Below are 41264 nucleotides of genomic sequence, written 5' to 3'. Positions count from 1 at the left end.
GCTGTCGGCACCGCGGGGCGGCTATTGCTCGGAACGAGAAGTGAAGTGGTCAGCCGACCAGGGGCTTGAGCGCCCGGCCCGCCGCCTCGATGACGCCCGGCTCGTGGCCGTTGGCGATCATGTTGACGATGATGCCGTCGATGCCGTGGTCGAGGACGCGTTCCTGGATCTGCTCGGCGACCTCGTCCGGGGTGCCGACGAATTGGCGGTCGGCGGGGGAGTTGCGGATCTCCTCGGGGGACAGGGCGGACAGGTCGATGCCGAAGCGGGCGAGCATGTCGGCCTGCAGTTTTCGGGCGCGGTCGCCGTCCTCGTCGGTGATCACGAACGCGAGGAAGCTGGTTTCGAGGGTCGCCGGGTCGCGGTCGGCCTCGGCGCAGCGCTGGTGCAGCGCCTCGATCTTCTGCGGCAGCAGGGAGGCGTTGGAGATGATGTTGAGGTGGTCGGCGAAGCGGGCCGCCAGCGCGAACGTCTTCTTCTCGCCACCGCCGCCGAGCATGATCGGCAGGTCGTCGCGGACGCGCGGCTCGTTCATCGCGTTCTCGGTGTGGTACCACTTGCCGTCGACGGTGGGCCGCTGCCCGTGCAGCATGGGGGCGATGATCCGCAGGGCTTCCTCGAGCCGCTGGAACCGCTCGGTGAAGGTGCCGAACTCGAAGCCGTACTGCTGGTGCTCGAGCTCGAACCAGCCCGCGCCGATCCCGAGCACGGCCCGCCCGCCGCTGACCACGTCGAGCGTGCTGACGGTCTTGGCGAGCAGCGCCGGATTGCGGTAGGTATTGCCGGTGACCAAGGCGGACAACTGGATTCGCTCGGTCGCGGTGGCCAGTGCGCCGAGTGCGGTATAGGCCTCCAGCATCGGCTCGTCCGGACTGCCGATGCCGGGTAGCTGATAGAAGTGGTCCATCACGAAGGCGGCGTCGAATCCGGCCGCTTCCGCCGCTCTGGCCTGTGCGATCACCGTGGGGAACAGCTCGCGCACCGAGGACGTGTTGCTGAAATTGGGCATCTGGTAACCGAGACGAATGCTCATGGGAGCGACCATAGGACTTGGAGTGCACTCCAAGTCAAGGCGCGCCGGGCGGGGCTCAGGACGCGTCGGTGAGTTCGACGCGTGCCGGGTAATCGATCAGGTCGATGTCGTTGGCGGCCTTGTCGCCGTATTTCATCATCAGCGAGAAGCCGCGCGAGCCGAGGAACCAGTTGCGGACCCGGATTCCGAGCGCGGTTTTCGGGGCGAGGAACGAGCCTGCGCTACTGTTGCCCGCGATCTTGGCGTAGTGCTTCATGATTCGGTCGTACGCGGCGAATGCCGTGCCGTGGTCGCCGTCGGCGATGGCCAGTTCGCCCGCGAGGACATAGGCGCCGACGACGGCCAGCCCGGTGCCGAAACCGGCCAGGGTGTTGCCGTAGGCGGAGTCGCCGACCAGGGCGACGCGGCCGCGGGTGTAGGTGCCGTTCATCCTGACCTGGCTGAGCGAGTCCAGGTAGATGTCGTCGTAACCGGCCAGGTCGGCGAGCATGCGCGGGGCGTTCCAGCCCATGTCGGCGTAGGTGGACTCGATGATGCGGCGGGCGGCGGCGGTGTCGTCGCGGGGGAAATCTAGTGCGGGACTGGCGAAGAGGTACATCTGCAGTGCCTTCGAGCTGCCGTCGATGGCGAGCTTGCCCGGGATGTTGTGGGCGAAGGCGCTGGCCCGTTCGCGTGGGGCGCTGGGGTCGCTCCACCGGCTCGCGCCTGCCACGCAGTAGTAGTGGCCGAGGTGATGCACGTAATCGGATTCCGGTCCGAACGCGAGTTTCCTTACCCGCGAATGGATTCCGTCCGCGCCGAGGACGAGATCGAAGGTACGTGGCTGTCCGCGCTCGAACTGTACCCGGACGCCTTCGTCGGTCTCGGTCAGCGCGGTGATCGTGTCGCCGAAGACGTATTCGACGGCCGCCGAGGTCTTCTCGTAGAGGATCTCGGCGAGGTCGCCGCGCAGGATCTCGACGTCGCCGCCGGTGAAGTCGCCGGACATGACGACCAGCTCGCGCCCGTCGTCGTCGACGAACACCGTGTCGGTGGTGCCGGTGCGGCGGGCGCGCACCGCGTCGAGGACACCCATCCGTTCCAGCACGGTCAGGTGCGTCCGGCCCTTGAAGTCGACAGCCTGACCGCCGGCGCGCAGCGCGGGAGCGCGCTCGACGACGGTCACGGTGAACCCGTAGCGATGCAGCCAGTAGGCCAGCGCGGGCCCCGCGATGCTCGCGCCGGAGATGAGAACGGTCTGGTTGCGCATGGTGTGCTCCTCTGTGGAAATCTGTGTCTGATGGAATCTGTATCCGGTGGACACGAATAAGAGTATGGTAGACACAGTTCTGAGGTCAACCGGAAAGGCAGGACCGATGCCGACCACCGTCGAACTGCTGTGGGGCACCACCGCTCGCCCCAAGCGCGGCCCGAAACCCGCGCTCACCCTGGACGGGATCGTCGCCGAGGCGATCGCGCTGGTCGACGCCGAAGGACTGGCCGCGCTGTCGATGCAGCGGCTGGCCGAGCGCCTCGGCTTCACCAAGATGTCGCTGTACCGGTACGTGCCGGGCAAGGAACAGCTGACGGCGCTGATGCTCGACGCCGCGATGGGCGAACCGCCGCGGCCGGACGCAACGAAGGCGGGCTGGCGCGGCGGCCTGCGGCACTGGGTCGAGGCGATCTTCGAGCGCTACTGCACCCACCCCTGGACCATCGAACTGACCCTCGGTATCCGTCCGATCGGCCCGAACGAGATGAGCTGGACCGAGGCCGCGCTCACCGCTCTCGACGGCACCGGGCTGACCGGCCCCGAACGGCTCGACACCATCGTGCTGCTCAACGGGCACGCGCGCAGCCTGGCCCAGCAGGTCGAATCGGTCGGCGGCGGCGATTCGGCGATCCAGTTCGCCGAGCAGTTCACCGCGATGATGAGTGCCGCGGCCGGCCGGTTCCCCGCGGTCAGCGCGGCCTTCGCGGAGGAATCGGCGACGGTCAGCCCCTCGGCCGCGCCGGGCGCCGCGTTCGACTTCGGCATCGACCGCATCCTCGACGGCCTCGCCGTGCTGATCGCGAAACGGACGAATCGGTAGCGCCGGGGTCTGGTCTGCCGGGCGCGAACGTCCTAGGCTCGCATCATGACCGACCAGCCGGAACTGCCGGAAAACTCCGCCACCCTCGTGCGCGAATTCTTCGCCGCGCTAGAACTCGGCAGCGTCGACGAGGCGCTCGAGCTGCTGGATCCGGCGATCGTCTGGAAGAACACCGGCCTGCCGAGCGTGCGTGGCAAGGATCGGGTCGCCGCGTTGCTGCGCGGCCTCGACCGGCCGCAGCTGGGATTCGCGGCGGACATGCACCACATCGCCGAGAACGGCGACATCGTGCTCACCGACCGCACCGACTACCTGCGCGCGGGCCCGGTCCGGATCGGGTTCTGGGTGAGCGGCACGTTCGAACTGCGCGAGGGCCGGATCGTGCTGTGGGACGACCACTTCAGCATGGCCAACATGGCGCGCGGCGCCGTAGTCGGCGCGGCGCGGGCAATCCTGCGTCGCTGAACCCGCCCGGCTACTTGTGCTTGTTCAAGTAGTCCAGGTAGGTCGGCCGCAGGACGTCGGCCAGTTTGCCGTCGCCCGCGTGCATGTAGTCATCGATCATCGGCAGCACGTACTTGATGTCGGCCTCGCTCTCGCCGAGGTCGCCCGCCTCGGCCTGGGCGGCGGGGATGGACTTGAGCAGTCGCCACAGGAACTTCACGTCGCCGCGTCGCACAGCCGTCCGCACCGCACGGTCGTGCAGTTCCTTCGACGACAGTTTCTCCAGATCCTCGTCTTCGGACATGCTTCGACTCTAGCCCTCGGCGACACCCCTGGGGCAGATCCGAAGCGTCGGCGCCGGTTAACGACAAATTCACGGACACGTCCGGCTGTCCGGCAGCGCGGCGGACAGTTGGACGGTAGCGTCGGTGATGCGGGCCGCGTCGGTGTGGCTCGTACGGGAGGTCCTGACCGTGACTGAGCTACTCAGTGCGAGAGGGCCGGCACCCGGCCCTCGTGGCGGTTGACCAGCGCGTCACCGCCCACCAGGACGGACCGGTCCAGCGAGATCGTTCGCGCGGGTGCCGTGCGAACACATAAGGAGCCCACCGTGACTGCTGCACGCTCCGTTTCCGCCCCCGCGATGCACACGGCCTCGGCCTCGAAGAAGGGGGCCCGCCCCTCGCGTTCCGGTCGCAAGACTTTCGTCGTCGACACCTCGGTTCTGCTCTCGGATCCCTGGGCCGTCACCAGGTTCGGCGAACACAAGGTGGTTCTACCGCTGGTCGTGATCAGTGAATTGGAGGCCAAGCGACACCACCACGAACTCGGCTGGTTCGCCAGGGAAGCCCTGCGCATGCTCGACGACCTGCGGGTTAACCACGGCAGGCTCGACCAGGCGCTGCCGATCGGTACCGACGGCGGCACACTGCAGGTGGAGCTCAACCACACCGACCCTTCGGTGTTGCCCGCCGGATTCCGTTCGGAGACCAACGATTCCCGCATCCTCGCCTGCGCGCTGAACTTCTCGGCCGAGGGCGAGGAGGTGGTGCTGGTGTCCAAGGACATCCCGCTGCGGGTCAAGGCGAGCGCGGTCGGCCTGTCCGCCGACGAGTACCACGCGCAGGACGTGGTGACCTCCGGCTGGAGCGGGATGGTCGAACTCGACGTCGCGGGCTCCCAGATCGACCAGCTCTACACCGACTCGGTGATCGACCTGGACGAGGCGCGGGAACTGCCATGCCACACCGGGATCCGGTTGCTGGGCAGCAGCTCCAGCGCACTGGGCCGGATCACCGCCGACAAGCGGGTCCAGCTGGTCAGGGAGCGGGAGGCCTTCGGCCTGCACGGCCGCTCGGCCGAACAGCGCATCGCGCTCGATCTGCTGCTCGACGAGAGCATCGGCATCGTGTCGATGGGCGGCCGCGCTGGCACCGGTAAGTCGGCGCTGGCGCTGACCGCCGGGCTCGAGGCCGTGCTGGAACGGCGCACCCAGCGCAAGGTGGTCGTGTTCCGGCCGCTGTACGCGGTGGGCGGCCAGGAACTGGGCTACCTGCCCGGTTCGGAGAGCGAGAAGATGGGCCCGTGGGCTCAGGCCGTCTTCGACACGCTCGACGGGCTGGCCAGCCGCGAGGTGATGGAGGAGGTGCTCAGCCGCGACATGCTCGAAGTGCTGCCGCTGACCCACATTCGCGGGCGCTCGCTGCACGATTCGTTCGTGATCGTCGACGAGGCGCAGTCGCTCGAGCGCAATGTGCTGCTGACGGTGCTGAGCCGCCTCGGCACCGGCTCGCGCGTTGTGCTCACCCACGATGTCGCCCAGCGCGACAACCTGCGTGTCGGCAGGCACGACGGCATTGCCGCGGTGATCGAAAAGCTCAAGGGACACCCGCTTTTCGCGCACATCACACTCACCCGCTCCGAGCGCTCGCCGATCGCGGCGCTGGTGACCGAGATGCTCGAGGAGTACGGCCCGAACGCGTGATCGTGGCAATCCGGCCGCGTCTGCGGCCGGATTGCGTTTTATTACCGCAAACTGTGGGTATTATCCGCGGCGACACCAATCCAGCAACGGCTCGGCGAACAATGTTCCGCCGGGCCGTTGCGGATGTCGGCCAGGCTCCATTCCGGGGGCGTGCCCCCGGGGGGCCACTCGCGAGAGGATGGATATGAACCACTTCGCTCGACGTACTGCCGCTGGGGGCGCCGCGGTCATCGCCGCCGCCGGACTGTTGCTCGCCGCAGGCTGCGGTGACGACGACAAGGACACGGCCAACGACACCGTCGGTTCCGTGACCTCGGTCATCGGTGGCCCCGGCGCGACAACCACCGCCGAAGGCGGCTACGGCGGGATGACCACCACGCCCGACGCCACCGAGACCGGCACCGGTGCGGCCACCACCACCGCGGCGGCGGCAGGCGAGTCGACGACCATCTCCACTCCGAACGGCGACATCACCGTCTCCGGTGAGGTGTACAAGAAGTACGTCGCCGTCGGCGGGGCGAGCAGCCCGCTCGGTATGCCGGAGGAAGCCCAGGAAGCGGGCCCGGACGGCGGCGAGTACCAGGACTTCGAGGGCGGCACCATCTACTGGAGCAAAGACGGCGGCGCGCACATCGTCTGGGGCGATATCCGCGAGGCCTGGGAGGAGGAGGGCGGCGCCAACGGTCCGCTCGGCTACCCGACCAGCGACGAGAAGGACATCAGCGGCGGCAAGCAGAGCGACTTCACCGGTGGCACCATCGTCTGGGTCAACGGCGAGACCACGGTGACCAAGAAGTAACTCGTGCGTCCGGCCCGGCGTGGGGACCTGAACACCGCCTCAGGCCCCGCGCCGACGGCCGAACCGCTAGGTTGTCGGGGTGCAGAAAACTTTGACCGACCGTGAGCTGCTGGATTCGCTCGCTGACGTGGTGGAAACCAACCTGGCTCGGCACATCGAGGTGGCCGAGGGCTGGCAGCCGCACGAGTTGGTGCCGTGGGCGGACGGCCGCAACTTCGCTTTTCTCGGCGGCACCGACTGGGCCCCGGACCAGTCCGAGCTGAGCGCGACCGCCAAACTCGCGCTGACGGTGAGCGTCCTGGTCGCCGACAACCTGCCGTCCTACCACCGTGAGCTCGGCAAGCATCTGCGCACCGGCCCGTGGTGGCGCTGGGTCGGCCGGTGGACGGCCGAGGAGAACCGCCACGAGATCATGATCCGCAACTACCTGATAGTGACGCGCGCGGTCGATCCGGTGGCGCTCGAGCGGGCCCGGATGGCGCACATGACCGCTGGCTTCAACCGTCCCCCGCTGCACCTCATCGATGTGCTGGCCACCTGCGCCTTCGAAGAGCTCGCCGCCGCGATCCGCCACCGCAACACCGCCGCCCTCGGTGAGAACCTGGTCGTCACCGCGATGGCCGAGAAGCTGGCCGTCGACGACGAACTGCAGGCCGAGTTCTTCGCCGTCCTCGTCGGCGCCGCCCTCGATCTGGTCCCCGACCAGGCCGTGCGCGCCATCGCCGACCAGATCGCCGCCTTCCGGGTACCGCAGGTGGACCTGCCCGGCGGCGGTTCCAGCGACGAGGCGCTGGCCGAGGCGGGCATCTACGACCCCGCGAACGAAGCCGAACTGGTCTTCAAGCCGCTGCTGCAGCGCTGGAACATCTTCACCCGCACCGACTTCACCGAAGCCGGCGAGAAGGCTCGCGCCGAACTGGCCCACCTGGCCTGATCTTTCGTGCGAACGGCCGTCACCGGAGGGGACGGCCGTTCGTCGTTTCAGGGCTTGCGGTCCACGTTGGCCATCGCCAGCACGTCGAGCTTGCGGTCGAGCTCCTCGACCGAGAGCTTGTCCGGGGTGAGGCCACGGTCGATCACTGTCTGGCGGATCGTCTTCTTCTCGCGCAGAGCCTGTTTGGCGACGGCGGCGGCTTCCTCGTAGCCGATGGCCGAGTTCAGCGGGGTGACGATCGACGGGGAGGACTCGGCCAGGGTGCGCAGGTGCTCCTCGTTGGCGACCAGGCCGACGACGCACTTGTCGGCGAAGAGGCGGGAGACGTTGGCCAGCAGGCGAATCGACTCGAGCAGGTTGCGGGCCATCACGGGAATGTAGACGTTGAGCTCGAAGGCTCCGCTCGCCCCGCCGAAGGCGATCGCCGCGTCGTTGCCGACCACCTGCACCGCCACCTGCGTGACCGCCTCGGGCAGAACGGGATTCACCTTGCCCGGCATGATCGAGCTACCCGGCTGCAAGTCCGGCAGCTGGAGTTCGCCGAGCCCGGTCAGCGGGCCCGAGCCCATCCAGCGGATGTCGTTGGCGATCTTGGTCAGGCTGACCGCGATGGTGCGCAGCGCACCGGAGGCCTCGACCAGCCCGTCGCGCGCGGCCTGGGCTTCGAAGTGGTCGTGTGCCTCGCGCAGCGCGTCGATTCCGGTGCTGCGCACCAGTTCCGCGACGACCTTGGTGCCGAACCCGGCGGGCGCGTTGAGTCCGGTGCCGACCGCGGTGCCACCGATCGGCAGCTCACCCAGGCGCGGCAGGGTGGCCAGCGCGCGCTCGATCCCCGCCTCGATCTGCCGGGTGTACCCGCCGAACTCCTGACCCAGCGTCACCGGCACCGCGTCCATCAGATGCGTGCGACCCGACTTCACCACGGTGCGCCACTGCTCCGACTTGTCCAGCAGCGCGATCCGCAGATGTTCCAGCGCGGGAACGAGATCGGTGATGAAGGCCTCGGTGGCGGCCAGATGCGTCGCGGTGGGGAAGGTGTCGTTGGACGACTGTGACATGTTCACGTCGTCGTTGGGATGCACGGTCACGCCATTGCGCGCGGCGATCGAGGCGATCACCTCGTTGGCGTTCATGTTGGAACTGGTACCCGACCCGGTCTGGAACACATCGATCGGGAACTGATCGTCGTGCCGCCCTTCGGCGATCTCGTTGGCAGCGGCGACAATCGCGTCGGCCTTCACCGGATCCAGCAACCCCAGATCCTTGTTGACCTGCGCACAAGCAGCTTTCAGCAGCCCGAGCGCCCGAATCTGCGCCCGCTCCAACCCCCGCCCACTGATCGGGAAGTTCTCCACAGCCCGCTGCGTCTGCGCCCGCCACAGCGCGTCCACAGGCACCCGAACCTCACCCATCGTGTCGTGCTCGATGCGGTACTGCACGTCGTCATCAGCCATACCTCCGACACTAGGGCGAGATCACCGCGAATGGTGTCGGCACACCAGCGGAAAATCCCACACTCCGGTGCGGAATACGTGGGTGGTCAACGCTGCCCTCGGCGCGATGGCGATGCATTGACGTAATGATCACGTCAATGCATCATGGAGGGATGTTGTATCCCACACCGCAGCTGAACAGCCAGGACGAGACCGTCCTGGCTGAGGTCGACAGCATGCGGGAGCGGCTACGGCACCAGGTGCAGAGCGTCCCGGCGAAATGGGCCGGCGGCCTCCGGAAGTTCCTCACCGCTGACGCCGTGGCGGCGTCGAACTCGATCGAGGGATTCAAGGTCTCCACCGTGGATGTCGAGGACCTGATGGCTGGAGAGCAGGACGTCGATGTGTCCGACGAGGATCGCGAGGAGACCCTCGCCTACCAGCGGATGATGACCTACCTGCAGACGCTGCACGACGCCCCGGACTTCCGTTTCAGCAAGGGACAGTTGAACGCGCTGCACTGGATCCTGCAGGGCCACCGCCACACATCCCGCAAGCCCGCCGGTCAATGGCGCTCCGGTCCGGTCTACGTAACCGACGCGCGAGACCCCAGTATCGCGGCCTATACAGCTCCCGACGCCGAACAGTTACCCGCCCTCGCGGACGAACTGGTGGCCTGGCTGAACACTCCCGACGACACACACGCACTCGTTCGCGCGGCAATGGCTCACCTCCACCTGGTGTCGATTCACCCTTGGTGTGACGGCAACGGCCGAATGTCGCGGTCCTTGCAGACCCTGCTGATCGCGCGGGAAGGTGTACTGGCGCCGGAGTTCTCGTCGATCGAGGCATGGCTCGGACGCCCAGGAAACACCTGGGAGTACTACCAGGTTTTGGCCCGCCGTGGCGCCCAATACCGACCTGATCAGGACGTCTCGGAATGGATAAGCTTCAACCTGCTCGCCTATCACCAGCAGGCGCAGACCGTGCACGCGAGGTTCGAGCGGTCCGGCCGGGTATGGGAACAATCGTCGGAGTTCGCGGCGCAGACCGGACTCGACGACCGGATCGTCTCCGCCCTGCATGATGTGGCGATGGCCGGGCGAGTTCGCAGGTCGCGGTACGGGGCAAGCGAAGGACTGAGCGTGCAGCAGGCCCAGCGTGATCTCAAGGTACTGGCGCAGCGAGATGTCTTGCAGCCTGTCGGGCGAACGAGAGCGCGCTATTACATTGCGGGGGAGAGGTTTCCGCAGAACGTATTGGATACGGCCCGGACCCCGACCGGTCTGGTGGATCCCTATCGGCCGTAGCGTGAATGTGCTGGGGCGTCGATGCTACCGACAGCTGGGCATCGATCGAGGATCGGTCCATCGATACGATCAGGTCTCGTCGCGCGCGTGGTTCTGTGCGCCGAACATTCTCATTCAATGAAGGATTTCTGATGTCTCAAGAGGGTGGCCTCGCCGCCGGTATGCTTCAATCTTCTCTTGTAGATGCGAAGTAGGCTTGGTCTGGATGTGGCTCCCGTGCGCTGAATCCAGATTCGTTGCGTACCTTGGAAAGCAAGGTCGAGTCAACAACACCTCGCGAAATGTCTTCCGCTATTAAAAACTCCAATTTCTCTTTGTCCATAGATGCCGACGCCTCGCGTAAAGAGCAATTGACAAGGCTGTGATGGTTAGTTTGAACTGGTCTCGGTCACAATATTCTCGCAGTGTCGCCTGAGGGGAATGCGGCCGTCCCAATATGCGGGTCCGGGTTATTTGGGAGTTGTCGAGGAGGCTTATGAATAGCCTATCATCTTTTGTGCTGATTCCGATAGGAAGTGGCTGATGACATGGTAAATCGATTATTTGAACAGCGAACCAGCATAGTGTCAGATTACTAGGAAGCCTGTGGCCACCCGGCGGGTGTCGGCGATGTTGACGTATGACTTGCTCTAGCTCACCTCGCTGTCGAGGTACTCCATGTACTCTTTCTCTGATCCAACGAGTTCATACCGGTCAATCGATGTAAGTGGTTGTATTTCCGTCTGGCGAATGAATCCAGTATCGACAAGCTCTGCGATGGCATGGAGCGCGCTTTCGCGACAACCGCGTGCGGTTTCATTGGCGGCGGCTTCGGCGAGACTTAAAGTGATGGTGCGCGTCTCATCGCGGCTAAGTGAACCTATAACGTCAGTTACAGAGTCGGCTGCCCGCTCGCGCTCTTCGGGCAGGGGTGATTTCAGCGCCTGAGTAAGTTTGGCTAGCTCTTCATTTCCGATAGGCATCTGGGTACTCCTTCATCCTCAAGTCGAGGCTGTCTGGGCTCTCAAAGTCCAATATACTCGGAAGGCCATGGAATATGAGAATCATTCGCGGCGTTTGGATTGTAGTGGGGGCTGTTGGAATTGTGCACGTTGCGTGGATGCAGGTTTCCTGAAGCATCCTGGTACTTTCCGCCGAATTGTATTCTATAGGTTTCACCCGACGCCGCATTCGACCCTTCGGGGGCATTTCCGTCGGGACCATGGATGCGGAGACGAACGGTCCTTCCTTCGGAGTCGATCCATTTGTATTCGAGGCCATACTGGGCTCCGCCATTTGAATCTGGGGTAAGCTCACGAACGGAGGCATGGTCCGGCACCACACTCATCGGATCTCTTCCTGACATATCCCATGGGCCGGGTCCTGCATCCGAATCCGTACCGAGGCACGAGTCAGGCGCAAGACCGAGTGGATCAGTCCATCCGGTTGGGTTGTGGGGGTATGTATTCGGATTGGGGCTAGGGGCGAGGCCGAGCGGATCGGGAGTAATGTACCGTCCAGTCGCGGAGTCATAGTATCGGCGAAAATTCTGATGCAAGCCGGTCTCAGGGTCGTAGATTTGGCCCGGGAACCTGACCGGACTACTAGTCTGGCCGCGCCAGGTCGTCTCGCCCCATAGATCTACCACGGCGTTCGCTTCAGATTTTGCAGTACGAGGTTCGATAATCTCTGTCGGCATGTCTGCGTTCGAACATACGAACATGTCGAACCGGTTGCCTTCCGATCGGAGTTCGGTCTGTCCAATCGGTGCAAATGACCGCGGTTGGTAGTGCCAGCGCGTTGAGGTGCTGGTGCCGCGTTCTTCAATGAGCTGCACGCCGTCCCAATCATATGTTCTGTGGCATACAGTCGTTTTTGGAATTACGTGCAGATGTTTTGCTGTTCGTCGACCGTACGCATCATATGTATATCGCCACCACTCCTGGCCCGGCGTATATACGTCCGTCAACTGGTCGAAGGCGTTGTAGCGGTAGTGCCAGACCTCGGGTTTGCGGGAGATTCGCGTCGTGACTTTGCGGATGAGGCGGCCGACCGGGTCGTAGTAGTAGTGGTTGCGGCCGTCGCGGACGAGGAGGTTGTTGTGGTATTCGCGGCCGTCCATCTGGCGGTGGGAGGGTGGGGCGGCAGGAAGGGGGACGTCAGGTGCCATGGCGAGGCTGGCGGTGATGTTGGAGAGGGCGTCGTATTCGTAGGCCTCGGTGATGGTGTTGTCGCGGGTGATGGTGTTGACGCGGCCGATGGGATCGAGGGTGTAGGTGGCGTGGGTGGCGCCGGTGTCCGGGCGGGTGGTGGAGTGGTGGGCGAGGTAACCGTCGGGGCGGTAGGTGTAGTCGTCGCGGCGGATGGTGAAAGGGGCGCGGCGGTTCGTGGTTGCTCCGCCGAAGTCGCCGAGGTCGAGGGTGAATTCTTGGGCGGGGAAGCCGGTGACGCGTTGGGAGGCGATGTTGCCGGTGGGGGTGAATGTGCGGTCGATCTGCACCTCGCCGATGCGCCAGCCGACGAGACGTCCTGCGGGGTCGTGGTTGAAGGTGATATCAGTGCCTTCGGCTGTCAGGGCGGTGACTTGGCCGAGGGTGTTGTGGCGCCAGGTAGTTGTGTTGCCCGTGGGGGTGGTACGTCGGATCCGGCGGCCGCGGTGGTCGTATTCGTTGACCATTGGTGGCTGTTCGTCTAGCTTTTGGGTCGCGACCTGGCCGGTGGGGGTGTAGGTGAATTCGAGTGTGTGGGTGCGGGTTTCGTCGGTGCCGTTGATGGCGGTGAGGATTCGGCCGGCGGGGTCGTGAGTGTAAGCGAGGTATTCGCCGGTGTCGGCGGTGATCGAGGTGAGGTTTCCGAGGAGGTCATACCGGTGGTGGCGGGTGACTCCGGTCGCCGGAGTGACAGTGGCGATTCGGCCAGTGTTGGTGTGGGTGTAGTTGGTGGTCGCGCCCGTGTAGTCGGTTTCGGTAGCTAGGCGGCCTGTGGTGTCGTAGTCGTATGTCCAGCGTTGGCCCAGCGGATTGATGACAGCGGTGAGCTGGAGCTCGGTGTTGTAGAGGTACCGGGTCGTAGAACCGTCGGGATCGGTTCGGGTCGAAACCTTGTCGTAGCCGCCGTAGGTGTAAGTGGTGGTTCCGCCATTGCGGTCGGTGTGGTTGAGGAGGTTGTTCTCGCCGTCGTAGGCCCACGATTCGAAATAGCCGTCGGGGTCGATGCGGCGGGCGGGCTTTCCTTCGGGTGTCCACTCGTAGTGTGTCGTGTTGCCGAGCGGGTCTGTGACCTGGATCGGGCGGCCGAACGCGTCTCGACGGATCTCGGTCCTCGCACCGAAAGGGTCGCTCACGGTGGTGGGCAATCCGGCGGCGTCTACTTCGATTCGGGTGATGGCGCCGTCGGCGTCGCGAACTTCGGTCACCGCGCCGTTCGCGCCGTGACTGAATTGGGTTCGTGCGCCTGCCAGGTCGGTGACCGCGACGAGGTTGCCCGACTTGCCCCACTCCCGCTGAAGAGTGGTGCCGTCGGGGTGGGTGATGGTGGATGGACGGTTGGTGTAGGCGTAGTCGATGGTGATGTCGGTGCCGTCAGGGCGGGTGATCTTGGCGACATTGCCGTCTGCGGTGTATTCGTAGCGGGTGATGGCGCCGTCGGGTTCGGTGACCGACAGCGGTTTGCGGTGGAAGTTGTAGTCGATGTGGCGGTGGCCGCCGTCGGAAATGACGACATCGCGTAGACGAAGGTCGGTGTCGAAGCCGTAGCCGGTCGCACCGCCGCGAGAGTCGGTAACGCGGGTGAGTTTGCCTGTGCCGTTGCCGAATTCGAGGTACTCGAATTCGGAGTCCATCACACCGCCTCGACCGCGCTGGGAGACGACACGACCGGATTCGTCATAGGTGTTGGCGATCCAGCTGTCGTTTGAGTCGGTCCAAGACAGCATCCGGTGCTGATCGTCATATGCGAAGTGGGTGATGCCACCGACACCGTTGACGACAGTGGTCAGCTCTCCGTGTTCGTAGCCGAATTCGCGTATCTGGGTACCTGTTTCGACGCCGTCGACCTCGCCGACGACCGACATTGCCGTCACTCGACCAGCGGCTGAGTCCAGGACGACTCGGTAGCCACCGGAGTGGGTGACCTCGGTCGGATCGCCGTTGCTGTTGTAGTGGAATCTGATTCTATTGTTGTGACGGTCGGTGATGGCCGAGATCGCGAAGTTTCCCAGCAGGGTGTCGAGACCGTTGAGCGAGGGTTCCGGGGCGAAATGCCACACCAATTCCCGGTCAGGGTCCCATAGGCGGTAGCCGCCGGTGTCGGTGCGGGTCAGTTTCCAGCGTTGGCCGCCGGTGGTCGGTTCCACGCCGACGCCGACGTCGGCGTGTGGGTAGGGAAGTAGCATGCCATCTTCGAATACGACAGTGACGCAGTCGTCTTCTATGACCACGCGCATGTCGAGGGTGGCCGACCAGGACGGGCCGAACCACCGGCCGTATCGGTAGTTGGAGCGGTGTGCTCGTTTCAGCGCAAGGCGCAGGATGCCGGGTAGGTCGACGTCGGTGAGGGGGAGCAGGAATTCCCCAGTGGCGACATTGACCGGGTCGCGGCACTCGGTGCTCTGGTCGGGTGTGGAGTCGGTTTCGGGTGGGTTGCGTTGTCCGGCCTCGCCGACGCCGGGCTCACCGGTTCCCCCGGCGTCGGTGGTGGCGCGGAGTTCGGGCTTGGTGTTGTCGGGTTGATCGGGCGTGGTTCCGTTTTCCGGTGTGAGGCCGCCTGGCTGAGTGCCGTCGTTGCGGCCTCCGGGGGTGGTGCCGTCTTCGTCAGGACGGGCAGCCGGGCCGCCGGTGTCGCCGGAGTTCGGTGAGTCGTCGCCCTCTGGATGTGGGGTCGGAGTCCCGGAATCATTGCTCGGGGAGTGACCGTCGGGTGAAGTCGCCGCTGGATTCGGGCTGTTCCCGTCGGTTTCGGTGGGTCGATCTGCTGGGTTGTCGGGGTTCGCGGCTGGGTTGTTGGCGGGCGGCTGCGAATCCGGATCGGGCGTAGCGGCGTGGGGCGGTGATGGGTCGCTGGTATTGGGGGCGGCCTCGTCCGTCGCACCGGTGAGGGGCGAGCTAGGCGAGTCGGGGGTTGTCGCGGGCGGAGCGTCACCTGTCATCGCGGCAGGGCTGGGGTCCGGGCTCTCCGGGGTTGCCGCCGCCGGGTGCTCCGGGTCCGCGGCGGCGGGATTGGTTCCCGGACTTTCCGGGGTGGTGGCTGGCCGTTCCGGTGTGGCGGCGGGTGAATCACCGCCATGGCCAGCGGGATTCGTTGCTGGGGCCGATGGGTTGTCCGGTGTCGCGGCCGCGGGCTGGGTCTTGGGTGGCTCGGAGGCATTGCGACTGGCAGCACCAGCGTCGTCGACGACGTTACGACCCGCATTACCGAGCCGAGCGGCGTCGGAGGCCTTGTCGACGACAGTGGCTCCCGCCTTGGCGGCACCACCCGCGCCACCGGTCGCCACGGTGAGTAGCGCGTCGCCGGTGAGCGCGCCCAATGCTTCGGACGGGTTCGTTTTGAACCCCGCCAGCATCGCCGCCCCGGTCGCTTTCGGGTCGGCCGCAGCCAACACCATGCCGGTGCCCAGGTCCGACATACTCGACATGTACTCGGCCGGGTGGGTGATGTTGTAGGCGTCGATCGGAGAGATCGAGCGCACGAACTGCACCATTCCGGTCAGCGAGGTCAACAACCCGGTGCTGAAGTTCAGCTTCGCCTGGTCGATCGCCGCGGACAGGTCTTCGAAATTGCTGCCCCACCGCGACAGAAACGGGGGTTCCGTCGGTGCGGTCGCGGTCGCCGCGCTGATCGCGGCCACCGCGGCATCGGCGGCATTGTCGCGCTGCGTACGGGCACCGGTCAGGATCGCTTTCGCGGCGTTGCGGAGGTCGGTCCAGGTGTCGGTGAGGTTGCGGCCCTTGCGCTGATCGTCGGTCAGCGCGTTCCATTCGTTCTTGCGGTCGCGTTCCTCGCGGTCGGCGGCTTCCCATTTCGCGATCGCGTCGGCGGCCTTGGCCTGGGCGGCTGTGACCTCGTGTGACCAGGCGTCCAGGGCGGTTTTGGCCTTGCCCATCGCATCCGCGCCGTCCCACCACAGTTTCGGCTGCTTGGCGAACTCCTCGTCGAACGCTGTCGCGGCGTCGCCGGTCCAGTCGGTGGTGTCGATCTTGCGTAGCGCGTCACCGGTTTGTTCGATCGCGGTGCCGATCTTGCCCAGATGCCCGGTGACCTCGTTGATCTTGCCGACATCGCCGCGGATCAGTTCTTTGGGATCGCTGGTCTGGCCGAGTTCCTTCTCCGGTACCGCGCCGCCGGTGGCGTCGACGACCTTGTCGCCGAGATCGTCGAGCCATTCCGACAAGCCGTCGGCGCCAACAGCTTTGGCGACCTTCGACTCGGCATCGAGGACGGTGTTGTAGGCCTGTCCGACCTTTTCGGTCGCCGACTCGACACCGTCTTCGATCGCGTCACCGACACTGTTGAGGAAATCCCCGATGCCCATCTACTGCGTTCCCCCGCCAGGTTGCTGTGATTGCTTGATCTCGGCGACATGGGCGGCCACGCCGGTGTCGAGGCTGTAGGCCTTGTCCGGATTCTCGAGTAGGTACTGACCCGCCGATCCCAGCGTCGACAGGTTGTCACCCATATGCGAGAACGCGTCGCCGAACGAGGACGCGCTGTAGTTGGGCTGCGCGGCGAGGTTCCAGGTGTTGTTGGACAGCACCTGGCCCCAGTCCATCTTCTCGATGTCTTCCTTGCTCGCGTGCGGGTTGCCTGCGAGGTGGGTGAACATCTGTTTGAACGAGTTCGAGATCTGCTCGTCCATGATGTAGTAGCGGCCTGCCGAGAGGTCCAGGATCTCGGCGATCTCGTTGCCCGACTGCACCAGCGCCCGCACGCCCCACGACCACCGCTCGGCGAACTCTTCGAACGTCGACTGGACGTTCGCCTTGCCCGCCTCCATCGCCGACATCGTCAACTGCGCGAAGCCGCGCCCGACCGCGCCGGTTTCCCCGATACCCAGCTCGGACAGTTCACTGATGATCCCGGTGATGCCGGTCGCGGCTTGAGTCAGCAACGCGGGATCGACATTGATATCCGACATCGGTCAGCCCCGGACTTCGCCGGCGGAATCGTCGGGCACGTCCGGTGGGAAAGTCATCGGGCGGGCGCCGAGCATGTCGACCGCCACGCCTGTCGGATCTGTCTGCGCTGCAGCGAACTCGCGGAGACGACGGCCCAAGAAGGTGTGGAAGCGGTACTCCTGGTCGGCGACAACGCCCCGTGTGGTCATGAACCGCGCGTACTCGGCGACGCCGGTGAACGCACATAGCCAGGCGATACCGCCGGACTCCAACGTGAAGACCCGGTCTTCCGGACCGGTCAACGGCACCAGCAGTGCCGAGGACTCGAACGCCGCCGTCAGCTCGCTCGGCGCTCCGAACCCCGCGTAGAACGCTGCAATCTCCGACCGCAATCGCCCGGAGTCCACATCGATGACACCCACGTCTTACCCCCCGTCCCCTCGGACCCTGCCAGCCACCGTAGTGAACCGTGCGGGGGCCGATCAAGGAGCGGACCGCGCACACAGGGTGCGTGGTCCGTCACATCACGGCAGTGGCGGGTTGGCGCTGTCGTCGCCGTCGAAGTCGACGGAGGAGTATTCGCGGAGTTTGGTGAGGCGGTGGTAGGCGTCGATCATGCGGACGGTGCCGGACTTGGAGCGCATGACGATCGACTGGGTGGAGGCGCCGCCGCCGAAGTAGCGGACGCCGCGCAGCAGGTCGCCGTCGGTGACGCCGGTGGCGCAGAAGAAGACGTTCTCGCCCGCGACCAGGTCGGTGGTGGACAGGACGCGGTCCAGGTCGTGGCCCGCGTCGATGGCCTTCTGGCGCTCTTCGTCGTCCTTGGGGGCGAGCATGCCCTGCAGTTCGCCGCCGAGGCAGCGCAGTGCGGCGGCGGCGATGATGCCCTCGGGGGTGCCACCGATGCCGACGAGGATGTCGACGCCGGACTCGGGGCGCGCGGCGGCGATGGCGCCCGCGACGTCACCGTCGGAGATCAGGCGGATGCGGGCGCCCGCGTCGCGGGTCTGCTGGATGATCTCGGCGTGGCGGGGGCGGTCAAGGATGCAGACGGTGAGGTCGGAGACCGAGGACTTCTTGGCCTTGGCGACGCGGCGGATGTTCTCGCCGATCGGGGCGGTGATGTCGATCGAGCCGGCGGCGTCGGGGCCGACGGCGATCTTGTGCATGTAGAACACGGCCGACGGGTCGAACATGGCGCCACGTTCGGCGACCGCGAGCACCGCGATGGCACCGGGTGAGCCTTTCGACATCAGCGTGGTTCCGTCGATCGGGTCGACGGCGAAGTCGACCTCGGGGCCGGTGCCGTCGCCGACCGCTTCGCCGTTGTACAGCATCGGCGCTTCGTCCTTCTCGCCTTCACCGATGACGACGACGCCGCGCATAGAGACGGAGCTGACCAGCTGGCGCATGGCGTCGACGGCCGCGCCGTCGCCGCCTTCCTTGTCTCCGCGGCCGACCCAGCGGCCCGCTGCCATCGCGCCTGCCTCGGTGACGCGGACCAACTCGAGTGCGAGGTTGCGGTCGGGTGCCTCGCGGCGGCTGGGGGCGGGCGATGATGCCGTCATTGCGGAGTGCCTCCTTGGCGTTGGTGTACGGGGGCAATTGTCGCATTCAGATCTGGCACGGTCGTGCACCACCTCCTCGGATGCCCCCTGACAGGCCTGGTCGGCGTCGAGTGGATACTGGTAGCCGTGGCCCAGCAGAAGCACCGGATCTTCAACGACTATCGCGACCTGTTCTGGTCGCTGATCCCGTTGGTGCTGATCGCGATCGTGCTGGCGGGCGCCGCGAGCCAGTGCACGGTGGCCACGAACGGCCCGACGCAAGGTCAGGTGCCGCATTTCGACGCCGACTCGGCGCTGCGCTCCGACGCCAAGTCGCTGCCGTTCCCGATCCGCAACCCGGAGCTCCCGCAGGACTGGGTATCGAACTCGGGCAGCCGCGAAACCATCGTCACCGCAGGTGGCGGCCCCGTGAGCACCGTCGGCTATCTGACCCCGCAGGGCACCTACATGCGGCTCTCGCAGAGCTCGGCTTCCGAGGAAGCGCTGGCCAGGCACGTGCTCGGCTCGCGCTACGCCACCGGGACGCAGGACGTGGACGGGCAGAAATGGGTCGTCTACGCCGAGCCGACCGAGGAGTCGGCCTGGATCGCCGACCTGGGCGGTGTGCGGGTGCTGATCACCGGCGCCGGCAACGAGGCCGCGTTCACCACGCTGGCGCGGGCGGTCACCACCGCGCAGCCGCTGTCGAAGTGAGCGATTGACCTACTCGCCTGTGTCGTCGGCGTGCGACGCGATGGCGTCCTCCACGCGCTTGCGCGCACCGGCCAGGTGCTGCTCGCAGCGGGTCGCCAGTGCCTCGCCGCGCTCCCAGAGGGCGAGCGAGTCGTCGAGATCGAGGCCGCCCTGCTCGAGCATCTTGACCACATTGACCAGTTCGTCGCGGGCGCGTTCGTAGCCGAAGGCGGCGATCTCGGCGAGGGTGTCGGCGGGCTCGGTTCCGGCGTCGGGCACGATCATTTCCCCTTGTCGTCGGTGGCGGGTGTCAGGCGCTGGGTGCCGAGCGCGGCGGCGGTGACGGCGCCGTCGGCGACGCGGATGCGGAGCTGGCTGCCCGCTGGGGCGTCGGAGATCGCGCGGACCACGTGACGTTCCGGTCCGGCGACACGCTGCACGACAGCGTAGCCACGGGCCAGCGTCGCGGCGGGACCGACAGCGGTGAGTTTTTCGCGCAGGTGCATGGCCGCGGTGGACTCGGTGCGCAGCGTCTGCTCGACCGTGCGGCGGGCCGCCAGACGCAGCCGCTCCACCTCATCGTGGCGGTGCCGCAGTTCGCGCAGCGGATCGGCGAGGACGGGGCGCGAGCGCAACTGGGCGATGATGTGGGTTTCGCGCTGCACCCAGCCGCGCAACGCGGCGGCCGAGCGGGCCCGCATCTCGCGCACACCGGCGAGTTCGGCGGCGGCGTCGGGGACGATGCGTTTGGCGGCGTCGGTGGGTGTCGCGGCGCGCACGTCGGCGACGAGATCGCTCAGCGGCGCGTCGGGTTCGTGGCCGATCGCGCTGACGATCGGGGTGGTCGCGGCGGCGATGGCCCGGCACAGCGCCTCGTCGGAGAACGGCAGCAGGTCTTCGGTACTGCCGCCGCCGCGGGCGAGCACGATCACGTCGACGGCGGGGTCGCGATCCAGCGCGGCCAGCGCGTCCAGCATCTGCGGCACGGCCGTCGGTCCCTGTACCGCGGTGTTCTTCACGACGAAACGGACTGCGGGCCAACGGTTCTGGGCTACGGTCAACACATCGCGTTCGGCGGCGCTTGCCCGTCCGGTGATCAGCCCGACCGTGCCGGGCAAGAACGGCAGCGGCCGCTTGAGCCGCGGATCGAACAACCCTTCCGCCGCAAGCAGCGACTTCAACCGCTCGATCCGCGCGAGGAGTTCCCCGATGCCGACGGGCCGGATCTCGGTGACCCGCAGCGACAACGTGCCGCGCCCGGTGAAGAACTGCAGCTTGCCGTAGACGACGACCCGGCTGCCCTCGGTCAACGGAACGGGACTGCGCCGCAACAACTCCGGATCACACGTCACCGACAGCGACATATCCGCCGAGGTATCGCGCAGCACCAGGAAAGCGGTGCGCGTGCCGGGCCGCAGATTGATCTGGGTGACCTGCCCCTCCACCCACACACTGCCGAGCCGGTCGATCCACTGCGCGACCTTCACCGCGACCGAACGCACCGGCCACGGCTGCTCCGCCGAACTGCCCGGTGCGCCTGCCTGCGCGGGAGTGCCGGAGCCGTCCTCAGTCATACGTCAGGTATACGCGGCGCTACCGACACAAACAAAAGCGGCCGCAACCGGCGCCGGTGGCGCGGATTGCGGCCGCATCGAAGTCGGAGGGAGAGCCCTACTGCGCCTGCACCGTCGCGATGCGGTTGGTCAGCATGGTGACGAAGGGAGCGCGGGCGCGGGTCTGCTGCTCGAAGGCCAGCAGCTGCGCCAGCTCCTCGACGGTCAGCATGCGCAGCCGGGCGCGCAGCTGGGCCAGCGTCATCGCCGGGTAGTCGTAGCGGACGGCGACCTCGGGGGCAGCCACCTCGTCGGCCTCCGGCTCGGCGGCAGGCTCCTCGGCGGGCTCGACGGTTTCGGTCTCGAGCAGCAGCAGCGACGCGGGCGCGGCCTTGCCGTTGGCCTGCTCGGCCGGGAGATCCTCGGTGTACAGATCGAAGCGGCTGGCGTGCCCGTTGGTGGCGACCGCGGGCTCGGGCGCGATGTCCTCGTCGAAGGTGGCCCACTCCGGCTGCTCCTGCGGAGTCGAACCTAGCCGTTCGAACACGAGGTCACCCTTGAGCGCGAGGCTGGTGACGAACTGCTGCACATGCATCGTCGTCTGCAGCACGCGACTCAGCGCGGTGATCGGGAAATTGACCGCGGCGACGGGTAACCGCCGGGTCTCTTCTAAGGCGTACACGGCGGCACCGGCGGCGACCCTGGCCACGAACGGAGGACGGAACATGGTCCCAGCCTGCCGCAAACCGCCTGTGATGCAAAGGTCCAGGCTGCCCGGATGTGACTTTCGCCCCCCGATCCGCCCTGATCCCGCCCGCGCGACGCACGTAAGCTGTGGATCATGACCTCGGCAATTCCCTTGAACGTCGGTATCACGCGCTCCGCGGGCGCGTCCGCTGCCGGTGGCAAGCGCGTGCTGCTGGCCGAGCCGCGCGGCTACTGCGCAGGCGTCGACCGCGCCGTCGAGACCGTGGAGAAGGCGCTCGAGAAGCACGGCGCCCCGATCTACGTCCGCAAGGAGATCGTGCACAACCGGCACGTGGTGGAGACGCTACGTGAGCGCGGCGTCATCTTCGTCGACGAGACCGACGAGGTGCCGGAGGGCGCGCTGGTCGTGTTCTCCGCCCACGGTGTCGCGCCGATCGTGCACGAGACCGCCGCCGCACGGAACCTGCGCACCATCGACGCGACCTGCCCGCTGGTCACCAAGGTGCACCAGGAAGCCAAGCGCTTCGCCCGCGACGACTACGACATCCTGCTGATCGGCCACGAAGGCCACGAGGAAGTCGAGGGCACCGCCGGTGAGGCGCCCGAGCACGTGCAGCTGGTCGACGGCCCCGACTCGGTGGACAAGGTCTCCGTGCGCGATCCGTCGAAGGTGATCTGGCTGTCGCAGACCACGCTGTCGGTCGACGAGACCATGGAGACGGTCCAGCGGCTGCGGGAACGGTTCCCCACGCTGCAGGATCCGCCGAGCGACGACATCTGCTACGCCACCTCCAACCGCCAGACCGCGGTCAAGGCGATGGCTCCCGAATGCGATCTGGTGATCGTGGTCGGCTCGCGCAACTCCTCCAACTCGGTGCGGCTGGTCGAGGTCGCCCTCGGCGCGGGCGCACGTGCCGCGTACCTGGTCGACTACGCCCGCGAAGTCGACCTCGCCTGGCTCGACGGCGTACAGACGATCGGCATCACCTCGGGTGCGTCGGTGCCGGAGATCCTGGTGACCGGTGTGCTCGACCTGCTCGCCGAGCACGGCTTCGGCGAGGTGCAGCCGGTGACGACGGCCAACGAGACGCTGGTGTTCTCGCTGCCGCGTGAGCTGCGCGCCGCGCGTCGCGATGCGGCGCCGCAGGACTGACTGAAGCCCATAAAGAAGGAATCCCCGTCGCGTGATCGCGGCGGGGATTCTTTGTTTTCCTACACGTTGTCGGGTCGGCGCCGTTCGGTGCGGCCGGTGTCGGCGCGGTCGCGGTAGCGCACAGTCGGCTGCGGGTGCGGCTGTGGGTCGGCCCGTCGGCGCGGCGTGCGCGCCGGCTCGGCCTCGCGCGGTGCTGCGCCGCCACGGCCCGATCGCGGTGTCCTGGCCGCGGCGGGAGCGCGCTTGGGGTCGGTCGCGCGTGGGGCGCGGCGGGCCGGGCTGGCCATGTCGACTTCGGTGGCCGGGTCGTCCAGGACGGCGGTGGCGCGGCGGGTGCGCCTGCGGGTCGCGTCGTCGAGGGTTTCCGGCCTGCGTCGCTTGGCCGGGTTGGGTTCGGTCTTGCGTTCGGTCCGGCGTTCGGTGGCGGGCCGCGCGGTGGCGGGGGCGCGCTTGGCGATCGCGATCCGGGCGCCGCCGATCGCCAGCACCAGCACGGTGGCCAGCATCATCGTCGGGAAGCGCTCCACCAGCGGGATGATCAGGTTCATCAGCACGTCTTTGATGGAGGTGGTGGCGCGCCCACCCAGCATCTGGCAGGCCAGCGGCACCGCGACGAACAGCAGCAGCGGCGGCATCACCATGGTGGAGAACAGGCCACGGAACCGCACGGCGCAGACGGCGAGCACACAGCCGAGCACATACAGCGCCGAGAACGTGCCGGTCGGGTAGGTCTCGCCCCCGAGCGCGTCGATCAGGAACCCGAACATCGTCATGCCCGCGGCAAGCAGAATCGCGGCCCAGGCGGGGATGCCGGGCACCGAGGGCATGATCGAACGTTGCGGCGCGGGCACCCGGGGTCGCGCACGTTGGGAAGCAGCCACCCTATGACACTAACCGCACAACGCGCCGTCAGGCGCCGCGGCACGGGGATCTCAGCGGCGATCCTCGGCGTCGGCGAAGACGACGACCCGCGGTCTGGTCTCGGTCGGCCGGATTGCCGGGAGCTCCTGATCGGCGATCCCGAGATCGTGCATCCGGCGCGCCGTGACCATCACCCGTGACTCCACGGAGCCGACGGTCGCGTTGAAAGCCGCTACTGCCTTACCGAGATTCACGCCCAGATTGTCCAGATGTTCGGCCACCTTGCCGACCCGCGTGTAGAGCTCCTTGCCCAATTGCTGCACCGTTGCCATATCGCGCGACAGCGCTTCCTGCCGCCAGCTGAACGCGACGGTGCGCAGGAGCGCGATCAGCGTAGTGGGGGTTGCCAGGATCACGTTCCGGCCGAACGCGTACTCCAGGAGTCCGGCATCGGTGGTGAGGGCGGCGTCGAGGAACGGGTCGCCGGGCACGAACAGGACGACGAATTCGGGCGCCGGATCGAAGGCCGTCCAGTACGCCTTGTCGGCCAGCTGGTCGACGTGGGCGCGCAGATGCTTGGCGTGGCGGGCCAGCAGCTGGTCGCGCGCGGTGGGGTCGTCGGTGGTCGCGGCGTCGAGGTAGGCCGTGAACGGCACCTTCGCGTCGACGACGATGTGCCTGCCGCCGGCCAGCCGCACCACCAGGTCGGGCCGCACCCCGGCGCGATCGTCGCCGCCTGCGCGGTGGACCTGGGTGTCGAAATCACAGTGCCTTGTCATGCCGGCCAGCTCGACGACCCGTTCCAGCTGGATCTCGCCCCAGCGACCGCGGACCTGCGGCGCGCGCAGCGCCGCGACCAGCTGACCGGTCTGATCGGAGAGCCGATGCGAGGTGCGCTGCATTCCGGCGACCTGCTCCCGCAATCCCGAGTACGCGTCGATCCGGTGATGCTCGACCTGGCGGATCTGCTGCTCCAACGCGCCGACGGCATCGCGCAGCGGATCGACCATCGCCCCGATCGCGGCCGAATGCCTGCGCGCCGCATCCTCGTTCGCCGCGTGCAGCGATTGCTGCAGCAACCGCTGATTGTCCCCAGCGGCGGCGAGTCTGGCCTCCGCAGCGGCGGCGCGTTGCCCGCCCCGGGCGGAATGCCCCAACCAGCCGAGACCGAACCCGGCAGCGAATACCAAGACGAGCGCGACGAGCATCGAGGCGGTCATAGCGGCGATAGTGCCCGAGCCCACCGACAAACTCGCAATCACCGAGCAACCCGGCGTGGTGACTCGCCGGTCGCCACGCCGATGAATTACACGTGTGTAGTGCGTCGATTGAATTCTGTCGGGGGTGTGGCCTAAGTTTCGCGGCATGCGGATCCTGCACACCTCCGATTGGCACATCGGGCGCACCTTCCACGGTGTCGACCTGCTGGCCGACCAGGCACGGGTGCTGGCATCGATCGCGGAACTGGTCGCGGCCGAGTCCGTCGACGTGGTCGTGGTGCCGGGCGACGTCTACGACCGGTCCATTCCGAATGCCGACGCCATCGCGGTCTGCAACCGCGGCTTCGAGGCGATCAGGGCAGCGGGCGCGCTGATCGTGGCGACCTCGGGCAACCACGATTCGCCCGCCCGGCTCGGTGCGGGCGCCAGCTTCGCGGCGGCGGGCGGGCTGCATCTGTGCACCCGGGTGTCCGACGCCGATCGGCCGGTGCTGATCGCCGACGCGCACGGCGAGGTGGCCTTCTACGGCATCCCGTATCTGGAGCCGGAGATCACCCGCGCCGAACTGGGTGTGCCGCAGGCGCGGTCGCACGCGGAGATCCTCGATGCGGCGATGGGGCGCATTCGCGCCGATCTGGACGGCAGGCCGGGCACGCGCTCGGTGGTGCTCGCGCACGCGTTCGTCGTCGGCGGGGAGGCGACGGGTTCGGAGCGGTCGATCTCGGTGGGCGGGGTCGAGACGGTGTCGATGTCGGCGTTCGACGGGATCGACTATGTGGCGCTGGGCCACCTGCACTCGCCGCAGGCCCTCTCGGAATCGGTGCGCTACAGCGGTTCTCCGCTGCCGTACTCGTTCGCCGAGAATTCCCACCGCAAGGCGGTCTGGATCGTCGACCTCGACGCCGGCGGTCTGGCCGCGGCGCACCGCCACGAGCTACCGCTGGTGCGCGGGCTCAGCAGGCTCACCGGCACGCTCGACGACCTGCTCACCGATGCCGGATTCGCCGATGCTGAACAGCATTACGTCTCGGCCACCCTCGTCGACAGCGCCAGGCCGGTCGATCCGATGCGTAAGCTGCGCGAGCGGTTCCCGCACGCCGTGCACGTGGAATGGGCTCGCCCCGAGGGCAATCCGGAGTTGCATTACCGCGAGCGGGTGCACGGCCGCCGCGATGTCGAGGTGGCGGCGAGTTTCCTGACCGACGTGCGTGGGGAACCGAGCAAGGGCGAGATGGTGTGGGTGGAGCGGGCCTTGGCTGCGGCAGTGCGTGAAACCGATTCGGGGCGTGTGGAATCGGAACGGGACATCGATGGCGCGGATGCCATGGACGTGTCCGCGTGAGCCTTCCGCGCGGTGGAGCTGACCGTCGGCATGTCGATGCCGTGCCCGGCGCGGTAGCCGGTGGTGTGGCATGAGACTGCATCGACTCGAGATGGTCGCCTTCGGTCCGTTCGCCGACAGCACCGTCGTCGACTTCGACGCGCTCGGCGCCGACGGACTGTTCCTGCTGCACGGGCACACCGGTGCGGGCAAGACCACCGTGCTCGACGCGATCGCGTTCGCGCTGTACGGCAGTGTCCCCGGCGCGCGGGGCGAGGGCAAGCGGCTGCACTCCGACCACGCCGACGCGCGGACGCCGCCACAGGTCACGCTCGAAGCGACACTCGGTGGCAGGCGCCTGCGGCTCGCCCGCAGCCCTGCCTTCGAACGGCCGAGCAGCCGAGACAGCACCAAGTTCACGGAGATCAAAGCCAAGGGCACCCTCGAATGGCTCGACGGCTCGGGCGAGAACCTGTCCAGGCTCACCGATATCGGCGACGAGGTGCTGCGCCTGCTCGGCATGAGCGCCGACCAGTTCTTCCAGGTCGTGCTCCTGCCCCAGGGTGACTTCGCCCGATTCCTGCGCGCCGAGAACGAAGATCGCGAGAAGCTGCTCGAAAAGCTCTTCGACACCCAGCGATTCGGCACCGCCGAACAGTGGCTCGCTGATCGTCGTCGCGCGTCCGCGGCCGATCTCGACACCCGCAAGCAGGGCATCGACCGGCTCATCACGAAGGTCGGTATGGCCGCGGGCTACAGCGGTTCGGAGTCGGTCGGCGTCCTCGACGCGGTCAGCTGGTCGCAAGATCTGCTGGCGGTGGCCCGCACCGCGCTGGCCGAGGCCAACACGAATGCCGAACTGCGGCACAAGGAATCGGCCGAAGCGCGCACTGAGGCCGAGGAGCAGCGGCGTATCGCCGGGCTGCACGCCCGGATGGCGGCTGCCCGCGCGGAACTGGCGACCTACACGGCGGATGCGCCGCGCCGTGCCGAGCTGGAACGCGAACTCGAACAAGCCCGCCGGGCCGAGCCGGTCGTTCACGCCATCGACGAGGCGCGATCGGCGGTCCGCGCACTGCGTCGTGCCGAGTCGTCGACCCGAACTGTCGCCGGTGAGTTGGCCATCCAGCTAGGTGCCGAGGCGGCTGCCGACATCGCGGGGATCGACCTGCTGACGGTTGTTCTCGACGAGCAGACCGATGCCGCTGTGAGCCTTGATGTCTCGGCTTACGCGTCGGACGGACGGCCCGCGCAATCAGGTCCTGGCGCCAGGCAGCCCAGCCGATCAGTCGCCCCGGGCGGCTCAACCGACGCGGACGATGCGCAGTCTGCACGCCGATCGGCGCCGGGTGCCGGGAAGTTTGCAACTTCATCCGAGGCGGAGGTCATACAGCACTCTCGGCCGGGAGCCGGGTGGTCTGTCGACCCCCTCCGTGTGCGGGATGTCGAGGGTGACCTCGATGGCGCGGCCAGCCAGTGGAATGGCCTGCTCGGTGTGCTCGGTGAGGTGCGGGCCGATGCGGATACCGCGCATCAGCTCACCGCCGACCTCGCCGCGCACGAGTCCGAAGCGGCTCGCCTGACCGAGCGGGCGACCGCGCTGGCTCAGCGCCGCGTCGAGTTGCCCGGCGTCCTCGCCGGGGCGGGGGAGCAGTTGCGGGAGGCGACCGATGCGGCCGCCGCACTGCCCGGACTGCGCACCGAACTCGGCAAATGGCAGGAGTCGGCGGCCGCCGCCGTCGAATTGGCCAAGCAGCGACCGGCTTTGGATCGCGCGCAGGTCGAGTTCGACACCGCCCGGCGAAACCATCTCGATGCCAGGGAACGCGTACTCGATCTGCGCTCGCGTCGCCTGGCAGGCATGGCCGCCGAACTCGCGGGCGCGCTCGCCGTCGGCGCACCGTGCGCGGTGTGCGGGTCCGCCGAGCACCCTGAGCCAGCGCGGCCCACCGATGACGCGGTGTCCAAGGACGCCGAGGACGCCGCCACCGCCGCCGAGCAGGCGGCCGAAGCGGCCCGCGACCGGATCGCCGAGCGCATCGGCGTCATCGAACGCGAGATCGAGGCACTGATCGCCCACGGCGGCGACGCCGACCCGGTCACCCTGGCCGACGGCGTCCGCGCCGCCACCCACCGCTTCGACGACGCGGCCGACACCGCCGATCGCGTCGCCGCCCTCACCACCCGCCTCGACACCCTGCGCGCCGAGGAAACCGCCCTGCACGAGCAGTCCCGCGACCTCGACGCCCGCCTCGGCACGGTCACCGCCACGATTGCCGCCACCCGCACCCGCCTCGACGAGCTCACCCTCCGCCTGCGCACCGCCGCGGGCGCCGACGACTCCGTCGAGGCCCGCACCACCCGCCTCGAAGCCCTCATCACCGCCACCACCGCCCTGCGCACGGCCCGCCTCGAGGAATCCACCGCCCGCGACGCCGTCCGGCAGATCGCCACCCGCGTGGAAAACCTGGCTCGCGCAGCCGGTTTCGTGCCCAAAGGTTACGACGAGGCCGGCCTCTCGAATACCCACGCCGCGCCCCCGGACGCGACAGCGGATGCCCCCGTGGCCGACGACGGCACCGGAACAACGGCCGCTTCGGCGAAGGATGGAGGTGCCAGTTCGGGGGATGGATCGGCGGCCGACGCCGGGACGGTGGCTGCTTCCGTGGCCGGCGGTCGTGCAGGGTCGGCGCCTGATTCGGCGGCTGGGCCAGGGGGAGCAGGTGCTTCGGCGGCCGAAAGGAGTCCAGGGGCGGCGGATGCGTCCGAGGCAGGTGGAGATGCCGGGGCAGGGAGTAGTTCGGCGGTCGATGGTGGCGCAAGGACACCGGACGCTTCGGGAGCCGACGGCGGTCTCGGAGTGCAAGCCGCTTCCGCCGGCGGCGATTCGGGCGGCCGAGCGGATTCGCGTCCAGGACGCGGTGCACGTCCGGTTCGCATCGAGCCCGACATGCCCACTCTGTTCGACCTTTTCGACGAGGACCTGGCCGACGACGAACCGGAGCCGGAGACCGAACCCGCCCCACCGCGCGACGACGTCGCCCTCCTCACGGCCTACGCCCAGGTCGTCACCGCCGTCGCCCGTACCGCGCAGCAACAGTCGGCCATCGAGGCCGAACTCACCGCCGCCGATCGGGCCAGAGCCCATGCCGACGCGGTGCTGGCCGAACCGCAGATCCAGGCGGTCGCCGAACAGGTCCCCGGCGACCTGACCGCGCTGGAACAGCGCTTCGCCGAAGCTCAGCGCGCGCTGACCGCAGCGGTCGCCACGCAGTCGGCGGCGGCGGAGCGGGTCGCGCAGCTGGAACAGCTCGGTACCCAGCTGTGGGGTGAGGTCGAGCGGATCGCGCCGAGGCAGCGGGAATTCGACGAACTGGCCACGCTGGCCGAGGTGGTCGCGGGGCGTGGCGAGAACAATCGCCGGATGTCGTTGCGCTCCTACGTGCTCGCCGCTCGCCTCGAGGAAGTCGCGGTGGCGGGATCACTGCGACTGCGCCGGATGTCCGGCGGCCGCTACGAATTCGTCCACTCCGACAAGGCGGGACCGCGCGGTAAACGCGGTGGCCTCGGCCTCGATGTGCGCGACGACTACACCGGCGCCATCCGCTCCGCGAATACCCTCTCCGGCGGCGAAACCTTCATGGCCTCACTGGCTCTCGCCCTTGGCTTGGCCGATGTGGTCGCCGCCGAATCGGGTGGTCTCGTCCTGGACACGCTCTTCATCGACGAGGGATTCGGCAGCCTGGACGCCGACACCCTCGACGCGGTGATGGGCGTGCTCGACGAACTACGCGCGGGCGGTCGCGTCGTCGGCGTCGTCAGCCACGTCGACGAGATGCGGCAGCGGATTCCCAGCAGGCTCCACGTCGTCCGTGGCCGCTCCGGTTCCCGGCTCGAGGCCACCGTCGCCTGAGCCGGTGTCCCGCAGCATCGCGACGGCGAGCACCGAGCCCGCCGCCGCCAGTCCGGCGGCGGCGAGGAACGCCATGGCCAGCCCCGTTCGATAGGCGATGTCGGGTGCGGCCGCCGACGATTCGGTCACCTTCTGGGCCAGCAGCAACAGCGCCGTGACACCGATCCCGGACCCGATCCGGCCCGCCGTGTTCACGATCCCGGCCGCGGTGCCCGCCACCGTCGGCCCGACCGCGGTGACGGCGGGCTGGGTGACCCCGACGAACGCCGCGGGCAGTCCGATGCCGAGCAGAATCGCCCCCGGCAGCACATCGACGACGTAGCCCGCGTGCTCGGGCATTCGGGCGAACAACAGCATGGCCAGTGCCTGCAGCCCGAGGCCCGCCGCGAGCACCCATCGCGCGCCGAATCGGTCGAGCATCGCGGGCAGGACCGTGCGCGACACGATGATGTTGACCACCGCGACCGGCAGCACCGCGAGCCCGGACAGGGTGGGGCTGTAGTGCTGCGTGTGCTGCAGGTAGAGCGCGAGCAGCGCGAACACCGGCACATGCGCTGCCCCGACCAGGAAGTTGACGACCGCGGACCCGCTCACCTGCCGCACACCGAACATCGACACCGGCATCAACGGATGCGGGCTCCGCAGCTGGATCAGCACGAAAACCACCAGCAGCGCGACGCCCGCGCCGAGCAAGGCGATCGGACGTACACCCTGATCGGGAGCGCCCAGTGCGCCGATCCCGTAGCCGATCAGCAGCAACGACACGGTGCCGGTGACCGCGCCGGGCAGATCGAGCTGCCGTAGGGCGGCTGCCGCCCGCTGAGTGTCCTTGGGCAGCAACCGGATTCCGGCGAGCGCGAGCACCCCGACGGGCACATTGATCAGGAAGATCGACGGCCAGCCGAAGACATCGGTGAGTGGTCCGCCGAGCGCGGTACCGAGGGCCGCGCCCGCCGCGCCCATGGCACTCCACATGCCGAACGCCCGGTTGCGGGCGGCCGGTGTGGTGAAAACGGTGGTGAGCAGCGCGAGCTGGGCAGGAATGAGCAGCGCGGCGCCGACCCCCTGCGCGGCGCGGGCGGCGATGAGCACCGCGGCCGACGGCGCCAGCCCGGCCAGCCCCGAGGCCAGCGTGAACAAGCAGAGCCCGAGCGTGAACATGCGCCGCGCGCCGAGCAGGTCGGTGGTGCGGCCGCCGAGCAGCAGGCAGCCGCCGAAGGCGAGCAGATAGGCGTTGGTCACCCAGCCCAGCCCGGACTCGGTCAGGCCGAGCTCGGCGCCGATGGTCGGTAGCGCCACATTGAGCACCGTCGTGTCGAGGAAGACGACGAGTTCGACGGTGGTGATGAGCAGCAGGATCAACCGCTCGCGCGGTGACAGAAGGAGACCTGACATGACCGAACCTCTCGCTAGAGCAATGCTCTAGCGAGAATGTCACTGGAGTGAAGCTCTAGTCAAGTACGATCGAGGGCATGACGGAACGCACCGCCGGAGTCCGCGCGGCCAAGACCATCGCCAATCGCGCCCGGATGCTCGCCGCGGCCAAGGAGTTGTTCATCGACCGTGGGTACGCGGCCACCACGATGAAAGCCATCGCCGAGCGGGCGGGGATGGCGGTGCAGACGCTGTACTTCACCTTCGCCACCAAGCGCGCGATCCTGCTCGAGTTGCTCGACACGGAGATCGCGGGCGACGCCGAACCGATCGCGACGATGGACCGCCCGTGGTTCGCCGAGGCGGTCGCCGCGCCGCCCGCCGAGCAGATCCGGCTGCAAGTGGCCGCGGCGGCGCGGATCCACGCCAGGGTCGCGGCCATGCTCGAGGTGGTGCGCTCCGCCGCCGCCACCGATCCGGAACTGGCCGAGATCTGGCAGACCAATCTCGCCCAGCGGCTGACCGTACAGCAGCGGCTCGTGACGGAGCTGGCGGCGAAAATAAGCCTGCGAGAAGGTGTTTCGGTGGATCGCGGGGCCGATATCGCACTCGCGCTCACCGCGCCGGAGACCTACCGGCTACTGGTCGGAGAGCGGGGATGGTCGGCCGAGGAGTGGCAGGAATGGGTCACCGGCGCACTGACCGATCAGCTCATCGGCAGATAGCGGCCGAGGTTACGCGGCGACAGGTTGTGGTTGCGGCTTCGGGGCGAAACCGGGCAACCATCCATCGACGTACGGAATCATCACCTGGATCAGCGGCCCGATGCCGAAGGCGTAGACCAGGGTGCCGATTCCCACGCTGCCGCCGAGCAGCCAGCCGGTGATCAGCACCGTGGCCTCGATGCCGGTGCGGACGGACCAGACCGGCCAGCCGGTGCGGGCGACCAGTCCAGTCATCAGTCCATCGCGGGGTCCTGGACCCATGCCCGCACCGATGTAGAGCACGGTCGCGGCGGCATTCACGATCACCGCGACGACCATCGCCAGCACCCGGACCCACAGGGCCTCGGCCGCCGGGATCAGCCACAGGCCCGCGTCGACCGCGATCGCGATCACGACCACATTGCTGACCGTGCCGAGCCCCGGCTTCTGCCGCAACGGAATCCACGCGAGCAGCACCGCGAGGCCGGTCACCGCGGTCACCGCGCCGAAACTCAGTGGCACGTGCGCGGCGACACCCTGATGGAAGACGTCCCACGGATCGAGCCCGAGCCCGGCCCGGATCATCACCGCCATCGACGTCCCGTACAACCACAGACCGGTGTAGAGCGCGATCAGGCGACGAGTGAGCATGCGTATCAGCATCCGGTCCCACTGGACCTCATGAAAGAGCCACTCGCGGGATACTGGCCTGATCTATGCCGACGTCGGTCGCGGACCCTCAGCCCTCGTGCGCGAGCAGCCACCGCTTCGCATCGAGCCCCCACCGGAACCCGCCCAGCTGACCACCGATCCGCAACACCCGATGGCACGGCACGAACAGCGCCGCCGCATTACGCGCACACGCGTTCGCGGCAGCCCGGGTCGCGGCGGGCCGACCGGACAGCCCGGCGAACTCGGTATACGTGACCGGCTCACCCGCGGGCACCTTGCGCAGGATTTCCCAAGCGTGGGTGAGGAATTCACCCGAGTGCTGACGCACCGGGATCGGGTCGATCGCCGTCAGATCGCCTGCGTGATAGTCGATCACCGCCTGGGTGACCTCACCGAGGGAATCCCGCAGGCGCAGTTCGGTGGGGCGCAACGAGGAGTGAACGACGCGAGTCAGCTCGGTCGGATCGCCGGTCCAGCCCGAGGCGAGCACCGCGCCGTCGGTATCGACGATGGCCGTGAACGGCCCGATCGGCGTCGGCACCGTGGCGACGTCGGCGAGGCGAGTGATGGTGGCAGTCATGATGTTTCGCTTCCAGTCGAAGGTTTTACCCGTGGACGAGCACGGCGCCGCGATGCGCGAGCGCCCGCTTCCACAGGTGCATGGACAGGTAGGAACGCCACGGCGTCCACCTGGTGGTGTTGTCGAGTTCGATGCCGGTCAGCGTCGCGCCCTGGCGGACCACCAGGTCGGTGCCGAGCAGGATGTCTGGATCGGCGAGCAGTCGCATGGTCACGTAGTCGGCGGTCCACGGCCCGACACCGTCGAGCGCGAGCAGATCGCGGCGCAGGTCGGCCGCGGTACGGCCGGTGTGCAGGGCCAGTTCTCCGTCGGCGATCGCCCGCGCTGCCGCGACGACGGCGGCGATCCGACGAGCCGGTCCGGTGAGCACCTCGGCGCCGCGCTCCGCGATCACCGACGGCGTCGGAAACAGCCGGGGCACCGCCCCGTCGATCCGCTCGCCGAGCGCCGCCACCAACCTTGCCGTGTGCGTGGCCGCCGCCTGCACCGAGATCTGCTGACCGATCATGGTGCGCAGCAACAACTCCGGACCGTCGAGGCAGCCGGGAACGCGGATGCCCGGCGTGAACCCGGCGCCGTGCCGGTCGGGTCCGCCGAGGGTGTCCGGACTACCGTCGCCGCTGATCCCCAGCGCGTCATCGATCCCCTGCGGATCGGCATCCAGGTCCAGCAGATGCCGTACCCGCGCCACCGTCGGCGCGAGGTCACGCATGTCGCGCAGCGCCAGCTCGGCCCGCACATGTCCCGGCTGGAACGACAGCCGGATCGTCGCGTGCCCGTGCGGTGTGCGCAGACTGCGCGTGTAGACGCCGTCTTCCCACACCTCCATGCCGGGCACGGTGTGCGCCGAGAGGAACCAGACCAGCCAGCCGGTATCGAGCGGTTCCCGATAAGGCAGCCGCAAGGTCAGCAGACCGGGCGTGGCCGGGGCGACGACATCCGAGCGCGGGGAACGGCGCGATTCGGTCCGCATGGTCGTCGGGCTCACCGCGAAGACCTCGCGCACGGTGTCGTTGAACTGGCGGATGCTCGCGAACCCGGCCGCGAAGGCGATGTCGGACATCGGCATCTCGGTGGTCTGGATGAGCAGCCGCGCGGTGTGCGCGCGATGCGCCCTGGCCAGCGCGAGCGGACCCGCGCCGAGCTCGGTGGTGAGCACCCGGGTGAGCTGACGCTGCGAGTAACCCAACGTCGCGGCCAGCGCCGGAACACCACCCCGCTCGATCACGCCGTCCCCGATCAACCGCATGGCCCGCGCGGCCAGATCGGCCCGCACATTCCACAGCGGTGACCCGGGCGCGGCGTCGGGCAGACACCGGCGGCAGGCGCGATAGCCGGCCTGCTGCGCCGCCGCCGCGGTCGGTAAGAACGAGACGTTGGCGCGCTTGGGCGTGATCGCCGGGCACGAGGGCCTGCAGTAGATGCCGGTCGTGCGCACCGCCGTGAAGAACTGCCCGTCGAAGCGGGAGTCCCGGGTCGACACCGCTCGGTAGCAGCGCTCGAAGTCCATCGCCGTGATCGTCACGGGTTCCACAATGCCCGCATCCACAGCGGGGTGCTAGCGGGAATCGGCCACTTATCCCCCGGGGCTCCGCTACGGATTTTCGCCGCTGATGAGGTCGCCCGGTCTGCATTGCGGCTCCCGGCGCGGCGCCGCGAGCGTGGGCACGCGAACCGCCCGGCGCCGACTCTCAGCAGCAGCGGGTGGTCGGATTCCGCTCGGCTTCGGCGTAGCGGTCCCGCCAGTACTGGCGCTCGCTCGGCACCGGACATCCAGGGTGCGTGCGCCGCAGGTGATCGACGTAGCGCTGATAGTCCTGACCACCGTTGATCGCGCTGTACCACCGGGCGACCCCACGCACGCCGCCCCACAGCCGGGCCAGCAGCGCGCGGGCATCGGGGCGGGACGCACGGGCGCGGACGGCCGATCCGATGAACCGGCCGTCCACATCCCGTGACGCACTCACGACACGTGCGCCGATCCGGGCGCGGTCACCTTGCCCTCGGCGATCAGCACGTCCCACTCCTTCTGCACGTCCTTCTCCGCGGCGGTCGCGAGGAAACCGCTGGGCGCGAAGATCTTCGACGGCTGCTCCTCGGATTCGGTGCTCGACACCGTGCCCGAGCGGATCGCCCGCGCGCAGACGATCGCGCCGACCGCGGCGACGATCAGCACCAGCACCGCGAACACGATCGAGAGCGTGCCCTGGATGAAGGTGTTGCGGATCGCGATGTCGACCTGTTCGGGTGTCTTCGCGGTCAGACAGCCCTTGCCCGCTTCCTTGGCGGCCTGGCACAGGCTGTGCTGCTTCCAGTATCCGAGCTTGGGATCTTCGGAGAAGATCTTCTGCCACGACGCGGTCATCGTGACGAGCAGATCCCAGGCCAGTGGGACGCCGGGAATCCAGGCCCACTTCCATTGGCCGCGTTTGACGATGATCGTCAGCACGATCGTCAGCGCGATCGCGGCGAGCAGCTGGTTGGCGATGCCGAACAGCGGGAAGAGCGCGTTGATGCCGCCGAACGGGTCGTTGACGCCCATCAGCAGCACGCCGCCCCAGCCCGCGACGACCAGCAGCGAGCACAGCCACGCGCCGACCCGCCACGACGGATCACGGAATTTCTTGAACCCGCCGCCGAAGTTACCCAGCGCGTCCGAGACCAGGAACCGCGCGACCCGGGTGCCCGCGTCGATCGTGGTGAGGATGAACAGCGCCTCGAACATGATCGCGAAGTGGTACCAGAACGCCTTCATGGACTCGCCGCCGAGGAACTTGTGGAAGACCTCGGAGATGCCGACAGCCAGGGTCGGCGCGCCACCGGTGCGGGAGATGATCGAGCTCTCACCCACGTCGGAGGCCGCGTCGGTGAACAGCTCCGGCGTCGCGGGCGGGTCGGACAGGCCGAGCGTATTGGTATAGGCCGCAGCCTTTTCCGGGGTGCCGCCGGTGAGACCGAGCGGCGCGTTCATACCGAAGTACAGGTGCTGATCGATGATCGAGGCCGTGATGATCGCCATCACCGCGACGAACGACTCCATCAGCATGCCGCCGTAGCCGATCATCCTGGCATTGGATTCCTTGGCCAGCAGCTTCGGCGTCGTCCCCGAGGAGACGAGCGCGTGGAAGCCCGACAGCGCGCCGCAGGCGATGGTGATGAACAGGAACGGGAACAGACTGCCCGCGAAGGCCGGACCCGTTCCGCTGAACGCGAATTCGGAGACCGCGGGCGCCTTCAGCACCGGCATGGTGATCAGGATGCCCGCCGCCAGCAGCACGATGGTGCCGATCTTCATGAACGTCGACAGGTAGTCGCGCGGGGCCAGCAGCAGCCACACCGGCAGCACCGAGGCGAAGAAGCCGTAGGCGATCAGGCACCAGGCGATGGTGGTGCGCGAGAGGGTGAACCAGTCGGCGCCCCACTCGGTTTCCGACACCCAGCCACCACCGACGATCGCCGCGAGCAGCAGCACGATGCCGATCGCGGAGACCTCACCGACCTTGCCAGGGCGCAGGAACCGCAGGTAGACGCCCATGAACAGGGCGATCGGGATGGTCATCGCGATGGAGAACACGCCCCACGGGCTCTCGCCGAGGGCATTGACGACGACCAGCGCGAGCACCGCGAGCAGGATCGTCATGATGGTCAGGATCGCCACGATCGCGGCGACACCGCCGACCGCGCCGAGCTCGTCGCGGGCCATCTGCCCGAGGCTGCGGCCGCGCCTGCGCGTGGATGCCCACAGCACCAGGTAGTCCTGCACCGCGCCGGCGAACACGACGCCGACCACGATCCAGATCGTGCCGGGCAGATAACCCATCTGCGCGGCGAGCACCGGGCCGACCAGCGGCCCGGCGCCGGCGATGGCGGCGAAGTGGTGACCGTAGAGCACCCGCCGGTCCATCGGCATGAAATCTTTGCCGTTGTCGTAGATCTCGGCAGGCGTGGCGACGTCGTCGCGCGGCTTGGTGATCTTCCATTCGATGAACCGCGCGTAGAACCGGTACGCGATGACGTAGGTACAGACCGCCGCGATGACGATCCACACCGCGTTGACCGACTCGCCGCGCACGAACGCGAGGTACGCCCACGCGATGGCGCCGAGTACGGCGATCCCCGCGAACACGGCCTTCTTGGCGGGCGTGATCGGCGTGCGATCGACGACACCGACCGGAGGTAAGTCCGGGTCGGTCCGCAGATATTCGATGGTCGCCATCAGTCAACTCTCCTGGTATAACGCGCAGAGCCTTGGGTGAAACATCGACAACGTAGCCGATCGGCCCAGCGCGCCGGACAGGATCACCCACCGTCGCGCCCAAGATGAAATTTTGTTCAGCTGGTCATTCGCCGCGGTAGGTGCCGAAGCTCCAGAGGTTGCCTTCGGGGTCGGCGGCGCTGAAACCGCGGGAGCCGTAGTCCTCGTCGCGCAGGCCGCGGATGATGCGGGCGCCCGCCGCGACCGCGCGATCGTGCAGGGCATCGGGTTCGTCGGTGACCAGGTAGAGCGAGGCGACGCCGGCCGGGCGGGAGCCGAAGGGGCTGTCGTCGCGGCCGGTGGAGCCGAACATGATGCCCCCGCCCGCGGTCCAGCGCAGTTCGCCGTGTTCGACGACCGACGCGTCGTCGTCTCTGGCGTAGACCGCCCTTACTTCGAAACCGAAGGCGGTGGTGAGGAATTCGATCATGGCGCGAGCGTCGTCGAAGGCGAGGCAGGGCCACACGGTGGTCTGGGTGTTGGTGGAAGTGTCCATGTCTTCAGCCTTCCGCTACGGGGGCGTTCGGGTCTTGGACGGATGGAATCTCCTCGGCCAGCCAGGTCGTCGGGGCGCAGCCGGCGAGCTCGGCGAAGTCGCGGTTCAGGTGGGCCTGGTCGTAGTAGCCGCAGGCGGCGGCGACCTGGGCGATGGAGACATAGGACGGTGTGTTCGCGAGCATCCGTCGCGCCCGTTCGAAGCGGATGATCCGGGCCGCCAGTTTCGGGCTAGCGCCGAACTCGGCGGTGAACTTGCGGGTCAGGTGCTGGCGGCTCCAGCCGATCCGCTCGGCCAGCGGGGTGATCTCGCAGGTGCCGCCGGTGCCGACCAGCGTGCGCCACGCCCAGGTGAGTTCGGGGCCCGCGAGGGCTTCGGAGCGCGCGGCCGCGGTCAGCGCGCGATCGCAGGCGGCGAAGCGGCCTGGCCAATCCGGTTGCGACTGCACGGCATCGGCGAGCTGGTCACCCAATGGCCCACTGGCGTCGGCACATTCGATCGACACGTCCCACAGTTCGCTCGCGGGCATCCCGAACAGGGCCCGGCTGCCCAGCGGAGTCAGCTCGATCGCGACGCCCTCCTGGAAACCGGTGTGCGCGATCATCGCCGGGCTCGCCTGCAAGCCGCTCAGCACGCAGCGGTAGTTGCCGGGGGCCTGGTGCGGGTCGGTCTGCTCGACGACGTCGATGGTGGGGCCGATGGCGACGATGAAGGTCATGTGCCGCGAGGGCAGGCCCCGGTGCAGGCCGGGTTCGAATCCCACGAGCCGGTAGCCGATATAGCGGTCGATGAACGCCGCGAGAATCGGTGCGGGGGCCGCGGTCACCACCTCCGTGGTCGCCTCCATACGGCAACGCTACGCCGGGAGTCGGGGCTGCGGCCATGGCTGCTGCGAGGATCGCGCAGGCACGGGCTCCGTCAGGGCCGGTTCGAATTCCGCCGCAGTGCTCCGAGTATTCACTGAACGCTCAGATGGTGCCTACGCCCTAGTAGTGGGTGCCGTAGGCCGCGCAGATGACACGGTGGCGGATGCGCCCGGCGCAACCGCAGCGGTGTGGCGTGACGCACGCGTCCGCTGCGCCGTCGCGGGGTAATCCTTTTGTGAAGGTGCTCTCCGTGCCCCGTGCACGGCGGTGAGATTTAGCACTCACAGGTCCGTGAGCTGTGGTTACGCGCACTCGGCCGGTTACCGTTGCGCCTTCGCTCAATCTCAGGAGGTGTCATGCGGCGAGTTCGGTACGAGCGCAGCGGTGGTCCGGAGGTGCTGGAGGTCGTCGCGGCCGAGGTGCCGGTGGCTGGTCCCGGTGAACTGCTGGTCAAGGTCGAGGCCATCGGGGTCACCCTGTCGGCGATCCGGCGGATGAGCGGTCCGCAGCAGTTGCGGGCCGAGGTGGCCGGTGAGGTCGTCGCGGTCGGTGACGGGGTCGACGGATACGCCCCGGGCTACCGTGTCGTCGGCCTGTGCGCCGCCGCCTACGCCGAATACGTCGTGCTGCCCGCCGATCAGGCGTCCGCGATTCCCGACGGCGCCTCCGCGGTCGACGCGGTCGCGTTGATGCGCAGCGGTCTGGTCGCGCTCGGCGCGCTCGACACCGCCGCGCCGCGCGAGGGCGAGACCGCCCTGATCACCGCCGCCGCCGGTGGCGTCGGCCACCTGGCCGTGCAGCTGGCCCGCGTCCGCGGTGCGGGCTGGGTCGTCGCCGCGGTGTCCGACGAGGCCAAGGCCGATTTCGTGCGCGGACTCGGCGCCGACGAGGTCGTCACCTACGACCAGTTGCAGGCTGCCAAGCAGGCCGACTTCGCCCTGGACGGCGTCGGCGGCACCGGCCTGGGCGCCGCGCTCGGTGCGCTCGCCGAGGGTGGACGGGTCGTCACCTACGGCACCGGCGGCGGACTCATCGACACCGAGGACCTGCTGGCGGGCGGCAAGACGCTGTCCGGTTTCCGCATCGGCCGCCTCGCCCAGCGCGACCCCGCCCGCTACGAGGACCTGCGCCAGGAGGTGTGGCAGTTCTACGCCTCCGGCCTGCTGCACCCCGTCGTGCACGCCGAGTTCGCCCTCGACGACGCCGCGGCCGCGCACGCGATCATCGAGCAGCGCGCCAACCTGGGCAAGGTCGTCCTGGTTCCGTGATCACCGTCGGCCCGCCCCGCCTGTGCGGGGCGGGTTCCGGTGGTTCGGCGACAGGCCGCACCGCGTAGACTCTGCTCCTCGTGAGCCTCACCCTCGGAATCGTCGGCCTGCCCAACGTCGGAAAGTCGACGCTGTTCAACGCGCTGACCAAGAACGACGTGCTGGCCGCGAACTACCCGTTCGCGACCATCGAGCCCAACGTCGGCGTGGTCCCGCTGCCGGATCCGCGCCTGGACAAGCTGGCCGAGATCTTCGGTTCCGAGAAGATCGTGCCCGCCGTCGTGTCGTTCGTCGACATCGCCGGCATCGTGAAGGGCGCCTCCGAGGGCGCTGGCCTCGGCAACAAGTTCCTGGCCAACATCCGTGAGGCCGACGCCATCTGCCAGGTGGTGCGCGTGTTCGCCGACGACGACGTGGTGCACGTCGACGGCCGCGTCGACGCCGCCGCCGACATCGAGGTCATCGAGACCGAGCTGATCCTCGCCGACCTGCAGACCCTCGAGAAGGCCATCCCGCGCCTCGAGAAGGAAGCCAAGGTCAAGAAGGACCGCAAGCCCCTGCTCGACGCCGCCAAGACCGCCCAGGAATTCCTCGACGCGGGCACCACCCTGTTCGCCGCGGGCAAGAAGATCGACGCCGACCTGCTGCGCGAACTCTCGCTGCTCACCATCAAGCCGTTCCTCTACGTCTTCAACGCCGACGAATCCGTCCTCACCGACGAGGCCAAGGTCGCCGAGCTCAAGGCCTCCGTAGCCCCCGCCGACGCCGTCTTCCTCGACGCCAAGGTCGAAGCCGAACTCCTGGAACTCGACGACGAATCCGCCCTCGAACTCCTCGAGTCCATCGGCCAGACCGAACCCGGCCTGCACGCCCTGGCCCGCGCCGGCTTCCACACCCTCGGCCTGCAGACCTACCTCACCGCAGGCCCCAAGGAAGCCCGAGCCTGGACCATCCACCAGGGCGACACCGCCCCCAAAGCG

At 68.0% G+C, this 41264-nt stretch carries 34 protein-coding genes and 1 pseudogene (1 of these 35 only partly in view); 13 read left to right on the top strand and 22 right to left on the bottom strand.

All coding sequences use genetic code 11. From position 1 onward, the window contains the following. Positions 1-49 precede the first annotated feature (49 nt). Positions 50-1033 (bottom strand): LLM class F420-dependent oxidoreductase, encoded by a 984-nt coding sequence (locus ACWF9G_RS23590; RefSeq protein WP_379310804.1) that lies wholly within the window; start codon positions 1031-1033, stop codon positions 50-52. 55 nt (positions 1034-1088) lie between these two features. Continuing rightward, a complete protein-coding gene (locus ACWF9G_RS23585; RefSeq protein ID WP_452517926.1) occupies positions 1089-2282 on the bottom strand; it encodes an FAD-dependent monooxygenase in 1194 nt (397 codons plus the stop codon). 106 nt (positions 2283-2388) lie between these two features. Between ACWF9G_RS23585 and ACWF9G_RS23580 the strand changes: the two genes are divergently transcribed. Together ACWF9G_RS23580 and ACWF9G_RS23575 are read left to right on the top strand one after the other, a co-directional pair. Further along, positions 2389-3105 carry a TetR/AcrR family transcriptional regulator gene (locus ACWF9G_RS23580; RefSeq protein ID WP_452517925.1) on the top strand — a complete coding sequence of 239 codons (717 nt, stop codon included), beginning with the start codon at positions 2389-2391 and terminating at the stop codon, positions 3103-3105. A 45-nt stretch (positions 3106-3150) separates the two neighbouring features. Beyond that, positions 3151-3570, top strand: coding sequence for a limonene-1,2-epoxide hydrolase family protein (locus tag ACWF9G_RS23575; protein WP_379310801.1), 420 nt, complete (start codon positions 3151-3153; stop codon positions 3568-3570). Positions 3571-3580: 10 nt separating this feature from the next. On the opposite strand, the gene ACWF9G_RS23570 is transcribed toward ACWF9G_RS23575, so the two are convergent. Beyond that, positions 3581-3853 carry a hypothetical protein gene (locus ACWF9G_RS23570; RefSeq protein ID WP_379310800.1) on the bottom strand — a complete coding sequence of 91 codons (273 nt, stop codon included), beginning with the start codon at positions 3851-3853 and terminating at the stop codon, positions 3581-3583. Between the two features lie 306 nt (positions 3854-4159). Here ACWF9G_RS23570 and ACWF9G_RS23565 point away from each other — a divergent pair, with 306 nt between their 5' ends. The 3 genes from ACWF9G_RS23565 to ACWF9G_RS23555 all read left to right on the top strand — a co-directional run bounded on the left by ACWF9G_RS23565 (position 4160) and on the right by ACWF9G_RS23555 (position 7266). Beyond that, positions 4160-5533 carry a PhoH family protein gene (locus ACWF9G_RS23565; RefSeq protein WP_379310799.1) on the top strand — a complete coding sequence of 458 codons (1374 nt, stop codon included), beginning with the start codon at positions 4160-4162 and terminating at the stop codon, positions 5531-5533. Positions 5534-5717: 184 nt separating this feature from the next. Beyond that, entirely contained in the window at positions 5718-6332 is a 615-nt protein-coding gene (locus ACWF9G_RS23560) for an LGFP repeat-containing protein (RefSeq protein ID WP_379311502.1), read from the top strand. Positions 6333-6411: 79 nt separating this feature from the next. Next, a complete protein-coding gene (locus ACWF9G_RS23555) occupies positions 6412-7266 on the top strand; it encodes an acyl-ACP desaturase (protein ID WP_452517923.1) in 855 nt (284 codons plus the stop codon). Positions 7267-7313: 47 nt separating this feature from the next. On the opposite strand, the gene ACWF9G_RS23550 is transcribed toward ACWF9G_RS23555, so the two are convergent. Next, the gene (locus tag ACWF9G_RS23550) at positions 7314-8720 is read right to left on the bottom strand and encodes a class II fumarate hydratase (RefSeq protein WP_452517921.1); all 1407 of its coding nucleotides are present in this window, start codon (positions 8718-8720) and stop codon (positions 7314-7316) included. Positions 8721-8959: 239 nt separating this feature from the next. Here ACWF9G_RS23550 and ACWF9G_RS23545 point away from each other — a divergent pair, with 239 nt between their 5' ends. Then, complete coding sequence (locus tag ACWF9G_RS23545; protein WP_452517920.1) at positions 8960-10009, top strand: Fic family protein; 1050 nt, start codon at positions 8960-8962, stop codon at positions 10007-10009. Positions 10010-10638: 629 nt separating this feature from the next. On the opposite strand, the gene ACWF9G_RS23540 is transcribed toward ACWF9G_RS23545, so the two are convergent. The 5 genes from ACWF9G_RS23540 to glpX all read right to left on the bottom strand — a co-directional run bounded on the left by ACWF9G_RS23540 (position 10639) and on the right by glpX (position 18668). Further along, entirely contained in the window at positions 10639-10971 is a 333-nt protein-coding gene (locus tag ACWF9G_RS23540; protein ID WP_452517919.1) for a hypothetical protein, read from the bottom strand. A gap of 41 nt (positions 10972-11012) precedes the next feature. Next, on the bottom strand, positions 11013-16517 hold the full coding sequence (locus ACWF9G_RS23535) for a putative T7SS-secreted protein (protein WP_452517918.1): 5505 nt from the start codon (positions 16515-16517) through the stop codon (positions 11013-11015). Next, a complete protein-coding gene (locus ACWF9G_RS23530; protein WP_452517917.1) occupies positions 16518-17120 on the bottom strand; it encodes a hypothetical protein in 603 nt (200 codons plus the stop codon). 3 nt (positions 17121-17123) lie between these two features. After that, on the bottom strand, positions 17124-17522 hold the full coding sequence (locus tag ACWF9G_RS23525; RefSeq protein WP_452517916.1) for a hypothetical protein: 399 nt from the start codon (positions 17520-17522) through the stop codon (positions 17124-17126). 102 nt (positions 17523-17624) lie between these two features. Beyond that, positions 17625-18668 carry a class II fructose-bisphosphatase gene (glpX, locus tag ACWF9G_RS23520; protein ID WP_452499280.1) on the bottom strand — a complete coding sequence of 348 codons (1044 nt, stop codon included), beginning with the start codon at positions 18666-18668 and terminating at the stop codon, positions 17625-17627. A 126-nt stretch (positions 18669-18794) separates the two neighbouring features. On the opposite strand from glpX, the gene ACWF9G_RS23515 reads away from it, so the two are divergent. Beyond that, positions 18795-19361 carry a DUF4245 domain-containing protein gene (locus ACWF9G_RS23515; RefSeq protein ID WP_452517914.1) on the top strand — a complete coding sequence of 189 codons (567 nt, stop codon included), beginning with the start codon at positions 18795-18797 and terminating at the stop codon, positions 19359-19361. Positions 19362-19370: 9 nt separating this feature from the next. Here ACWF9G_RS23515 and ACWF9G_RS23510 read toward each other — a convergent pair whose 3' ends face one another. The 3 genes from ACWF9G_RS23510 to ACWF9G_RS23500 all read right to left on the bottom strand — a co-directional run bounded on the left by ACWF9G_RS23510 (position 19371) and on the right by ACWF9G_RS23500 (position 21620). Continuing rightward, positions 19371-19625 carry an exodeoxyribonuclease VII small subunit gene (locus tag ACWF9G_RS23510; protein ID WP_379311045.1) on the bottom strand — a complete coding sequence of 85 codons (255 nt, stop codon included), beginning with the start codon at positions 19623-19625 and terminating at the stop codon, positions 19371-19373. Continuing rightward, on the bottom strand, positions 19622-20914 hold the full coding sequence (gene xseA, locus ACWF9G_RS23505) for an exodeoxyribonuclease VII large subunit (protein WP_452517912.1): 1293 nt from the start codon (positions 20912-20914) through the stop codon (positions 19622-19624). Before xseA ends, ACWF9G_RS23510 begins: the two co-directional genes overlap by 4 nt. A gap of 97 nt (positions 20915-21011) precedes the next feature. Continuing rightward, positions 21012-21620 (bottom strand): lipid droplet-associated protein, encoded by a 609-nt coding sequence (locus tag ACWF9G_RS23500; RefSeq protein ID WP_452517910.1) that lies wholly within the window; start codon positions 21618-21620, stop codon positions 21012-21014. A 114-nt stretch (positions 21621-21734) separates the two neighbouring features. On the opposite strand from ACWF9G_RS23500, the gene ACWF9G_RS23495 reads away from it, so the two are divergent. Next, positions 21735-22754, top strand: coding sequence for a 4-hydroxy-3-methylbut-2-enyl diphosphate reductase (locus ACWF9G_RS23495; RefSeq protein ID WP_379311041.1), 1020 nt, complete (start codon positions 21735-21737; stop codon positions 22752-22754). Positions 22755-22813: 59 nt separating this feature from the next. On the opposite strand, the gene ACWF9G_RS23490 is transcribed toward ACWF9G_RS23495, so the two are convergent. Both ACWF9G_RS23490 and ACWF9G_RS23485 read right to left on the bottom strand, forming a co-directional pair. Continuing rightward, entirely contained in the window at positions 22814-23581 is a 768-nt protein-coding gene (locus ACWF9G_RS23490) for a DUF6542 domain-containing protein (protein WP_379311040.1), read from the bottom strand. 105 nt (positions 23582-23686) lie between these two features. Further along, positions 23687-24835 (bottom strand): DNA recombination protein RmuC, encoded by a 1149-nt coding sequence (locus ACWF9G_RS23485; RefSeq protein ID WP_452517908.1) that lies wholly within the window; start codon positions 24833-24835, stop codon positions 23687-23689. Positions 24836-24980: 145 nt separating this feature from the next. Here ACWF9G_RS23485 and ACWF9G_RS23480 point away from each other — a divergent pair, with 145 nt between their 5' ends. Together ACWF9G_RS23480 and ACWF9G_RS23475 are read left to right on the top strand one after the other, a co-directional pair. Beyond that, a complete protein-coding gene (locus ACWF9G_RS23480; protein WP_452517906.1) occupies positions 24981-26177 on the top strand; it encodes an exonuclease SbcCD subunit D in 1197 nt (398 codons plus the stop codon). A gap of 70 nt (positions 26178-26247) precedes the next feature. After that, a complete protein-coding gene (locus ACWF9G_RS23475; protein ID WP_452517905.1) occupies positions 26248-30069 on the top strand; it encodes an AAA family ATPase in 3822 nt (1273 codons plus the stop codon). A gap of 171 nt (positions 30070-30240) precedes the next feature. Here the strand turns inward: ACWF9G_RS23475 and ACWF9G_RS23470 are convergent. Further along, a pseudogene (locus ACWF9G_RS23470) lies at positions 30241-31464 on the bottom strand (MFS transporter); the annotation flags it as partial. Between the two features lie 77 nt (positions 31465-31541). Between ACWF9G_RS23470 and ACWF9G_RS23465 the strand changes: the two are divergent. After that, positions 31542-32168: a helix-turn-helix domain-containing protein gene (locus tag ACWF9G_RS23465; protein ID WP_452517904.1), complete on the top strand. Its 627-nt coding sequence runs from the start codon at positions 31542-31544 to the stop codon at positions 32166-32168. Positions 32169-32177: 9 nt separating this feature from the next. Here ACWF9G_RS23465 and yczE read toward each other — a convergent pair whose 3' ends face one another. The 7 genes from yczE to ACWF9G_RS23430 all read right to left on the bottom strand — a co-directional run bounded on the left by yczE (position 32178) and on the right by ACWF9G_RS23430 (position 38997). Beyond that, positions 32178-32798 carry a membrane protein YczE gene (yczE, locus tag ACWF9G_RS23460; protein WP_452517902.1) on the bottom strand — a complete coding sequence of 207 codons (621 nt, stop codon included), beginning with the start codon at positions 32796-32798 and terminating at the stop codon, positions 32178-32180. Between the two features lie 88 nt (positions 32799-32886). Then, entirely contained in the window at positions 32887-33399 is a 513-nt protein-coding gene (locus ACWF9G_RS23455) for a methylated-DNA--[protein]-cysteine S-methyltransferase (protein WP_452517901.1), read from the bottom strand. A 25-nt stretch (positions 33400-33424) separates the two neighbouring features. After that, positions 33425-34909, bottom strand: a complete 1485-nt coding sequence (locus ACWF9G_RS23450; protein WP_452517934.1) for an AlkA N-terminal domain-containing protein — start codon at positions 34907-34909, stop codon at positions 33425-33427. Positions 34910-35090: 181 nt separating this feature from the next. Further along, a complete protein-coding gene (locus ACWF9G_RS23445) occupies positions 35091-35261 on the bottom strand; it encodes a YbdD/YjiX family protein (RefSeq protein WP_355276576.1) in 171 nt (56 codons plus the stop codon). A 101-nt stretch (positions 35262-35362) separates the two neighbouring features. Further along, positions 35363-37615: a carbon starvation CstA family protein gene (locus ACWF9G_RS23440; protein WP_452517899.1), complete on the bottom strand. Its 2253-nt coding sequence runs from the start codon at positions 37613-37615 to the stop codon at positions 35363-35365. Positions 37616-37739: 124 nt separating this feature from the next. Continuing rightward, complete coding sequence (locus ACWF9G_RS23435; protein WP_452517898.1) at positions 37740-38150, bottom strand: VOC family protein; 411 nt, start codon at positions 38148-38150, stop codon at positions 37740-37742. A gap of 4 nt (positions 38151-38154) precedes the next feature. Next, the gene (locus tag ACWF9G_RS23430) at positions 38155-38997 is read right to left on the bottom strand and encodes a helix-turn-helix domain-containing protein (protein ID WP_452517897.1); all 843 of its coding nucleotides are present in this window, start codon (positions 38995-38997) and stop codon (positions 38155-38157) included. Between the two features lie 375 nt (positions 38998-39372). On the opposite strand from ACWF9G_RS23430, the gene ACWF9G_RS23425 reads away from it, so the two are divergent. Continuing rightward, a complete protein-coding gene (locus ACWF9G_RS23425; RefSeq protein WP_452517895.1) occupies positions 39373-40284 on the top strand; it encodes a quinone oxidoreductase family protein in 912 nt (303 codons plus the stop codon). An 80-nt stretch (positions 40285-40364) separates the two neighbouring features. Next, a protein-coding gene (ychF, locus tag ACWF9G_RS23420) for a redox-regulated ATPase YchF (protein WP_379309270.1) crosses the window boundary here: on the top strand, positions 40365-41264 show its 5' portion. Its footprint extends 180 nt past the window's final position; 900 of the gene's 1080 nt are visible here — the first part of the coding sequence; its start codon is at positions 40365-40367; its stop codon lies off the right edge, out of view.

The organism is Nocardia sp. NPDC055029 (assembly GCF_053608525.1).
The sequence above is the reverse complement of the archived record's forward strand: the minus strand, read 5'-3'. Positions and strand labels throughout refer to the sequence as shown.

What these genes read in the sequence shown, in the direction of transcription:
- ACWF9G_RS23590 (WP_379310804.1), bottom strand. Translation starts at nt 1,033, where the DNA reads ATGAGCATTCGTCTCGGTTACCAGATGCCCAATTTCAGCAACACGTCC.
- ACWF9G_RS23585 (WP_452517926.1), bottom strand. Translation starts at nt 2,282, where the DNA reads ATGCGCAACCAGACCGTTCTCATCTCCGGCGCGAGCATCGCGGGGCCC.
- ACWF9G_RS23580 (WP_452517925.1), top strand. Translation starts at nt 2,389, where the DNA reads ATGCCGACCACCGTCGAACTGCTGTGGGGCACCACCGCTCGCCCCAAG.
- ACWF9G_RS23575 (WP_379310801.1), top strand. Translation starts at nt 3,151, where the DNA reads ATGACCGACCAGCCGGAACTGCCGGAAAACTCCGCCACCCTCGTGCGC.
- ACWF9G_RS23570 (WP_379310800.1), bottom strand. Translation starts at nt 3,853, where the DNA reads ATGTCCGAAGACGAGGATCTGGAGAAACTGTCGTCGAAGGAACTGCAC.
- ACWF9G_RS23560 (WP_379311502.1), top strand. Translation starts at nt 5,718, where the DNA reads ATGAACCACTTCGCTCGACGTACTGCCGCTGGGGGCGCCGCGGTCATC.
- ACWF9G_RS23550 (WP_452517921.1), bottom strand. Translation starts at nt 8,720, where the DNA reads ATGGCTGATGACGACGTGCAGTACCGCATCGAGCACGACACGATGGGT.
- ACWF9G_RS23540 (WP_452517919.1), bottom strand. Translation starts at nt 10,971, where the DNA reads ATGCCTATCGGAAATGAAGAGCTAGCCAAACTTACTCAGGCGCTGAAA.
- ACWF9G_RS23535 (WP_452517918.1), bottom strand. Translation starts at nt 16,517, where the DNA reads ATGGGCATCGGGGATTTCCTCAACAGTGTCGGTGACGCGATCGAAGAC.
- ACWF9G_RS23530 (WP_452517917.1), bottom strand. Translation starts at nt 17,120, where the DNA reads ATGTCGGATATCAATGTCGATCCCGCGTTGCTGACTCAAGCCGCGACC.
- glpX (WP_452499280.1), bottom strand. Translation starts at nt 18,668, where the DNA reads ATGACGGCATCATCGCCCGCCCCCAGCCGCCGCGAGGCACCCGACCGC.
- ACWF9G_RS23510 (WP_379311045.1), bottom strand. Translation starts at nt 19,625, where the DNA reads ATGATCGTGCCCGACGCCGGAACCGAGCCCGCCGACACCCTCGCCGAG.
- xseA (WP_452517912.1), bottom strand. Translation starts at nt 20,914, where the DNA reads ATGACTGAGGACGGCTCCGGCACTCCCGCGCAGGCAGGCGCACCGGGC.
- ACWF9G_RS23500 (WP_452517910.1), bottom strand. Translation starts at nt 21,620, where the DNA reads ATGTTCCGTCCTCCGTTCGTGGCCAGGGTCGCCGCCGGTGCCGCCGTG.
- ACWF9G_RS23495 (WP_379311041.1), top strand. Translation starts at nt 21,735, where the DNA reads ATGACCTCGGCAATTCCCTTGAACGTCGGTATCACGCGCTCCGCGGGC.
- ACWF9G_RS23490 (WP_379311040.1), bottom strand. Translation starts at nt 23,581, where the DNA reads ATGCCCTCGGTGCCCGGCATCCCCGCCTGGGCCGCGATTCTGCTTGCC.
- ACWF9G_RS23485 (WP_452517908.1), bottom strand. Translation starts at nt 24,835, where the DNA reads ATGACCGCCTCGATGCTCGTCGCGCTCGTCTTGGTATTCGCTGCCGGG.
- ACWF9G_RS23480 (WP_452517906.1), top strand. Translation starts at nt 24,981, where the DNA reads ATGCGGATCCTGCACACCTCCGATTGGCACATCGGGCGCACCTTCCAC.
- ACWF9G_RS23475 (WP_452517905.1), top strand. Translation starts at nt 26,248, where the DNA reads ATGAGACTGCATCGACTCGAGATGGTCGCCTTCGGTCCGTTCGCCGAC.
- ACWF9G_RS23465 (WP_452517904.1), top strand. Translation starts at nt 31,542, where the DNA reads ATGACGGAACGCACCGCCGGAGTCCGCGCGGCCAAGACCATCGCCAAT.
- yczE (WP_452517902.1), bottom strand. Translation starts at nt 32,798, where the DNA reads ATGCTCACTCGTCGCCTGATCGCGCTCTACACCGGTCTGTGGTTGTAC.
- ACWF9G_RS23455 (WP_452517901.1), bottom strand. Translation starts at nt 33,399, where the DNA reads ATGACTGCCACCATCACTCGCCTCGCCGACGTCGCCACGGTGCCGACG.
- ACWF9G_RS23450 (WP_452517934.1), bottom strand. Translation starts at nt 34,909, where the DNA reads ATGGACTTCGAGCGCTGCTACCGAGCGGTGTCGACCCGGGACTCCCGC.
- ACWF9G_RS23440 (WP_452517899.1), bottom strand. Translation starts at nt 37,615, where the DNA reads ATGGCGACCATCGAATATCTGCGGACCGACCCGGACTTACCTCCGGTC.
- ACWF9G_RS23435 (WP_452517898.1), bottom strand. Translation starts at nt 38,150, where the DNA reads ATGGACACTTCCACCAACACCCAGACCACCGTGTGGCCCTGCCTCGCC.
- ACWF9G_RS23430 (WP_452517897.1), bottom strand. Translation starts at nt 38,997, where the DNA reads ATGGAGGCGACCACGGAGGTGGTGACCGCGGCCCCCGCACCGATTCTC.
- ACWF9G_RS23425 (WP_452517895.1), top strand. Translation starts at nt 39,373, where the DNA reads ATGCGGCGAGTTCGGTACGAGCGCAGCGGTGGTCCGGAGGTGCTGGAG.